This window comes from Streptomyces sp. NPDC093801, from assembly GCF_040701585.1.
GTDB lineage: Bacteria > Actinomycetota > Actinomycetes > Streptomycetales > Streptomycetaceae > Streptomyces.
This window is the reverse complement of record NZ_JBFBDP010000013.1, coordinates 169370-221426: the sequence shown is the minus strand read 5'-3', so window position 1 is coordinate 221426 and position 52057 is coordinate 169370. Positions and strand designations below refer to the sequence as shown.

Genomic DNA, 52057 nt, shown 5'->3' with positions numbered 1-52057 from the left:
ACGCCCGGTTACATTCCGAACCCGGAAGCTAAGCCTTTCAGCGCCGATGGTACTGCAGGGGGGACCCTGTGGGAGAGTAGGACGCCGCCGAACAATCATTGTGGGAAAGCCCCGCACCTTCTGGTGCGGGGCTTTTCTGCGTTTACGGGCAGGACACCGGAGCCGGACGGCCCCGGTGCTGGCGGGTACCGACCAGCCCGGCGAGGGAGGACTACAGGCGGCCCGCTGCCTTGAGGGCCAGGTAGGTGTCCGCCAGGGACGGGGCCAGGGCGTCGGGGGTGGCGTCGACGACGTGGACGCCGTGGCGGGAGAGCTGGTCCGCCGTGCGGCGGCGCTGGGACTGGGTCTGGGTCGCGGCGGCCGCCTCGTAGACCGCGTCCACGGAGCCCCGGGAGGCGGCCATCGACGCGATGTGCGGGTCGGCCACCGAGGCGACGACCACGGTGTGGCGCTGGGTGAGGCGCGGGAGGAGCGGGAGCAGGCCCTCTTCCACCGGGGCCGCGTCCAGGCTCGTCAGGAGGACCACCAGGGAGCGGCGCGGGGCGCTGCGGAGGATGGTGGAGACCAGGGTGCGGGAGTCCGTCTCGACCAGTTCCGGTTCGAGGCCGGCCATCGTGGTCACGAACGCCGGGAGGACGTCCGCGGCCGCCCGGCCCTGGACCAGGGCGCGGGTGCGGCGGTCGTGGGCCAGGAGGTCCACGCGGTCGCCGGCGCGGGTCGCGAGGGCGGCGAGGAGCAGGGCGGCGTCCATGGCGGAGTCCAGGCGGGGGGCGTCGCCGACGCGTCCGGCCGAGGTGCGGCCGGTGTCCAGGCAGATGAGGATGTGCCGGTCGCGCTCCGGGCGCCAGGTGCGGACGGCCACCCCCTGCCGGCGGGCGGTGGCCCGCCAGTCGATCGAGCGGGTGTCGTCGCCGGGGACGTAGTCGCGCAGGCTGTCGAACTCGGTGCCCTCACCGCGCGTCAGGACGCTGGTGCGGCCGTCCAGTTCGCGCAGGCGCGCGAGGCGGGACGGGAGGTGCTTGCGGCTGGTGAACGGAGGCAGGACGCGGACCGTCCAGGGGACGGTGTGCGAGCCCTGGCGGGTGAGGAGGCCCAGGGGCCCGTACGAGCGGATGGTGACGCGGTCGGCCCTGCGGTCGCCGCGCCGGGTGGGGCGCAGGCGGGTGGTGAGGCGGCGGCGTTCCCCGGCGGGGACGGTGACCTCGTGGCGGGAGGCGGCGGTTTCGGTGCCGGCCTGCCAGCTGCTGGGGGGCCAGGCGTCGCGGACGCGGGCGCGGAGCCGTCGGGTACCGGGGTTGGTGAGGGTGAGGTGCACGTCGGCGCTCTCGCCGAGGCGGACCGAGGTGTCCCCCGAGCGGGCCAGCCGCAGGGTGCGGACGGGCGCTGCGAGGGCGTAGTCGACGGCGCAGGCCAGGCCGAGGGTGCCGTTGACGGCGAGGAGGCCCGTCCAGCTCGGTTCGAGGAGGCCGACGGGCAGGCTGCCGAGGGCCGCCAGGAGGGCGGCGCGTCCGGTGAGGGCCATCAGCGGGGGACGGGGACGTGGGTGAGGATCGCCGAGATGACGGAGTCGGCGCTGACGCCCTCCATCTCGGCTTCCGGGCGGAGCTGGACGCGGTGGCGCAGGGTCGGCAGGGCCAGGGCCTTCACGTCGTCGGGGGTGACGTAGTCGCGGCCGGTGAGCCAGGCCCAGGCGCGGGAGGTGGCCAGCAGGGCGGTGGCGCCGCGCGGGGAGACGCCGAGGGTGAGGGAGGGCGATTCGCGGGTGGCGCGGCAGATGTCGACGACGTAGCCGGTGATCTCGGGGGAGACGGTGACGTGGGTGATCGCCTCGCGGGCGGCTTCGAGTTCCTTGGCGCCGGCGACCGGGCGGATGCCGGCGGCGTGCAGGTCGCGGGGGTTGAAGCCGGCGGCGTGCCGGGTCAGGACGCCGATCTCGTCCTCGCGGGAGGGGAGGGGGACGTTGAGCTTGAGGAGGAAGCGGTCGAGCTGGGCTTCGGGGAGCGGGTACGTGCCCTCGTACTCGACGGGGTTCATGGTGGCGGCGACGAGGAAGGGCTCGGGGAGCCTGCGGGGGGTGCCGTCGACGGTGACCTGGCGCTCCTCCATGGCCTCCAGGAGGGAGGACTGGGTCTTGGGGGGCGTGCGGTTGATCTCGTCGGCGAGGAGGAGGTTGGTGAAGACCGGGCCGTCCTGGAAGGAGAACTCGGCGGTGCGGGCGTCGTAGACCAGAGAGCCCGTCACGTCACTGGGCATCAGGTCGGGGGTGAACTGGACGCGCTTGGTGTCGAGTTCGAGGGAGGCCGCGAGGGCGCGGACCAGGAGGGTCTTGGCGACGCCGGGGACGCCTTCGAGGAGGACGTGGCCTCGGCACAGGAGTGCGACGACGAGACCGGTGACGGCGGAGTCCTGGCCGACCACGGCCTTTCCGATCTCGGTGCGGAGCGCTTCCAGGGAGGAGCGGGCGCTGTCCGTGGTGGCCGTCATGAGGTGCGGACCTCTCTTTCGAGGGCGTCGAGGTGGTCGGCGAGCGCGACGAGTGCCGCGTCGTCGGCGGGAGTGGGGCCGAAGAGAAGGGTGGTGACGTCGCGTCCGGTGCCGGGCAGGCGGGCGGAGACGGCGGAGGTCAGGGTCTCCGGGTCGTGGGCCTGTGCGGGCGGTACGCCGACCAGCGCGGCGAGGCGTTCGCGTGAGGCGGCGCGCAGCACGGTGGCGGCGCGGTCGCGGGCGGCGGCCCGGCGGTAGAGGCGGGCGCGGCCCTCAGTGGTCTCGGAGGCGCGGATGGCGACGGGCAGGTCCTCGGTGACGAGGGGGCCGAGGCGGCGGGCGCGCCAGAGGGCGGCGAGGGCGGCGGCCGCGAAGAGCTGGAGCAGGGCCCAGTACCAGCCGGACGGGACGAGGTCGAGGAGGGACTTCTCCTCGGCGGCGCCGTCGGCGGGCATGTCGGCGGGGGTGGGCAGGTACCAGACGACTTCGGGGCGGGAGCCGAGGAGTTGGAGCGCGAGGGAGGCGTTGCCCTCCTCGGTGAGGCGCCGGTTGAGGAGGATGCGTTCGGAGCCGAGGAGGACGGTGTCGCCGCCCCGGGTGGTGCTGGGCAGGACGAGGAGGGTGGGGTGGCCGTCGCTGGGGTAGCAGCCGGCGGCTCCCGGGAGGGCGGTGGTGTAGCGGAGCCCGTCGCCGGTGGCGGCACGGCCGGCGGTGGTGGCGGTGGGCAGGGCGCAGCCGGGGTCGAGGTCGCGCTGGTGGGCGAAGCCCTTGGTGCGGGCGGCGGGGGCCAGTTCGGCGAGGGCGGTGCCGGTGGGGGCGACGAGGACGGTGCGGCCGCCGGAGAGGTCGATGGCGGAGCGGACGGCGCGGCGCTGGGGTGCGCCGAGGAGGTCGGGGTCGGTGACGAGGAGGGTGGTGCGGGGGCCTGCGGCCGCGGCGGCCTCTTCGGCGTTGGTGACGACGCGGGTGGTGACGCCGCGTTGCTTCAGGAGCTGGGCGAGGGCGCGGCTGCCGTCGCGGTCGGCGGAGCGGGGGTCGAGGCGGCCGTGGTGGTCGCCGGCCCGGAGTCCGGCGAGGGCGACGGCGGCGACGAGGAGCACCGCGAGCGCGAGCAGCAGCCCGCGGGCCCGGGTCCACAGCTGGGCGGGGGTGAGTGCGGTGGAGGTGGCGGCCCGCCCGCCGCGGCCTCCGGCGGGGGCGGTGGTCCGCTGTGCGCGGCGGCCCTGCTCGGGGGTGGGCGTGGCGGGCGCCTGTGCCGGGTGCGCCGGGGCGGCGGTGGGTGGGGGGTCGGCCGGGGTCGGGCCGGTTGCGGGCGTGGCTTCGGCGGGTGTCGGCGTGCCGGTGGGTGCCGGGGGCGTGGTGGGGCCGGGTTCGGGGGTCGGGGGGTGGCCGGTCATGGGGTGGGTTCCGTCAAGGTCGGCCGGGTGCGCTCCAGGGTGAGGTCGAGGGTGCGCAGGCGGGCGTAGGTGTCGGGGTCGGCGGTGCGGCCGCCGTACGTGACGTCGTCGAAGGCGCGGGCGGCGGCGCGGAGGCCGTCGGCGTGGCCGGGGAGGGAGCGTGCGGCTTCTGCGGCGGCCTCGTCGGCGGTGCGGCCGGGGCGGGGGTCGAGGAGGGTGCGTTCCTCCAGGGAGCGGACGACGGCCCGCATGCGCTCGCGGACGGCGTCGTTCCAGCGGCCGGCGGCGGCGTGGGCGTCGGCGGCCGCGCGGTGGTCGGCGGCGCTGCGCGGGCCCTCGTCGAAGAGGGTGCCGCCGCCGCGGGCGGTCCGGCCGGGCTTGCCCAGGCGCCACCACAGGGCGGCGGCGGCCAGGACGACGACCAGGGCGATGGCGAGCAGGCCGAGGCCGCCGCCGGGGGTGGCCCCCGCGGCGCGGTCGAAGAACTCGCCCAGCCACTCCCAGAAGCGGTCCAGGGCGCGCTGGAAGAGCCCCGGCTCGTCCTGGTGGTAGATGGGCTTGGCCAGCTCGCGTTCGGCCGCCTCGCGGGCGGCTTCGCGTCCGGTGGTGACCGGTGGCGCGTCGCCGCCGGCGATGGTGATGAGTCCCCCCGTGCTCATGCGGCGCGTCAGCCTCCGGTGGGGGCCGGTGTGCTGGTGCTGCCGTAGCCCTCGACGCCGGCGGCGCGGGCGAGCTCCAGGTCGAGCGCCTCGCGGCGGATGCGCTGGTCGACGTAGAGGAGGGTGGTGACGCCCGTCTGCATCGGGACGGTGACCGTGGCGCCGACGACGGCGCCGATCCCGGTGATGATCAGGACGGTCCAGTCGCGGGTGGCGGAGCCGTCCAGGAAGCCGCTGAGGCCGCCGGGGGCCAGGGCCATGGCGACGGCGGCGAAGGGCATGACGATCACCGTGGAGGTGATGGTGCGGATGACCCAGGTCAGCAGGCTGATGCCGAAGACGCGCCACCACGCGCCCTTGACCAGCTTGGCGGAGCGCCTGAGGGCGGCGACGGGCGTGCCCCGTTCCAGCATCAGCGCGGGCGGGGCCAGCGCGAAGGTCACGTAGAACCAGGCCAGGAGCACGAGCCCGACGGGTACGCCGAGGGCGGCCAGGGCGGCGCTGCCGAGCAGGATGCCGGGCAGGGCCGGGAGCAGGCCGGCGGCGAGGGCGCCCAGGAGCAGCAGGCCGGTGAGGCCGAGCATGCGCGGGGCCAGCGGGCGCACGGCCTTGAGGGTGCTGCCGAGGGTGGAGGTCTGGCCGAGGACGGCGCGGCTGACGGTCGGGGCCAGCAGGGCGGTGACCAGGATCAGCCCGAGGACTTCCAGGTAGTACTGGAAGCCGTAGAGGAGCCCGGCGTCGCCCAGGGCGCGGACGGCCTCGCCCGGGGTGGCGGGCTCGGTGGAGGGCGTCGGGAGGCTGTCCATGGTGAGGCGCTGGGCGACGAGCAGCGCGATCTGGGACAGGGCGGCGACGACCAGGCTCACGGAGAGCACGGAGCGCCAGTGGCCGCGCAGGATGCCGACGGCGCCGTCCAGTATCTCGCCGAGGCCGAGCGGGCGCAGCGGGATCACGCCGGGCTTGGCGGCGGGCGGCGGGCCGCCCCAGCCGCCGCCGGGGTTCCCGTAGGCGTACGGGGCGGCGGGGGGCTGCTGTCCGGGCGCGGTGGGGTACGTGCCCCAGCCGGCGTTCTGCTGCGGCTGCGGCTGCTGCGGCGGGGCCTGGCCGGCGTCGGGGCTGCTCCACTGGCCGGGCGGCGGCTGGGCCGCGGACCACTTGGACGCGCCGGGGCCCTCGGCGGGCGGTCGCGGAGCGGCGTCGGGGCCCTGGCCGTCGGACGGGGATCCGGGCGCGGCCCAGCCCGGAGAGTCGTTCATCGTCGCTCCTTCACGTGCACCTGCCGTGGCGGGCGCGCTGGTCGGCTGTCATCGTGCCATGGGGGAGCCCCGTCGTGACCGGCCGTCCCCCCTCCGGATCCCGGTCCGCTCTTCCCTTCAATTGTCGCGCGGATTCGGGGCAGACTGTTCGTCCTGATCGCCACGCAGGTCCGAGGGGCGATTTCCAGCCCTTTTGGCTGTGGGACAGCTCACCGCCAGGTAACGATTAGCTAATGGGATGATGTCAACCATGAAGGGACGCGTCCTCGTCGTCGACGACGACACCGCGCTGGCCGAGATGCTCGGCATTGTGCTGCGTGGAGAAGGTTTTGAGCCGTCGTTCGTAGCGGACGGTGACAAGGCACTGGCTGCCTTCCGGGAGGCCAAGCCGGACCTGGTGCTGCTCGACCTCATGCTGCCCGGGAGGGACGGCATAGAGGTGTGCAGGCTGATCAGGGCGGAATCGGGCGTACCCATTGTCATGCTCACCGCCAAGAGCGACACGGTGGACGTCGTGGTGGGCCTGGAGTCCGGCGCCGACGACTACATCGTCAAGCCGTTCAAGCCGAAGGAGCTGGTCGCCCGCATCCGGGCGCGCCTGCGCCGTTCGGAGGAGCCCGCGCCCGAGCAGCTCGTCATCGGTGACCTCGTCATCGACGTCGCCGGGCACTCGGTCAAGCGCGACGGCGCCTCCATCGCCCTGACCCCGCTCGAGTTCGACCTGCTGGTCGCCCTCGCGCGCAAGCCCTGGCAGGTCTTCACCCGCGAGGTGCTGCTGGAGCAGGTCTGGGGCTACCGGCACGCGGCGGACACCCGCCTGGTGAACGTCCACGTGCAGCGACTGCGCTCGAAGGTCGAGAAGGACCCCGAGCGCCCCGAGATCGTCGTGACGGTGCGTGGTGTCGGCTACAAGGCCGGACCCAGCTGACGTGCAGCCCGGCAAGGCCCGGAGCGGTTCCCGCCGTGGAGCCCTGCGGGGCGGCCGGCTGCTCCAGGACGGAACACCCGGCGGCCCCCTGCTGCGGCTCTGCGTACGCCTCGTACGCCGGCCGCTGCTTCCGGCTGTCCGCATATGGCGGCGCAACATCCAGCTCCGGGTGGTCGCCGCGACCCTCCTGATGTCGCTCGCCGTCGTCCTCGCGCTCGGCTTCGTCGTCATCGCCCAGGTCAGCAAGGGCCTCCTCGACGCCAAGGAGGAGGCCGCGCAGAGCCAGGCCGCGGGAGGGTTCGCGGTCGCACAGGAGAAGGCCAACACCCCCTCCGCCTCGGACGGGGCCGACGCCACCGACAACAAGGTCGGGCGCGACGCCAGCACCTGGATGAACTCGCTCGTCAAGCAGCTCGCCAGCGGCGGCCAGACCGCCTTCGAGGTGGCCGCGCTCGGTGCCGGCACCGGCGAGCAGGCCCCCACCAGCCAGGGCGTCAAGGGCGCCCGCGCCTCCGGCAACGTCGACCCGACCGCCAGCGTCCCCCTGGACCTGCGCAAGGCCGTCAACCACAACACCGGCACCTTCAAGACCTTCTCGCAGATCCGGTACACCGCCGGGACCGGCAAGCACCCCGAGCCCGCGCTGGTCGTCGGCAAGCGGCTCACCGACATCAACGGCGACCCGTACGACCTGTACTACCTCTTCCCGCTCACCCAGGAGGAGGAGTCCCTCAACCTGATCAAGGTCACCATCGCCACCGCCGGTGTGTTCGTGGTCGTGCTGCTCGGCGCGATCGCGTGGCTCGTCGTGCGCCAGGTCGTGACCCCCGTGCGGATGGCCGCCGGGATCGCCGAGCGGCTCTCCGCCGGCCGGCTCCAGGAGCGGATGAAGGTCACCGGCGAGGACGACATCGCCCGCCTGGGCGAGGCCTTCAACAAGATGGCCCAGAACCTCCAGAACAAGATCCAGCAGCTGGAGGAGCTGTCCCGGATGCAGCGCCGCTTCGTCTCGGACGTCTCGCACGAGCTGCGCACCCCGCTGACGACCGTCCGCATGGCCGCCGACGTCATCCACGACGCCCGCGTCGACTTCGACCCGATCACGGCCCGCTCCGCCGAACTCCTCGCCGGACAGCTCGACCGCTTCGAGTCCCTCCTGGCCGACCTGCTGGAGATCAGCCGCTTCGACGCCGGAGCCGCCGACCTCCAGGCCGAGCCCATCGACCTGCGGGACGTCGTCCGCCGCGTCATCGACGGCGCCGAACCGCTCGCCGAGCACAAGGGCACCCGCATCCGGGTCCTCGGCGACACCCAGCCCGTCATCGCCGAGGCCGACGCCCGGCGCGTCGAGCGGGTGCTGCGCAACCTCGTGGTCAACGCCGTCGAGCACGGCGAGGGCCGCGACGTCGTGGTCCGCCTGGCCTCGGCCGGCGGGGCCGTCGCCGTCGCCGTCCGCGACTACGGCGTCGGACTCAAGCCCGGCGAGGCCACCCGCGTCTTCAACCGCTTCTGGCGGGCCGACCCCGCACGGGCGCGCACCACCGGCGGCACCGGCCTGGGCCTGTCCATCGCCGTCGAGGACGCCCGGCTGCACGGCGGCTGGCTCCAGGCCTGGGGCGAGCCCGGCGGCGGCTCCCAGTTCCGCCTCACCCTGCCGCGCACCGCCGACGAGCCGCTGCGCGGATCGCCGATCCCGCTGGAACCCGAGGACTCCCGGGGCAACCGGGCCCGGGCCGCCGCCGAGGCCGCCGGACGCACCGCCGCCGCGGGCCCCGGCAGCCACCCCGACGGCCGCGCCGAGCGCGCCGACCGCGACCCGATACCGCCCCGGCCGGCGGTCGCCACCGCCCTGCCGGTGCCCGCCGACCCGACGGCGCTGCCCGGCAACGGCGCCCGCGTCGTCGCCCGGCCCGCCGATCAGGGCCCAGCACAGGAGGATGGAAACGGTGCAGGACGCTGACCGCCGCGGGCAGGCACGGCCGGCCCCGCTGAGGAGCGCCCGCCCGCTCCTGGCCCTGGGGGCCGTCGGGATGCTCGTCGCCGGCTGCGCCTCCATGCCCGACCGCGGCGAGATCCGGCGCGTGGAGGCCTCCCAGGGGGTCGACTCCCAGGTGCGGGTCTTCGGCGTGCCCCCGGCCGACAAGGCCAGCCCGGCCGAGATCGTCGACGGCTTCCTGGAGGCCATGACCGGCGACGACCCCCAGCTGGCCACCGCCCGCAAGTACCTCACCGAGGACGCCGCCAAGAACTGGAAGCCCTCCTCGGCCGTCACCGTGCTCTCCTCCGGCCTCGACCGCGTCCCCGTCCAGGGCGAGAAGGACCCCGACGGGCCCCGCTGGAAGGTCACCGGCAAGAAGCTCGCCACCGTCGACGAGCGCAGCGCCTACCAGCCGGAGACCGGCGGCGGCCGCTACGAGGAGTACCTCCAGCTGGTCCAGGTCAACAAGCAGTGGCGGATCGCCACCCCGCCCAGCAGCCTCGTCCTCGGAGAGTCCGACTTCCAGCGCATCTACAAGCCCGTCAACAAGTACTACTTCGCGGGCAACACGCTCGTCGCCGACCCCGTGTACGTGCGCCAGCGCAGCGACCCCGAGTCGCGGATGGACCCCACGACCCTCACGGTGCAGTCGCTGCTCGCCGGCCCCTCCAAGTGGCTCGGCCCCGTCGCCTCCACCGCCTTCCCCACCGGCACCGAACTGCGCGCGGGCACCAAGTCCCTCGCGTACGACGGCCAGAACACCCTGCGCGTCCCGCTCAACGCCGCCGCGGAGAACGTCGCGCAGCCGCAGTGCCAGAAGATGGCCACCCAACTCCTGTACACCGTCCGGGACCTGACGGCCTCCCGGCTGGACCGGGTCGAGCTGCTGCGCTCCGACGGCAAGTCCTCGCTGTGCTGGGTGACCGGCTCGGCCGCGGCGGTCCTCGCCAACCGGCCCTCGTCGCCGCAGCACCAGTACTACGTGGACAAGGACGGCCGGCTCGTGCGGATGGTCCTCAACGCGGGCGCCGACGAGCAGCAGCAGGACAAGCCGGAGCCGGCCCCCGGTCCGCTGGCCACCGCCACCGGTTTCAAGGTGGGCTCGGCCGCCGTGACCTACGACGAGAAGCGGGCCGCGGCCGTCTCCGAGGACGGCCACGGGCTGTACGTCGTCACGATGACCACCGCCGGACCGATGCCGCAGCCGCTGCTGACCAGCAAGAGCGGCAAGCTCACCGCCCCCAGCTGGGACGCCCGCGGCGACCTGTGGGTCTCCGACCTCGACCCGCAGGGCCAGGGCCTGTGGCGGGTGCCCGGCGGGACCGGGACCCCGCAGAAGGTGGACGTCGCGGGACTCGACGGGGCGAGGATCAGCGGGCTGAAGGCCTCCGCGGACGGCGTGCGCATCGCGCTGCTCGTCGAGCGCGACGGCGGCCGCAAGAACCTCTACATCGGGCGGATCGAGCGGCCCGAGGGCAAGGGGGACCCCTCCAGGGTGTCGGTGCGCGAGCTGCGCCCGGCCGCTCCGCAGATGGCCGAGGTGACGGCGATGAGCTGGGCGCCGCGCGGCCGGCTGCTGGTGGTGGGCCGCGAGAGCGGCGGCGTCGACCAGGCCCGCTACATGCTGGCCGACGGGTCGATGGTCGCGGCGAGCCTGCCCGGGGCGACCGGACTGAGCGCGATCGCCGCCTCGGAGGACGAGGCGAAGCCGGTGGTGGCCTCCTCCACCGAGGACGGCATCGTGTGGCTCCCGCCGGGCGCGCAGTGGCGCACGGCGGCGGCGGGCGGCCGCGCGCCGGTGTACCCGGGCTGAGCCTCGGGGGCCCTCCCCCGAGGAGGGTCGTCCACAGGGGTCGCGCCCTGCCCGGACACCGGGCAGGGTGGACGTGTGCGGGGGTGGTGGCAGGAGCTGGCCGGGCTGGTCCTGCCCTCGGACTGCGCGGGCTGCGGGGCGGCGCGCCCGCTGCTGTGCGGTGCCTGCCGCGGGGCCCTGGCCGGGGCGGGCGCGGGGCCGGTGCGCCCGGAGCCGCGGGACGGGGGCCCGCAGGGGCTGCCGCCGGTGTACGCGGCGGCCCGTTACGAGGGGCCGGTACGGGCGGTCGTCCTGGCCCACAAGGAGCGCGGGGCCCTTCCGCTGGCCGGCCCGCTCGGCGCCGCCCTCGCGGCGGCCGTCTCCGCGGCGGCCGTGTCCGCTCCCCGCGCGGCGGGGGCGGGCGGCGCGGCGCGGGAGCTGGTGCTGGTCCCGGTGCCGTCCGCGCGGCGGGCGGTGCGGGCGCGCGGGCACGACGCGGCGCGCAGGATCGCCCTGGCCGCGTCGCGGCGGCTGCGCGGGGCCGGTGAGCCCGCGCGCGTGGCGGCCGTGCTGCGGCTGCGGCGGCCGGTCGCGGACCAGGCGGGGCTGGGGGCCCGGCAGCGGCAGCAGAACCTGGCCGGGGCCCTGGAGGTGCGCCCGGGCGGCGTGCGGCTGGTGGCGGGGGCGCGGATCGTGGTGGTGGACGACGTGGTGACGACCGGGGCCACCCTCGCGGAGGCGGCCCGGGCGCTGCGCGCGGCGGGGCTGTGGGCGGACGCGGCGGCCGTGGTGGCGGCGCCGTCCGGATCGTTCACCCGGGCCCGATGCTAGAGCTCGGGTGGACTACTCGTACAGAGCAAAATTCTTGTGAATAGATTTGGAACCGCTGGGGAATGCGCATCGTTGCAGGTAGTAAGAGGGACCAACCACCTCGACGGAGGTAGGTTCCGGTAGCGGGTGCCGACAACCGGCATGGAGAGATATGTTCGGTTGTGAGGAACTGGCGATCCTTGGGCCCCCCGGTATCGGAGCGCCAGTCCGCCCGTTTTGGAATCTTCGTGTCAGAGGGGTGTCTCTACTCCGAAGTCGGTGGGATGTAGATCTTGCCGATGGGGGAGGAGGAGGTGAAAGTCGCCAAGTCCGAGGCTCCGGTGTTCACCGGAGCCTGGTGCGAAAGGGAGACGGTTCGCCGCTCGCGGCGAAGGTCTCCGGGAACGGAGTTCTGCGTGGACATCGTCGTCAAGGGCCGCAAGACCGAGGTGCCCGAGCGGTTCCGCAAGCACGTGGCCGAGAAGCTGAATCCGGAGCGGATCCAGAAGCTCGACGCCAAGGTGATCAGCTTGGACGTCGAGGTGTCCAAGGAGCACAACCCGCGCCAGGCCGACCGTTCCGACCGCGTGGAGATCACCCTGCATTCGCGGGGCCCGGTGATCCGAGCCGAGGCCGCCGCCGCGGACCCGTACGCGGCCCTCGACCTGGCTCAGGACAAGCTGGAGGCCCGGCTGCGCAAGCAGCACGACAAGCGTTTCACCCGCCGCGGCAACGGACGGCTGTCGGCGGCCGAGGTCGCCGACCGCGTGCCGGGCGTCGCGACGCTCAACGGGAGCGGCCAGCCGGTCGGCGAAGAGATCGAGGACGGAATTCCGACCACCCGGATCGGATCGCTCGAAGTGCAGGGCGAAGGCCCGCTGATCGTCCGCGAGAAGACCCACCCTGCCCGGCCCATGTCGCTCGACCAGGCCCTTTACGAAATGGAACTGGTCGGCCACGACTTCTACCTGTTCGTCGACTCCGAGACCAAGATGCCGAGCGTCGTCTACCGGCGCCACGCCTACGACTACGGCGTCATCCACGTGGACCCCGACGGGGCGTCCAGCTCGGAGGAGCCGGCCGTCGGCGGTGCCGGCGGAGCGCTCGGAGGCTGATCACGGATCCGTTGCCCCTGCGGAAGCCACGGTGTTTCCGCAGGGGCACCTGTATGACTCGTATGAGCCAAAGGGATTCCGCCAGACCCGCGGGTGACCGTGCGGGCATGGAATCATGGCGGGCAGTCAACCGGCGGCCGCCCCCGCCGGGTTGGCCCAGCAGCCCGGTACATGCAGGGGGAGGAACGATGGCGGACAGCTTCGGGCCGGTGCGCGGTGACGACGGAGCCGGCTGCCGTGCGGTGGACGCGGCGGAGGCCGGCGACCGGGACGGGGCCGGGGAGCTCGCCGGGGAGCCCATCCGGGTGCTCGTGGTCGACGACCACGCCCTGTTCCGGCGCGGGCTGGAGATCGTCCTCGCGCAGGAGGAGGACATCCAGGTCGTCGGTGAGGCCGGGGACGGTGCGGAGGCCGTGGACAAGGCCGCCGACCTGCTTCCGGACATCGTGCTGATGGACGTCCGGATGCCGCGGCGCGGCGGGATCGAGGCCTGTACCTCGATCAAGGAGGTCGCCCCCTCCGCGAAGATCATCATGCTGACGATCAGCGACGAGGAGGCCGACCTCTACGACGCGATCAAGGCGGGTGCGACGGGCTACCTGCTCAAGGAGATCTCCACGGACGAGGTCGCCACCGCGATCCGCGCCGTGGCGGACGGGCAGTCGCAGATCAGCCCGTCCATGGCGTCGAAGCTGCTGACCGAGTTCAAGTCGATGATCCAGCGCACCGACGAGCGCAGGCTGGTGCCGGCGCCCCGGCTGACCGACCGGGAGCTGGAGGTGCTCAAGCTGGTGGCGACCGGGATGAACAACCGGGACATCGCCAAGCAGCTGTTCATCTCCGAGAACACGGTGAAGAACCACGTCCGCAACATCCTGGAGAAGCTCCAGCTGCACTCCCGGATGGAAGCCGTGGTCTACGCGATGCGCGAGAAGATCCTGGAGATCCGCTGAGCCGTGTCGCTCCGCGGGCGACGCCGGACGCCGGACGCCGGGTGCGGGCCGTCGGCGGCCGGTCGCGCAGTTCACCGCGCCCCTGACGGGGCGCGGCGGCGCGGGCCCCGGCCACCCCGCTGCGCTACGCGCGCCGGGCGGCGAGTTCCGCGGTGACCGCCGCGGCCTCGCGCGCGTCCCCCGCCCGGTCGACGCGCACGTCCTCGCACCCCACCCATCGGGCGGCCTCCCACAGGGCCTCGGCCATCGCGCCGGCCGCCTTCGGGGTGGTCAGGGAGAGCTGCCGGGCCACCAGCGTGCGCCCCTCGCGGGCCGGGTCGACACGGCCCTGGAGCCGGCCGCCGGCCAGCAGCGGCATCGCGAAGTACCCGTGTATCCGCTTCGGCTTCGGGACGTACGCCTCCAGGCGGTGGGTGAAGCCGAAGACCCGCTCGGTGCGGGGGCGGTCCCAGACGAGCGAGTCGAACGGGGACAGCAGGGTGGTGCGGTGGCGGCCGCGCGGTGCGGACGCCAGCGCCCCGGGATGGGCCCAGGCCGGCTTGCCCCAGCCCTCCACCTCCACCGGGACCAGCCCGGAGTCCGCGACCACCGCGTCGAACTCCTCGCCCTTGAGGCGGTGGTAGTCGGCGATGTCGGCGCGGGTGCCCACGCCGAGGGACCGCCCGGCCAGCGCGACCAGGCGGCGCAGGCACTCGCGGTCGTCCAGGTCGTCGTGGAACAGGGCGTCGGGCACGGCCCGCTCGGCGAGGTCGTAGACGCGCTTCCAGCCGCGCCGCTCGGTGCAGACCACCTCGCCGGTGTCGAGCAGCCACTCCACCGCGATCTTGGTCTCGGACCACTCGAACCACTCACCGCCGTTCTTGGCGCCGCCGAGCTCGGAGGAGGTCAGCGGGCCGTCGGCGCGCAGCCGGTCCAGGACGGTCCGCGTCGAGCGCTCCTTGTCCTGGAGGACGTGCCAGCGGTGGCCGCGGGCCCGCCGGGCGCGGCGCCGGAAGGAGAAGTGCGGCCACTCCTCGATGGGCAGGATGCAGGCCGCGTGCGACCAGTACTCGAAGGCGTGGGCGTCGGACCAGTACGCCTTCTCCACGGTGTCCCGGCCGACCGCGCCGAGCCGGGCGTACGGGATCAGCTCGTGCGACCGGGCCAGGACCGAGATGGTGTCCAGCTGCACGGCGCCCAGGTTCCGCAGCACCCCGCGCACGCCGGCCCTCCGGTCGGGCGCCCCGAGGAAGCCCTGCGCGCGCAGGGCGATCCGGCGGGCCTCGTCGGCGGACAGGGACACGGCGGCGGTGGCGGTGGTCATGCGCCGCAGCCTAGGGCCGGCCACTGACAGCGCGGCCGTTTCCGGCCGGGTGCCGGGGGTCCCGGGCGACGGTCCCGGCGGCCCGCGCGGGCGCCGGCAGGTACGGGAGCCGGGACGGCAGCCCCAGGTCGGCGGGGAGCAGGGAGCCGACCCAGCAGTCGCGCAGGGTGGCGCGGTGCTCCATGCCGGCCCGCAGGACGCCCTCGACCGTGAAGCCGGCCTTCTCGGCCACGGCGCGGGAGGCGGTGTTGCCGACGCCGGCGCGCCAGACCAGACGGTCGCAGCCGAGCTCGGTGAAGGCCCAGCGGGCCAGGGCCAGCACGGCCTCGGTGGTGTAGCCGCGGCCGCGGTGGGCGGCGGTGGCCCAGAAGCCGATCTCGTACGCGAAGTCGCCGCGCGGGTGCAGGCCCAGCGTCGCGACCAGAGGGCCTTCGGGGCCGAGCCGGGCGGCGAAGTTGTACTCCGTCCCGTCCTCCCAGCGGGCGGGCGCGTTCCGCGTGACGTACTCGACCGCGTCCTCCTCCCCGTACGGCACGGGGACCGGGATCCAGCGCTGGATCTCCGGGTCCTGGCAGGCCGCGTGGGTCTCGGGGACGTCGGCGGGCACGTGCGGGCGCAGGACGAGGCGCTCCGTGGTCAGGGTGGTCGGTTCCATGACCGGATTATCCGGTCGGTGCGGGAGGCCGACGAGCGGTTTTCGACGCAGATGAGGGGAGACCGGCACCTTCCGGGTCCCCCGTGCGTTCTCAATACGGGTGCCCGCTGCCCTGCGGCGATGGCGGACCTCCCGACGCGACCACGTCCTCGCTTACGATGGCCGTTGCGGTGGGGCCCACCTGCCGTGCCCGGCTACGTAAAGTGCCCAGGCCCGACCGGCAAGGAGACCAGCCTCAGTGTCCGTCCTCACCAAGCTCATGCGTGCAGGCGAAGGCAAGATCCTGCGCAAACTGCACCGCATCGCGGACCAGGTCAACTCCATCGAAGAGGACTTCGTCAACCTCTCCGACGCCGAGTTGCGGGCCCTCACGGACGAGTACAAGCAGCGCTACCAGGACGGCGAGAGCCTCGACGACCTGCTGCCCGAGGCCTTCGCGACCGTCCGCGAGGCCGCCAAGCGCGTCCTGGGCCAGCGGCACTACGACGTCCAGATCATGGGCGGCGCCGCGCTGCACCTCGGGTACGTCGCCGAGATGAAGACCGGTGAGGGCAAGACCCTCGTCGGCACGCTGCCGGCGTACCTGAACGCCCTGTCGGGCCTGGGCGTCCACCTGATCACGGTCAACGACTACCTCGCCGAGCGCGACTCCGAGCTGATGGGCCGGGTGCACAAGTTCCTCGGCCTGGAGGTCGGCTGCATCCTGGCGAACATGTCGCCCGCCCAGCGCCGCGAGCAGTACGGCTGCGACATCACGTACGGCACGAACAACGAGTTCGGCTTCGACTACCTGCGCGACAACATGGCCTGGTCGAAGGACGAGCTGGTCCAGCGCGGCCACAACTTCGCCGTGGTCGACGAGGTCGACTCCATCCTCGTCGACGAGGCCCGCACCCCGCTGATCATCTCCGGCCCGGCCGACCAGGCCACGAAGTGGTACGCGGACTTCGCCAAGCTGGTCACCCGCCTGACCAAGGGCGAGGCCGGCAACCCGCTCAAGGGCATCGAGGAGACCGGCGACTACGAGGTCGACGAGAAGAAGCGCACCGTCGGCATCCACGAGGCCGGCGTCGCCAAGGTCGAGGACTGGCTCGGCATCGACAACCTCTACGAGTCGGTGAACACCCCGCTCGTCGGCTACCTGAACAACGCCATCAAGGCGAAGGAACTGTTCAAGAAGGACAAGGACTACGTCGTCATCGACGGCGAGGTCATGATCGTCGACGAGCACACCGGCCGTATCCTCGCCGGCCGCCGGTACAACGAGGGCATGCACCAGGCGATCGAGGCGAAGGAAGGGGTGGACATCAAGGACGAGAACCAGACCCTCGCCACGATCACCCTCCAGAACTTCTTCCGCCTCTACACCAAGCTGTCCGGCATGACCGGTACGGCCATGACCGAGGCCGCCGAGTTCCACCAGATCTACAAGCTGGGCGTCGTCCCGATCCCGACGAACCGCGCGATGCAGCGCAAGGACCAGGCCGACCTCATCTACCGCACCGAGGTCGCCAAGTTCGCCGCCGTCGTCGACGACATCGCGGAGAAGCACGAGAAGGGCCAGCCGATCCTCGTCGGCACCACGTCGGTCGAGAAGTCCGAGTACCTCTCCCAGCAGCTCTCCAAGCGCGGCATCCCGCACGAGGTGCTCAACGCCAAGCAGCACGAGCGCGAGGCCGTGATCGTCGCCCAGGCCGGCCGCCGCGGCGCCGTCACGGTCGCCACGAACATGGCCGGCCGCGGTACCGACATCAAGCTCGGCGGCAACCCCGACGACCTCGCCGAGGCGGAGCTGCGCCAGCGCGGCCTCGACCCGGAGGAGCACATCGAGGAGTGGGCGCACGCCCTGCCCGACGCGCTCGCCAGGGCCGAAGCGGCCGTGAAGGCGGAGTTCGAGGAGGTCAAGGAGCTCGGCGGCCTGTACGTGCTGGGCACCGAGCGGCACGAGTCGCGCCGTATCGACAACCAGCTGCGCGGCCGCTCCGGCCGTCAGGGCGACCCGGGCGAGTCCCGCTTCTACCTGTCGCTGGGCGACGACCTGATGCGCCTGTTCAAGGCGCAGATGGTCGAGCGCGTCATGGCCATGGCCAACGTGCCGGACGACGTCCCGATCGAGAACAAGATGGTGACGCGCGCGATCGCGTCGGCCCAGTCGCAGGTCGAGACCCAGAACTTCGAGACCCGCAAGAACGTCCTGAAGTACGACGAGGTCCTCAACAGCCAGCGCGAGGTCATCTACGGCGAGCGCCGCCGCGTCCTGGAGGGCGAGGACCTGCACGAGCAGGTGCGCTTCTTCATGGACGACACCATCGACGCCTACATCGCCGCCGAGACGGTCGAGGGCTTCGCCGAGGAGTGGGACCTCGACCGGCTGTGGGGCGCCTTCAAGCAGCTCTACCCGATCAAGGTGACGGTGGAGGAGCTGGAGGAGGCCGCCGGCGACCGCGCGGGCATCACCGCCGAGTTCATCGCCGAGTCCGTCAAGGACGACATCTACGAGCAGTACGGGGCGCGCGAGGCGGCCCTGGGCGCGGACGTCATGCGCGAGCTGGAGCGCCGCGTGGTCCTGTCGGTCCTCGACCGCAAGTGGCGCGAGCACCTCTACGAGATGGACTACCTCCAGGAGGGCATCGGCCTGCGCGCGATGGCCCAGAAGGACCCGCTGGTCGAGTACCAGCGCGAGGGCTTCGACATGTTCAACGCCATGATGGAGGGCATCAAGGAGGAGTCCGTCGGCTACCTGTTCAACCTGGAGGTCCAGGTCGAGCAGCAGGTCGAGGAGCTCCCGGTGCCGGCCGAGGCGGCCGCCCCGTCGCTGACGAAGGAGCCGGTGCCGTCGGCGCGCCCGGAGATCCGCGCCAAGGGCCTGGACGCCCCGCAGCGCCCGGACCGCCTGCACTTCTCCGCCCCGACCGTGGACGGCGAGGGCGGCGTGGTCGAGGGCGACTTCGACGACGCCAACGGCGGCGGCGACGGCCTGACCCGCGCGGAGCGCCGCAAGGCCCAGAAGGCCTCGGGCGGCCGCCGCCGCAAGAAGTAGCCTGCGCGCAGGAGACCCGTCGGCCGGGCCCGGACACCATGGGGTGTCCGGGCCCGGTTGTTGTTGGGGGGCGGGGTGTGGGGGTGTGGCGCGGGCCGGCCATCGCCCCCTCGGCCACGGCGTGGGCCCGCCATCGCCCCTCGAGGGGCCGGGGGCCGGGCGGTGCCTGCCCAGCCGCCTCCCCGGGGTGCGGGGCCGGCGGCTCGGCGGGCCGTGGCCGGGCGGCGGTGAGAAGCCGATCGGTACCGGGGTGGGCGGGACCTGAGCCGGACGGTACGGGGAGGGGTTGGGGGTTTCCCGTCAGTCTCATCGTCCTTCCGCGTCGGGACGGTCCGTCAAGGGCGCTCCTTCGTCGCGTCGCTGCGCGATGGCCTTCGGCCACCCTTGACAGACCGCCCCGCCACGAAAAGCCGAAGACTGCCGGGAAACCCCCAAAGGAACGGGACGGATGCAAGGCGGGCATGCGGCGGGATCAGTGATGAGGCGAGGTGGTCGGGGCCCGGCAGACCGGGCATCCGGGCCGACATCAGCCGCCTCCGGGGCCTCCGCCCGCATCAGATCGCTACGCGCTCCTCTCGTCTCGGCGTCCGCAGTCCGCCTGTGGCTGCTGCCTGCACCAAAGGACGACCGGACCGCCCTCCGGGGCCGGTGGGCGCATCAGATCGCTACGCGCTGCCCAGGTCCCGGCGTCTGCGGTCCGTCCGGGGCTGTTCATAGGCGGGCTGGACGTTGTCGACGGCAGTGGTGAACTCGCGGCCGGATGCGCCCCGGATGTAGGCCAGCTCCATCCAGCGTTCGCATGCGGCGGAGTCCGAGACGTTCTCGTTGATCACGGCCATCAGCACGCCCTCGGCGCCGGAGGCGATGTCGCGGACGCGGTGGCGGAGAAGCCGGTGGGGGACGTATGCGTACTGCTCACTCATCGGGTACCTCCTCGAAGGTGTCGAGGAAGCGCTCCCACCCGGCAAGGGCGCGGTCGAGGAGTTCGATGCTGGGCCCGTGTATGGCCTTGGCGCGCACCGACGGGTCTTCTGCCATGACGGCGAGGTTCTGGCACATGCGCATCACTCCTCATTTCGGGAGAACACCTCGCGGTGAGCTCTCTAGAGATGTTTTCACTGCAGCGGATACGACCTCATTCCGTCAAGACATCTCTAGAGATCTGATCGGCAGGAGCCTCAAGGCTGCTGCGTGCAGTGCTCTAGCTGTAGCCCTAGGGTGTCTAGAGAGGAGAAGGAGTGATCGGTTCGATGACCAGCCAGGGCGGTAGCCGCCAGCCGAAGTACCAGCGGATCGCGGATGCGCTGAGGGCGGCCATCCAGGCGGGAGAGTACGGGCCGGGTGATCGCCTGCCGGGTGAGAACGACCTCATGGCCACGTACGACGTGGCCCGGATGACCGCGCGGCAGGCCCTCGGGGTGCTGCAGAACGAAGGCCTTGCGGACGCCCGCAAGGGTGCCGGTGTTTTCGTGCGGGAGTTCAAGCCGCTGAGGCGGCGCGGCATCCAGCGGCTGGCGCAGGAACAGTGGGGTTCGGGCCGGTCCATCTGGTCCGTCGACGCCGAGGACCGCGTGCTCGTGGTCGACCAGGTCGAGGTGCGCGAGGAAGCCGTCAGCGACCGTATCGCCGACGTGCTCGGCGTTCCTGCCGGCTCTCGGGTCTGGGCCCGCAGCCGCCGTTTCGTGCTCGACGGCAAGCCGGTCCTCTTCGCGATGTCCTACCTGCCGGCGGACATCGTTGGTGACTCCGTCATCACGCAGGCCGACACCGGGCCTGGAGGGACGTACGCGAGGCTGGCCGAGCTGGGGCACGCACCCGTCCACTTCCGGGAGGAGATCCGGTCCCGAATGCCGTCGGCTGACGAAGTCGAGAGGCTTTCGCTCTCCATGGGCACGCCCGTCATCCAGATCGCCCGTACCGCCTTCGCCGGGGACGGGCGGGCCGTCGAGGTCAACGAGATGACGCTGGATGCCGCTTCCTACGTGCTGGAGTACGACTTCGACGCCTGAGGCCGCGTCCTGGCTGAGAAAGGGGCAGCGCGCAGCGACCTGATGCGTCCATCGGCCTCGGAGGGCGCCCCGGTCGTCCTTTGGTGCAGGTACCAGCCCCGGACGGGCTGTGGACGCTGCGAAAACAGGAGCGCGTAGCGATCTGGGGCGCCCACCGGCGCCGGAGGGCGACCTCATCGTCCTTTGGCGCACGCAGCGGCCGCAGACAGGCTGCGGACGCTGAGATGTGGGGAGCGCGTAGCGATCTGACGCGCCTGCCGGGTCCGGAGGCCTCTTTGACCGGCCTTCGGTGCGGGCAGCGGCCCCAGGCGGGCGGCGGGCGCTGAGACGGGAGGAGCGCGTAGCGATCTGGCGCGGGCTCGGGTCCCGATCGCATCCTCAAAGGGGCCGGATGGGCGGTGAGGTGACCCCCGACCACCCCGCCTCATCCCTGACACCGCCGGTTGTCCGACTCTGGACCGTGCCGTTCTTTTGGGGGTTTCCCGGCAGTCTTCGGCTTTTCGTGGCGGGGCGGTCTGTCAAGGGTGGCCGAAGGCCATCGCGCAGCGACGCGACCGAAGGGAGCGCCCTTGACGGGCCGTCCCGACGCGGAAGGACGATGAGACTGACGGGAAAGCCCCAAGCCCTCCCGGTCCCGGGCCGCCGCGACCCCGCCCTCCCCGGTCCCGTCCCGCCGTCCGGTCGTGCCTCGGCGGGCTGGCTGGTGGATACCGAGTGTGATGGGTGTGGGGTGGGGCTGGGGGTGGAGTCTGTGAGCCGGGAGGGTGATGTGGGGGTGACCCTTTCGGGGCTGGGCCGGGAGGGGCTTCGGGGGGTCTTCCCTGGCCTTCTCGGGGGGTTTCGGGTGCCCTGGGGGCAGGTTCGGGCACCCGGATAGGTGAACCTCGGCCGGGGGTTCCGTGGCGGCTGCCGTCGGTTGCGGAGCGTGTTCGGGGGTCGTAGAAAACCCGCATCACTTACCGCCTGGTGCCGCCGGGCACGGTTGATCGGGGGAATCGGCATGGACACCACCACGCGCGGCACCATCGGCGGCGAGGGCAGTCGCAGCAGGCCGGGCGGGTCCGGGCGGAGCCGGCCCGCCGGGCGGCAGGACCAGAGGCGGCCGGGTGCCGGGTCCCGGGCGGGTTCCGGGTCCCGGCCGGGGGCGGGGAGTCCGTCCGCCGTCGGGGGTCCCCGGGCGGGGGCGGGGGGTCTGCCCGCGGTCGGGGGTCCCCGGGCGGGGGTGGGGAGTCCGTCCGCCGTCGGGGGTTCCCGGGTGGGCGTCGGGGCCCGGTCGGGTGCCGGCCCCCGGCCCGGCGGTGCCCCCCGGCCCGGCGGTGCCCCGCGGCCCGGCGGTGCCCCGCGGGCCCTGCGGAGGGTGGGGCCCCACGACTGGTTCGCGCAGCGGATCCTGGCCGTCGTCAGTGGGCAGCGGCCCGTGCACTCGTTGCTGGGGCTGACCGTCGGGGAGGCGTACGACCAGTTGGTCGAGCTCGCGCCCAGCGGGCCGCTGCGGGACCGGCTGCGGCCCGTGCTGCGGCACTGCGGGCGGTTCCACCCCGGGCCGGGGGTCATCGAGGCGTTCGCGCGGATCGCGACCGGTGACCGGGTCTCGGCGATGGCCTTCCGGCTCGAACAGGGGCCTGATCTGCGCTGGCGGTGCGCCGCCGTGGAGATCCAGGGTCCCCGCCCCTAGGGGAGTTCGCGCGTCGCGGTCGTATCCTGAGGGGGTTTCCGACTACCGAAAGCAGCCGGCCATGCGCGTGTACGTCCCCCTGACCCTCCCCGGGCTCGCCGAGGCGCACAAGGCGGGCGAGCTGGGGCCCGCCCCGCTCCGCGCGTACGCCGTCACCCCCGGGCTGCGGGAGTGGTACGTCTCCGACGACATCGAGGAGCTGGAGTACGCGGCGCTGGGCCGTGCCGCCGCCGCCTCGCTGCGGATGCTGGCCGAGGACGCCGCCGCCCCGCGCAAGCGGGTCGTCGTCGCCGTCGATGTGGAGGAGAAGGCCGCCGTGGCGTCCCCGGGCGTCGACGAGGCGACGCTGGGGCAGGTGACGCTCGGCGCCGCCGTGCGGCTGACCGTGGCCGCCGCCGTGCACGTGGACGCCGAGGACGCCGAGCAGGACGTGACGGCCGCCGCCGGGGCCCTGGCGGCCGCGGACGCGGGTGACGACGACGCGCAGTTCCTCGTCGACGGGGCCGAGGACCACGAGCTGCTGTGGTTCGGCGTGCAGGAGATCCCGGGGCTGCTGGGATGAGTACGGAGATCCGGGTGAGCGTCGCTACGGCCCACATCGTGTGGGACTGGAACGGAACCCTGCTGCACGACATCGACGCCGTCATGGTCGCCACCAACGCCTCCTTCGCGGAGCTCGGTTTTCCGCCGATCACCCTGGAGCGGTACCGCGACCTGTACGTCGTCCCGGTGCCGAAGTTCTACGAGCGGCTGATGGGGCGGCTGCCCACCGACGAGGAGTGGGTGGTCATGGACGAGGCCTTCCACCGGCACTACTGGGCGGCCGCCGCCGCATCAGGCCTCGCCGAGGGTGCGCGGGAGCTGCTGCGGGGCTGGCAGGAGGACGGGTTCACCCAGTCCCTGCTGTCGCTCGCGCCGCACGAGAAGCTCGTGCCGCTGGTCCGCGAGCACGGCATCGACGCGCACTTCCTGCGGGTCGACGGCCGTACCGGGCCCTCGCACACCTCCAAGGCGGGGCACCTCGTACGCCATATGGCCGCCATGGAGGCGGCCGGTGTGACGGCTTCCCGTACGGTCCTCGTCGGTGACGCCGTGGACGATGCGCTGGCCGCCGCCCACGTGGGCGCCCGCGCCGTCCTGTACACCGGCGGTTCGCACAGCCGGGCCAGCCTGGAGTCCGCCGGCGTCCCGGTCGTCGACAGCCTCGCCGAGGCCGTCGCCACCGCGCGTGAGCTGGCCGGATAGGCACCCCCGCACGCGGCGGCGGCCCAGTCGCTGGCCAGACTGTCCAGGTTTTACCCCGGGTTTTGTACAGATGCAGTGAATGACGACCGGGGGGTGGGGCGAGATAGCCTAGTACCCGTGATCAGCGCGATAGTCCTCGGGGGCACTGACGCCCCCGGCCCGCGCCCGGCGCACGTTCGTGCCCGGGCTTTCGCTGATCCCCGCCGCCGGGACCTGTCGATCACGGTCGAAGCACTCCCCGGCGGCTCTCCCGACGACACGGCGTCGCGACCGGATCCGGACGGACTTCCCGCCTCATCGCGGCGCTTTGTCATTCCTTCCTTCCCCTACGTCACGCAATGGCGCGCGACAGGAGCCAGAGGACATGCAGACCAAGCTGGACGAAGCAAAGGCCGAGCTGCTCGCGCGGGCGGCACGGGTAGCTGAGAACAGCCCGGCCGGGGGGCTACTTCCGACTGGGTCCGAGCACGGGGAGCACCCCGGACAGGGCGCGACGCTCGCCTACCTCCAGCGCTACTACCTGCACACGGCCCCCGAGGACCTCGCGGACCGGGACCCGGTCGACGTGTTCGGCGCGGCGCTCTCCCACTACCGGCTGGCGGAGAACCGCCCGCAGGGCACGGCGAGCGTGCGCGTGCACACCCCCACGGTCGAGGAGAACGGCTGGACCTCCAGCCACTCGGTCGTCGAGGTGGTCACGGACGACATGCCGTTCCTCGTGGACTCGGTCACCAACGAGCTGTCCCGCCAGGGCCGCGGCATCCACGTCGTGATCCACCCGCAGGTCGTCGTGCGCCGTGACGTCACCGGCAAGCTGATCGAGATCCTCGGTCCCGACTGCGACGCCCACGGTCCCAAGACCGCGCGCCCCCACGACTCCCTCGTCGAGTCCTGGATCCACGTCGAGATCGACCGCGAGACCGACAAGGCCGACCTCAAGCAGATCACCGGCGACCTGCTGCGCGTCCTGTCCGACGTCCGCGAGTCCGTCGAGGACTGGGAGAAGATGCGCGACGCCGCGCTGCGCATCGCCGACGAGCTGCAGAACGAGCCGACCGCCCCGGACCTGCGCGAGTACGAGCAGGAGGAGGCCCGCGAGCTGCTGCGCTGGCTGGCCGACGACCACTTCACCTTCATCGGTTTCCGCGAGTACGACCTGGTCGACGGCGACGCCCTGGCGGCAGTCCCCGGCACCGGCCTCGGCATCCTGCGCTCCGACCCGGTCCACCACGGCCAGGAGGACGCGCACCCCGTCTCGCCGTCCTTCAACCGGCTGCCGGCCGACGCCCGCGCCAAGGCCCGCGAGCACCGGCTGCTGGTGCTGACGAAGGCCAACAGCCGCGCCACCGTGCACCGCCCCTCGTACCTCGACTACGTCGGCGTGAAGAAGTTCGACGCCGAGGGCAACGTGGTCGGCGAGCGCCGCTTCCTCGGCCTGTTCTCCTCCGCCGCGTACACCGAGTCCGTGCGCCGCGTCCCGGTGATCCGCCGCAAGGTCTCCGAGGTCCTGGAGGGCGCCGGCTTCTCGCCGTCCAGCCACGACGGCCGCGACCTGCTCCAGATCCTGGAGACCTACCCGCGCGACGAGCTGTTCCAGACCCCGGTCGACAAGCTCCGCGAGATCGCCACCTCCGTCCTGTACCTCCAGGAACGCCGCCGCCTGCGGCTCTACCTGCGCCAGGACGAGTACGGCCGCTACTACTCGGCGCTCGTCTACCTGCCGCGCGACCGGTTCACCACCGGCGTCCGGCTGCGCCTGATGGACATCCTGAAGGAGGAGCTCGGCGGCACCAGCGTCGACTTCACCGCCTGGAACACCGAATCGATCCTCTCCCGCATCCACTTCGTCGTCCGCGTCCCGCAGGGCACCCAGCTGCCCGCGCTGACCGACGCCGACGTCGAGCGCGTCGAGTCCCGACTGGTCGAGGCGGCCCGCTCCTGGAGCGACGGCTTCGGCGAGGCCCTGACCGCCGAGCTGGGCGAGGAGCGCGCCGCCGAGCTGCTGCGCAAGTACAGCGGCTCCTTCTCCGAGGGCTACAAGGCCGACCACACGCCGCGCATGGCCGTGTCGGACCTGTGCCACCTGGAGCGGCTGTCCGCCAGCGACCGCGAGTTCGCGCTCTCCCTGTACGAGCCCGTCGGGGCCGGCCCGGGCGAGCGCCGCTTCAAGATCTACCGCGAGGGCGAGCAGGTCTCCCTGTCCGCGGTGCTGCCGGTCCTCCAGCGCCTGGGCGTCGAGGTCACCGACGAGCGCCCGTACGAGCTGCGCCGCAGCGACCGGGTGAGTGCCTGGATCTACGACTTCGGCCTGCGGATGCCGCTGTCCACCGGCAACGGGGACAGCTACCTCGGCGACGACGCGCGCGAGCGGTTCCAGGAGGCCTTCGCGGCCGTGTGGACCGGCGAGGCGGAGAACGACAACTTCAACACCCTGGTCCTGGGCGCCGGGCTGACCTGGCGGCAGGCCGTCGTCCTGCGCGCGTACGCCAAGTACATGCGCCAGGCCGGCTCCACCTTCAGCCAGGACTACATGGAGGACACCCTCCGCAACAACGTCCACACCACCCGGCTGCTGGTCTCCCTCTTCGAGGCGCGGATGTCGCCGGGCCGCCAGTCCGCCGGCACCGAGCTCGTCGACGCCATGCTGGAGGAGCTGGACGGGGCCCTGGACCAGGTCGCCTCGCTCGACGAGGACCGCATCCTGCGGGCGTTCCTGACGCTGATCAAGGCCACCCTGCGCACGAACTTCTTCCAGCCGAACGCCGCGGGCGAGCAGCACGCGTACGTGTCGATGAAGTTCGACCCGCAGGCCATCCCGGACCTGCCGGCCCCGCGCCCCGCGTTCGAGATCTGGGTGTACTCCCCGCGCGTCGAGGGCGTCCACCTGCGCTTCGGCAAGGTCGCCCGAGGCGGCCTGCGCTGGTCCGACCGCCGCGAGGACTTCCGTACGGAGATCCTCGGCCTGGTCAAGGCGCAGATGGTCAAGAACACCGTCATCGTGCCGGTCGGCGCCAAGGGCGGCTTCGTCGCCAAGAACCTGCCGGACCCGTCGGTGGACCGCGACGCGTGGCTCGCCGAGGGCATCGCCTCGTACAAGATCTTCATCTCGGCGCTGCTCGACATCACCGACAACATGGTCGCGGGCGAGGTCGTGCCGCCCAAGGGCGTGGTCCGCCACGACGGGGACGACACGTACCTCGTCGTCGCCGCCGACAAGGGCACGGCCACCTTCTCGGACATCGCCAACGGCGTCGCCGAGTCGTACGGGTTCTGGCTGGGCGACGCCTTCGCGTCGGGCGGCTCGGCCGGCTACGACCACAAGGGCATGGGCATCACGGCCCGCGGTGCCTGGGAGTCCGTCAAGCGGCACTTCCGCGAGCTGGGCCACGACACCCAGACCGAGGACTTCACCGTCGTCGGCGTCGGCGACATGTCCGGCGACGTCTTCGGCAACGGCATGCTGCTGTCCGAGCACATCCGCCTGGTCGCCGCCTTCGACCACCGGCACATCTTCATCGACCCGACCCCGGACGCGGCCGTCTCGTACGCGGAGCGCCGGCGCCTGTTCGAGCTGCCGCGCTCCTCGTGGGCGGACTACGACACGGAGCTGCTGTCGGCGGGCGGCGGCATCCACCCGCGTTCCGCCAAGGCCATCCCGGTCAACGCGCAGATGCGGGCGGCCCTCGGCATCGAGGCGGGCGTCACCAAGATGACCCCGGCCGACCTGATGCAGGCGATCCTGCAGTCCCCGGTGGACCTGCTGTGGAACGGCGGCATCGGCACGTACGTCAAGGCGACGGCCGAGACGCACGCCGACGTCGGCGACAAGGCCAACGACGCGATCCGCGTCAACGGTTCGGACGTCCGCGCGAAGGTCATCGGCGAGGGCGGCAACCTGGGCCTGACCCAGCTGGGCCGCATCGAGTTCGCCCGCAGCGGCGCCGGCGGCGAGGGCGGCAAGGTCAACACCGACGCCATCGACAACAGCGCGGGCGTGGACACCTCCGACCACGAGGTGAACATCAAGATCCTGCTCAACGCGCTGGTCACCGAGGGTGACATGACGGTCAAGCAGCGCAACAAGCTGCTCGCCGAGATGACGGACGAGGTCGGCCGCCTGGTGCTGCGCAACAACTACGCGCAGAACGTGGCCCTGGCCAACGGCTCCGCCCAGGCGTCGAGCCTGCTCCACGCCCAGCAGCGCTTCATGCGCCGCCTGGGCCGTGACGGGCAGCTGGACCGCCAGCTGGAGTTCCTGCCCAACGACCGGCAGATCCGCGAGCTGCTGAACACCGGCCGCGGCCTGACGCAGCCGGAGCTGGCCGTCCTGTTCGCCTACACCAAGATCACGGTGGCGGACGAGCTCATCCACACCGAGCTGCCGGACGACCCGTACCTGCGCCGTCTGCTGCACGCCTACTTCCCGGGCGCGCTGGTGGCGAAGTTCCCGGAGCAGGTCGACGCGCACGCCCTGCGCCGGGAGATCATCACCACCCTCCTGGTCAACGACACCGTCAACTCCGGCGGTTCGACCTTCCTGCACCGTCTGCGGGAGGAGACCGGGGCCTCCCTGGAGGAGATCGTCCGGGCGCAGCTGTCGGCCCGTGAGATCTTCGGCATGGCCGAGGTGTGGGACGCGGTCGAGGCCCTGGACAACCGGGTCGCGGCCGACGTCCAGACCCGGATCCGGCTGCACTCGCGGCGTCTGGTGGAGCGCGGTACGCGCTGGCTGCTCAACAACCGGCCGCAGCCGCTCCAGATCACCGAGACCGTCGAGCTGTTCAGCGCGCGGGTGGCACAGGTGTGGGCCGAGCTGCCGAAGCTGGTGCGCGGCGCGGACCTGGAGTGGTACCAGTCGGTGATGGACGAGCTCACCGGCGAGGGCGTGCCCTCGGAGCTCGCGGCGAAGGTGGCCGGGTTCTCGTCGGCCTTCCCGACGCTGGACATCGTGGCCACCGCCGACCGTACGGGCGTGGACCCGCTGGCCGTCGCCGAGGTGTACTACGACCTCGCCGACCGGCTGGACATCACGCAGCTGATGGACCGGATCATCGAGCTGCCGCGGTCGGACCGCTGGCAGTCGATGGCCCGTGCGTCGATCCGCGAGGACCTGTTCGCGGCGCACGCGGCGCTGACCGCGGACGTGCTGTCGGTGGGCAACGGGAACTCGACTCCCGAGGAGCGCTTCAAGGCGTGGGAGGAGAAGAACGCGGCGCTGATCGGCCGGGCGCGGACGACCCTGGACGAGATCCGGGGCTCGGACGACTTCGACCTGGCGAACCTGTCGGTGGCGATGCGCACGATGCGGTCGCTGCTGCGGGTGCACGGCTAGTCGCGCCGGCGGAAGCGAACGGGCCGGGCCCGGAACCCTTCGGGGTTCCGGGCCCGGCCCGTTCGGCCTCGCGGGCGGCCTCAGCCGCGGGTGAACGCCTCGTAGGCGTCGCAGACCTCCTGGGAGGGGCCGTCCATGCGGATGACGCCGGACTCCAGCCAGATCGCCCGGTCGCAGGTGTCGCGGACGGTGCCGATGGAGTGGCTGACCAGGAAGACGGTGCCGGCGTGGGCGCGGAGTTCCTCGATGCGGGCCTGGCTGCGGCGCTGGAAGGCGGCGTCGCCGGTGGCGAGGGCCTCGTCGATCATCAGGACGTCGTGGTCCTTGGCGGCGGCGATGGAGAAGCGCAGCCGGGCGCCCATGCCGGAGGAGTAGGTCCGCATGGGCAGGGAGATGAAGTCGCCCTTCTCGTTGATGCCGGAGAAGTCGACGATGTCCTGGTAGCGCTCGCGGATCTGCTGCTTGGTCATGCCCATCGCCAGTCCGCCGAGGACCACGTTCCGCTCGCCGGTGAGGTCGTTCATCAGGGCGGCGTTCACCCCGAGGAGGGAGGGCTGGCCGTGCGAGTAGACGGCGCCGCGGGCCACGGGCTGGAGGCCGGCGATGGCCTTGAGGAGGGTGGACTTGCCGGAGCCGTTGGTGCCGATGAGGCCGATGGCCTCGCCCTTGTAGGCGGTGAAGCTGACGCCGCGGACGGCGTGCACCTCGCGGACGCCGGGGGCGGGCTTGCGGGAGAAGATGCGGCTGAGCGCGGCGGTGGCCCCGCCCTTGCGGCCGCCGGAGTTCACCTTGTAGACGACGTGCACCTCGTCGGCGATGACGGTCGGGACACGGGTGTCGGTGGCGGCGCCGGTGTCGTCGCCGGTGCGGGTCAGGGTGTCAGCCACGGCCGTACTCCTCCTCTGCCTTCCAGAAGTAGACGAACCCGCCGATGCCGGCGAGCAGGGCCCAGCCGATGGCGATCGGCCAGACGTGGTGGGGCAGCTGCGAGGCCTTGAAGCTGTCGATCAGGGCGAAGCGCATCAGGTCGATGTAGACGGCCGCGGGGTTGAGCTTGAGCATGATCGTGACCCAGTGCGGCAGGTGGTCCGACCGGAGCATGGCGTCGATGGACCACATCACGCCCGAGGAGTACATCCAGGTCCGCAGGACGAACGGCATCAGCTGGCTGACGTCCGGGTTCTTGCTGCCGATGCGGGCCATGACCATCGCGCAGCCCGCGCAGAAGACGGCCATCAGGAAGAGGGCCGGGGCGGCGAGCAGCCAGGCCGGGGAGGGCGTCTGTCCGAAGGCCAGCAGCAGGACGACCAGGGCGCCCATGGTGACCAGCAACTGCTGGAAGAGCTGGACCACCGTGGACAGGGGCAGGCTGGCGCGGGGGAAGTGCAGGGCCCGGACCAGGCCGAGGTTGCTGTGGACGGCGCGGGTGCCGGCGTTGATCGAGCTGCCGATGAAGTCCCAGACGAAGACGCCGGTGATCAGGAACGGCACGTAGTCGGGCACGCCGTGGCTGGCGTGCATCACGATGCCGAAGATGAAGTAGTAGACGGCCGCGTTCAGCAGCGGGGTCATCAGGTGCCAGACCTGGCCGAGCTTGGCCGTGCTGTACGTGGCGTGCATGCGCGCGGTGGCGTACGCGATCACGAAGTGGCGGCGGTCCCAGAGCTGCGCGACGTAGCGGGGCAGGGAGGGGCGGGCGCCGCTGAGGGTCAGGCCGTGGGCCGCCGCCAGTTCCGCGGGGGTGGCGGGGGCCGCGGCGGGTGGCGCGGTGGTCGCTCGGGTCACGGGCTTCGCTTTCGACGGGGGTCGGGGCGCCGCCGGCCGGGCCCGGAGGGGTCCGGAGGAGGGGGCCGGGCGACGGGACGGGTCCGTATCGTCGCTACGGCGAGGTTAGGCCGCTCAAGGTCGGAACGCAACCGTATCGTCGTGACGGGTCGGTGGCGGCGTCCGCGGCTATGCTCTGTCCATGACCAACGAGCCCGCCGCCCCCACCGCCGCCCCCGTGCCCGCCCCCGCCCCGGCCCGCCGCGCCCCCGCAGGGGCGGCCGTCCTGCGCGAGGACGTCACGGAGGCGATCCGCGGGGCGGTGCTCGCCGAGCTGGCCGAGGTCGGCTTCGCCCGGATGTCCATCGAGGGCATCGCCCGGCGGGCCGGAGTCGGCAAGACGGCGGTGTACCGGCGCTGGAAGTCCAAGCTGCACCTGGTCCTCGACCTGATCGGCGCCTTCGCCACCGACGGCCTGCCCGTCCCGGCCACCGGCTCCCTCTACGGGGACGTACGGGCGCTGCTGGAGGTCATGACGCACGTGCTGCGGCACCCGGTGGCCTCGGCCGTGATCCCCGACCTGCTGGTGGAGGCCGCGCGGAACCCGGAGATCGCCGACGCGGTGCGCGGAGCCCTGCTCGACGGCCAGCGCCGCCTCGCCGAGGGGATCGTCGCGGAGGCCGTCGCGCGCGGCGAGCTGGAGGAGTCGGCCTCCCCGGAGCGGGCCCTGGACCTGGCGATCGGCCCGCTGTACTGGCGGCAGGTGGTGGTGGGCGACGCCGTCCCGGCCGCCTACCTGGACGGGCTCGCCCGCTCCGTGGTCGCCGGGCTGAAGGCCGGCTGACCCCCCGCCCGGTGTGATCCGGCCCACACGGTGTCACGGTGGGCGGGCCCCCGGTGTCCTGTGGTCGAACCCCTGGAGCCGGAGGAGACACCATGAGCGGGAAGCACACCGAAGTCCTCGTCGTCGGCGGAGGCTACGCGGGCGTCATGGCGGCCAACCGCCTCACGCGGCGCGACGACGTCACCGTGACGCTGGTCAACCCGCGCCCGGACTTCGTCCACCGCGTCCGCCTGCACCAGCTGGTCGGCGGCACCGACCCGGCGGTCGTCGACTACCGGGAGGTCCTGGCCGACGGCGTCGGGCTGGTGGTCGACACCGTGGAGCGGATCGACGCCGCCGCACGCCGCGTGGAGCTGGCGGGCGGCGGCGCGCGGGGCTACGACCACCTCGTCTACGCCGTGGGCAGCGGCAGCGCCGACCCGCGCGTGCCCGGGGCGGCCGAGCACGCCTTCCCCCTCGCCACGCTGGAGGAGGCGCGGCGGCTGCGCCCGGTCCTGGAGGCCGCGCCCGCGCAGGCCCCGGTGACGGTGGTCGGCGCCGGCCCGACCGGCATCGAGACCGCCGCCGAACTCGCCGAGGAGGGCCGCGCCGTGACCCTGGTCTGCGGCGGGGTCCTCGGCCCCTACCTCCACGCCCGGGGCCGCCGCTCGGTGGCCCGGCGGCTCGCGGCGCTCGGCGTGACCGTCCTCGACGGCCCCGGCAGCAGGGTGACGGCGGTGACCGCCGCCGCGGTCCGCCTCGCCGACGGCCGGACCCTGCCCAGCGGGGTGACCGTCTGGACCACCGGCTTCGCCGTCCCCGACCTGGCCGCCCGCAGCGGGCTGAGCACCGACGCCCTCGGCCGCCTGCTCACCGACGAGACGCTGACCAGCGTGGACGACGCCCGCATCGTCGCCGCCGGGGACTCGGCGGCCCCCTCGGACCTGCCGCCGCGGATGAGCTGCCAGGCCGCGATCCCCCTGGGTGCCCGGGCCGCCGACACCGTCCTCAGCCGGATCGCCGGCGAACGGCCCGAGCCCATGAGCCAGGCCTTCGCCGGCCAGTGCATCAGCCTGGGCCGGCGCGCGGGCATCTTCCAGTTCGCGAAGCGGTCGGACACCGCCGTCCCGTTCCACGTCGCCGGCCGCCCCGGCGCCCGGCTCAAGGAACTCGTCTGCCGGGGCGTACTCAAGCACCTGGCCGGAGAGGCCCGCGAGCCCGGCGGGTACAAGCTGCACCGCGTCCCGGGAGCCACCCGCCGCGAGCTGCTGGACGCCCGCGGCGCCGGGGCGCCGACGACCGCCGAGCGGACCGCGTGACCGGCACCCGCGGCGGCCGCCCCGGCCGCCGCGGGCCCGGCTCCCAACGGGATGATCTTGCAGTGGGCGTACGTCCGAAGACCGCCGCCGGCCCGTGCCCGGCAGCCGAGGAGAGGCACCGAGACATGACCACCGAACCCGCCGACCCGGCGACCGACGCGTTCGTCGCCCACCGCAACCTGCTCTTCACCGTCGCCTACGAGATGCTCGGATCGGCCGCCGACGCCGAGGACGTCCTCCAGGAGACCTGGCTGCGCTGGGTCGGCGTCGACCTGGCACAGGTCCGCGACCGGCGCGCCTACCTGGTCCGCATCGCCACCCGCCAGGCCCTCAACCGGCTGCGCAGCCTCCAGCGCCGCAAGGAGGCCTACGTCGGCCAGTGGCTGCCCGAGCCGCTGCTCACCGCACCCGACGTCGCCGAGGACGTCGAGCTCGCCGAGAGCGTGTCGATGGCGATGATGCTCGTCCTGGAGACCCTCTCGCCGACCGAGCGCGCCGTCTTCGTGCTGCGCGAGGCCTTCGACTTCGGCTACGAGGAGATCGCCGCCGCCGTGGACAAGACCCCCGTCGCCGTGCGCCAGATCGCGCACCGCGCCCGCCGGCACGTCGACGCCCGCCGACCGCGCCGGGCGGTCTCCCCGGGCGCGGCCTCCGCGGCGGTGCGGTCCTTCCTGCGGGCCGTCGAGACCGGCGACCCGCAGGCTCTCCTCGACGTGCTCGCCCCGGACGTCGTCCTGGTGGGCGACGGCGGCGGCCTCAAGCAGGCCGCGCTGCGGCCGATCGGCGGCGCCGACAAGGTGACGCGCTTCCTGCTCGGCGGCCTCGGCAAGAACACCCTCCCGCTCGCCTTCGCCCCCACCCTGGTCAACGGCAGCCCCGCGCTCGTCGTCCACCTCGACGGCGAGCTCGACGGGGTCATGGCGATGCGGATCGAAGGCGCCCGCATCACCGGCCTCTACTACGTCCGCAACCCCGAGAAGCTGACCCACGTCCTGTCCGAGATCCCGCTCACCCTGCGCTGACCGGCGCCCCTACGGCCACAGGCCCGCCGTCAGCGGCGTGCGGGCCTCGGCCGCCGCCGGGGGCGCGGGCGGCGCGGGACGGCGGTCCTCCAGCGGGGTGACGGCCGGCAGCGGGGTCTGCTGCCCCAGGAAGACCCGGCGCACCACGCGTTCGGCCGCGTACCCGTCGTCGTACGAGCAGAACCGCGCGCGGAACGCGGCGCGCAGCTGGGCCGAGCGGGAGCCCCGCCAGTGGCCGGTGGCGAAGATGTCGACGAGCTCGTCCTCGGTCCGGGCGACCGCCCCCGGCGGGCAGGACCGCAGGTCGAAGTAGGTGCCGCGGGCGGCCTCGTACGCCTCCCAGTCGTCCGCGTGGATCACGATCGGCCGGTCCAGGCACGCGTAGTCGAACATCAGGGAGGAGTAGTCGGTGACCAGCGCGTCCGAGGCCAGGCAGAGCTCCTCGACCGACGGGTGGGAGGAGACGTCCAGCAGCCTCGGGTGCGGGTCGCGGGCGGGCCCGGTGCCCGCGTACGTGAGGTGGGTGCGGGTGAGGACCGTGAAGCGCGGGCCCAGGTCCCGCAGGACCCGCTCGAAGTCCAGGTGCTCGGGGCGGCTGCGCCGGTAGTCGCGGTGGGTGGGCGCGTACAGGATCGCGGTGCTGCCCGGCGCGATGCCGAGGCGCTCGCGCAGGGCGAGGACCTCGGCCCGGGTGGCCCGGTGGAAGGGGTCGTTGCGCGGGTAGCCGTACTCCAGGGTGGTGTAGGAGGCGGGGACGGCCTTCTCCCAGACCAGGGTGGAGTGCCGGTTCGAGGAGAGCAGGAAGTCCCACTGGTCGGCGCCGCGCAGCAGGCCCTCGAAGTCCGTGGTGGGGGCGGCGGCCGGGCGGTCCTGGAGGTCGAGGCCGACCCGCTTGAGCGGGGTGCCGTGCTGGGTCTGGAGCAGGACCTGGCCCGGCCGCTTGACCAGGGCCCGGTCGAAGTTGACGTTGGTGGTCAGGTACGTGGCCCGGGCCAGGGCCGTCCAGTACGCGGCCGAGCCCGGCCGCAGCGGCGTCGTCTCCGGGGGCAGGGTCGCCGCGTGCCGCGGGTCGCAGATCCACGCCGTGCGCATCCGCGGGGCGAGCTCGCGCAGCTTGGCCTCGACGGCCGCCGGGTTGCAGGCGTAGCCGCCGTGCCAGTACGCGGAGAACACCGCGAGCTCGGGCCGCAGGGGCAGCAGCCGCTGGATCCGGTAGTGCGCGCGCAGGGCGCTCTCGCGCAGCCCCCGCCACAGCGCCGAGCCCGCCCGGGCCGCGGCCAGGCCCGCCGCGCGGGCCGCCGAGGCGAGACCGTAGGTGCGGCGGGCGCCGAGGCGCATCAGGGTGTGCCGCAGCCGGTCGGTGCGGCCGGCTGCCGGCGGCAGGACGCCCGTGCCGCCCGGGGGGCGGTGGCGGCGCAGCAGGGCGCAGGCGCGGGCGAAGAACTCGGCGCGGCCCGAGCGCGGCAGGCGCCGGGGGTCGGCGTACAGGGCGCAGAAGTGCTCGGCCATCCGCCGGTGCACCGCCGGGCGCCAGCGCTCCAGCTCGGGGCGCTGGGCGAGCCAGCCGAAGACCCGGTCGTACTGGTCGAGGACGTCGAGGTGGCGGCGGCTGGTGGTGGTCAGGATCGACCCGGTGCGCCGCTGGCGGTAGTGCACGCAGACCCGGTCGAGGACGGCCACGGACTCGGCGGCCAGCAGCGCCGGGTAGGTCCAGGGGGTGTCCTCGTAGAAGCCGGGTGGGAACTCCAGGCCCTCGCGCTCCACGTACTCGCGCCGGTACGCCTTGTTCCACACCACCATCAGCATGCCCAGCAGGGCCGGCCGGTCGGCGAGCCGGAAGCTGGCCGGGCCCTCCTCGGACAGCCGGTCGGCGAGGCGGTTGCGGACCACCTCGCCGGTCCAGAAGGCGCGGGCGTAGTCGTAGACGAGGACGTCGGGGGAGCCGGTGGCCTTCAGCCGGTCGGTGATGGCCCGGAGGGCGCCCGGGGCGAGGGTGTCGTCGCCGTCGAGGAAGAGCAGGTAGTCGCCGGTGGCCCGGGCCAGGCCCGCGTTGCGGGCCGGGCCCAGGCCGAGGTTGTGCGCCAGGTGCACGGCGGTGACCCGGGGGTCGCGGGCCGCGTACTCGTCGATGATCGAACCGCAGGCGTCCGGGGAGGCGTCGTCGACCGCGATCAGTTCCACGTCCGGGCAGGACTGGGACAGGACCGAGTCCAGACTCTCGTGGAGGTACGCCTGGACCTTGTACGCGGGCACGATGACGCTGAACCGGGGCACGGCACATCCAGGGGTCGGCGCGGGCATGTTCCTCCCCCAGCCACCGCTGGAGGTGCCTCCCGGGAACGCCCCCGCGGCGATCGGGTTACGCCCCCTGCGGCATTCGGGTTACCCGCCGTCAACGCGGCACGTCAACGGCATGATCGCGAGGGTGCTCCGGGTCATTTGACCGCTCCGGCCATCACCCCCGTGACGAACTGCCGCTGGAAGGCGAAGAACACGGCGAGCGGCACGACCATCGACAGGAAGGCGCCGGGCGCCAGCACGTCGATGTTGTTCCCGAACTGCCGCACCTGCTGCTGGAGCGCCACCGTCACCGGCGGGTGCGCCGAGTCGGCGAAGACCAGCGCCACCAGCATGTCGTTCCACACCCACAGGAACTGGAAGATGCCGAGCGAGGCGATCGCCGGACCGCCCAGCGGCAGCACCACCTGCCGGAACAGCCGCAGTTCACCGGCCCCGTCCAGCCGCGCCGCCTCCAGCAGCTCGCGCGGGATCTCCGCGAAGAAGTTCCGCAGCAGGAACACCGCGAAGGGCAGCCCGAACGCCGTGTGGAACAGCACCACCCCGGCGGTCGTCTCGAACAGCCCGATCGCGCCGAAGAGTTCGGAGACGGGGATCAGCGCCACCTGCACGGGGACCACCAGCAGCCCCACCACGACCAGGAACAGCCAGTCCCGGCCGGGGAACTCCAGGCAGGCGAAGGCGTATCCGGCGAGCGCGCCCAGGGTCAGCACCAGCAGGGTCGCCGGCACCGCGATCGCGACCGTGCTCAGCAGGGAGCCGGTGATCGTGTCGTTCGCCAGCAGGTGCGCGTAGTTGGACGCGGTCAGCCGTGAGGGCGCGGTCAGCGCCTGCCACCAGCCGCCCCGGTTCAGGTCGCCCGGGGACAGGAAGGAGGAGACCAGCAGGCCGAGCGTGGGCACCAGCCAGAACAGCGCGGCCAGCACGAGGAAGACGCGCAGCAGCACGCTCCCCGCCAGACGCCGGACGACGCTCACCGCGAGGCCCCCTTCCGTATACGGCGGATATTCAGCAGCATCACCGGCACCACCAGCACCAGCAGCAGGACCGCGATGGCGCTGCCCAGCCCCTGGTCGGCGTCCGTGCCGAAGGAGGTCCGGTACAGCTGGAGCGCGAGCACGTTCGCGTCGTCCTGCACCGCCCCCGGCGCGATCACGAAGACCAGGTCGAAGATCTTCATGACGTTGATGACGAGGGTCACCAGGACCACCACCAGCACCGGTGACAGCAGCGGCACGGTGATCCGCCGGAACACCTGCCACTCGCCCGCCCCGTCCACCCGGGCCGCCTCCAGCAGCTCCCGCGGCACCGCCGCCAGCCCGGCCCCGATCAGCACCATCGCGAACCCCGCCCACATCCACACGTACGCGCCGATCACCGCCGGGGTCACCAGGACCGGGCCCAGCCACTCCACGCCCGCGTACGCCGCCCGGAAGTTCGACGCCGGCAGCCGCAGCAGGGCGCCGTCGGCGGAGCCGGGCAGGGTGAACGTGCCGTCCGCCCGGGCCGTGGCCGCCGCCACCACCCGGCCGCCGCGCACCGCCTCGATCCGCATCCCCGGCAGGCCCGTCTCCGTCGGGTCGACCGCGTTCACCGCGCCGCCCCCGCCCCGGGTGAAGTCCTGCCAGACCGTGCCCGTCACCTTCCCCGGCACCGCCTGCGCGGCGCGCGCCGCACGGGCCCCCTCGGGCAGGGCCTCCGGAGCCACCCCGACCAGCGGCAGCAGCGCCGGCACGCCCGCCCGGACCGGCTCGCGCGTCACGAACGCACCGCCCGCGGCGGGCTCCAGCGGCGAGTCCCGGCCCGGCCGGGCCTTCGGGAACGCCGAGGACGGGGCGAAGGTGTCGTGCACCCCGACCGCCACGGCGTTGGCCACGCCCCGGTGCGGGTCGTGGTCGTACACCAGCCGGAAGATGATCCCCGCCGCCAGCATCGAGATGGCCATCGGCATGAACACCAGCAGCTTGAACGCCGTCCCCCAGCGGACCCGCTCGGTCAGCACCGCGAAGACCAGGCCGAGGGCGGTGGCCAGGGCCGGGGCCACCGCCACCCACACCGCCGTGTTGCGCAGGGCGGTGCGGATCGCCGGATCGCGCACGATCGCCTCGTAGTTGGCGGCGCCGACGAAGGCGTCCCCGGAACGGTCGAAGAGGCTGCGGTAGAGCGAGAACCCGATGGGCTGCACCACCAGCGCGCCCAGCAGGACCAGCGCCGGCAGCAGGAACGCCGCCGCGACCAGCCGCCGCCGCACGGCCGCCCGGCGGCCCGGCGCGGCGGACCGGGCCGCCCGTGCCGGGGCCGCCCGTCTCGTCCGGGCCACCGCTAGTTCCCGTACGCCTTGGCCGCGTCCGCCTCCAGCCTCGCCTGGGTGCCCGCCACGTCCGACGGGTTCGCCAGGAAGTCCTGGAGCGCCTTCCACTCACCCGCGCCCGGCGTCCCGCCGAACGCGGCCGGTGCCTGGTCCGACATGTCGAAGCGGAAGTCGTCGCCCGCCGCGATCAGCGCCTTCGCGATGCCCCGCTGGATGTCGTTCGGGTACGCCGCGAAGTCCACCGCCTTGTTCGGCGAGACGAAACCGCCCTCCCCGGCCTGGATCCGCGCCGCGTCCGCCGACGCCAGGAACGTCAGCAGGGCCTGCGCCCCCTTCGACGGCTTCAGCGCCACTGCCACGTCACCGCCCGAGACCACCGGGGCCTTCGCCCCGACCGCCGGGAACGGGAAGACCAGGGCGTCCTCGCCGACCTTCGCCTCCGTCTGGCCGATGTTCACCGCCACGAAGTCGCCCTCGAAGACCATCGCCGCCGCCGGCCGGCCGCCCCCGGTGAACACCTGCGTCACCGACTTCGGGAACTCCGTCGCCAGCGCCCCGGCCGTGCCGCCCGCCAGGAAGTCCTTGCGGCCGAACAGCTCACCGAGGGTGGTCAGCGCCTGCTTGACGCTGTCGTCCGTCCACTTGATCTGGTGCTTCGCCAGCTGGTCGTACTTCTGCGGGCCCGCCTGCGAGAGGTAGACGTTCTCGAACCAGTCCGTCAGCGTCCAGCCGTCCGCCCCCGCCACCGAGACCGGTGCCGTGCCCGAGGCCGAGAGGGTGTCGGCCGCCGCCAGCAGCTCCTTCCACGTCTTCGGCGGCTTGACGCCCGCCGCCTCGAAGGCCTTCGCGTTGTACCAGACCAGCGACTTGTTCGCCGCCTTGTAGTAGACGCCGTACTGGGTGCCGTCGACCGCCCCCAGCTGCCGCCAGCCCGGCGAGTAGTTGGCGTCGAGCTGCGCCCGCGCCTCCGGGCCCACCGGCTGCGCCCACTTGTTCCGCACCGCCGCGACCAGCGCCCCGACCTGCGGGAGCAGTGCCACGTCCGGCGGCTGACCGCCCGCGATCTTGGTACCGAGGAAGGTGACGATGGGGTCCTGGGCCGGGACGAAGGTGACGGTCGCGCCCGTCCGCTTCTCGAACTCCTTGAGCACCTTGGCGAAGTTGGCCTGCTCGGGCCCCGTCCAGACCGCCGAGACCTCCAGCTTCTCGCCCGGGAGCTTCGGTAATACGACGGTGTGGGCCTGCTCCCCGCCCGTCGACGGGGTGCTGCCGGCGCTGCCGCCGCCACCGCCGCCCCCGCACGCCGTGAGGGCGAGGGCGCCCGCGGCGGCGAGGGCCGCCCAGGCCCGCACCCGCGTCCGTGCCGGGCCCCTCGTCCGGTTCCCCGCCAGGCTTCTCGCCTGGCTCGATCCGTACCGTCCGTGCTGTCCGCGCATGGTGCCGCCCCCGATGCCGTGTGGCCGTGGTGTGCTCCGTGCCACCAGGTCTACGCCGCGCCGCGCACCCCCGCAATACCGCGTCGCGGGGAGTGGCGCGGCGTCAGGGGGCCGCCGGGAACAGCACCGGTATGGCCGAGACCAGGTGCGAGGCCCGGTCGAGGGCGCTGGCCAGGAGGGCGAGGTCGGTCGGCCCGTTGCCCAGCTCGCGCACCGGCCGACGGGCCGGCGGGTCGCCCATCCGCTCCCACTCCACCGGGACCACGGTCGGCCTCAGGGTCGCGGTGCGTGGGATCCGCCCGGTGACCCGGCCCGCCTGGAACGGAACCGCCCGCCCGTCGGCGTACAGCAGCCGGCCCCGGCCGGGGCCCGGCCGGTCCGGACCCTCCAGCTCGACCCGCAGCGCCGCCCGCCGGGCCGGCTCGCTCTCCGCGGTGCGGTCCGGGCGGGCGGTGGCGGCGATCAGGTGCACCCCGAGGCGGGCGCCCTCACGGGCCACCCCCTCCAGGATCCGTACGAGTGAACCCGCGGCGGGCCGCCCGGGGCTGCCCAGCGCCGGCGCGACCAGCGCGTCGAAGTCGTCCACCAGCAGCACCAGCCGGGGCAGCGGGCTCGGGCCGGCCGCCGGATCGGTGCGCGGGCCCGAGGCCCGCAGCCGCAGGGTGCCGGTGCGCTGCGGATCGAGGTCGCCGCGGTGCTCGCCCGGACCCGGGTCCCGGGGCGAGACCATCCCGTCGGACAGGCTGCGCCGGCCGTGCCAGTCGGCGAACGGCACGCCGTCCAGCAGCTCGTGGCGGCGCTTGAGCTCGGTGGCCAGGGCCTGCGCGAACTCCCGCATCCGCAGCGGGTCGGAGGCCACGAGGTGGGCCGACACGTGCGGCAGCTCCGTACAGGGCAGGAGGCCGTCCCCGCGTTCGCCGCCAGCGCCGTCGAGGAGGAGCAGGCCCAGGTGGTCCGGGCGGGACCCGGCCGCCAGGGAGGCGGCGAGGGAGCGCAGCAGCTCCGTACGGCCGCTGCCGGCGGGGCCCTCGACGAACAGGTGCGGGCCGTCGTGGACCAGCTCGGCGCCGACCGGCCCGCGCCGGCCGGCCCCCAGGACGACGTCGGCCAGCCCGCCCACGGCCCGGCCCTGGTCGGCGGCGGCGGCCCAGCGGGCCATGAGGGAGGCCGGGGTGGCGCGCGCCAGCCCGAGCTCGTCCAGGAGCCGGGCGGCGGCGGGCAGGCTGGCGGCCGTGCGGTGGCCGCCGTGGCCGTCCGCCCGCGGGGCGTCGGCGCGCAGCGGGGCCAGGGCGCGGGCGAACCGCTCCGCCCAGGCGGCGGAGACCCCGTCGGCGACGGCGGTGGCGCCCGGCGGGACGGGCCTGCCGCCGCTGACCGCGAAGGTCCGCACGGCGGTCGCGACGTCCCCGCTGAGCAGGGCGACCGTGGTGCAGTCCCGGAAGGCGGGGGTGCCCGCGCAGGCGGTGTCGTACGTCTGCCCCACCGGGGAGGCGGGGGTGGCGGCCGGGGCCTCGGCGAGCGCGAGGACGTGGATGCCGGCGGCGGCGCCGTGCGAGGCCAGCCGGCCGGTGAGGTCGCGCAGGGCGGCGGTGCCGGGGTCGCCGTCGAGGACCACCAGGGTGCGGGGGCCCTCGTACGCACCGGCCGCGCGGTGCACGGCCGACGGCTCCGCGTTCGCCCAGCCCGTGCCCAGCGGACCGTCGTCCAGCCGCCGGGTCAGCTCGGCGGTGCGGGCGGCCGCCTGGTCGCGGTCGTACGCCAGGAGCAGCCGGCAGTCCTGGCCGTGCGCGGGGCGTACGTGGGGCAGCCAGCCGAGCCAGGCCCAGTCGCGGCGGCGCTCCTGGAGGGGCCGGGCGCGGTCGGCGGCCAGCAGCACGATCTCCAGCTGCGCGGGCGCGTGCAGCCCGGCGAGCTGCGCCACGACGGACCGCGCGACGCCCATCAGCCGGGCCCGCGGGCCCGCGACCCCGAGCGCGCCGCTCCCGCGCAGCGCCACCCGGCTGCCGGCCCCCAGCCCCACCTCCAGGAACGCGGGGTGCCCGGGCCCGCGCGACCACAGCCGTCCGGTGGGCCCGAGCGCGGCGAGCAGCAGGGCGGCGGGGTCGTCGGCGTCGGGGGCGGCCGGAGCGGGCTCCGCCGCCTCCACGGCCTCGACGACGGCCTCCTCCTCGCCCCGCACCCACTTGCGGGCCCAGGCTCCGATGCCCCCGAGCCTGCGCCGCGGGGCCTCCTCCGGCTGCGGCCCGCCGGCCTCCCCGGCGGTACCCCCGGGGAGGCCGGGGTACGCGGTGGGTGCGGCAGCGGCTCCGTCGCCGCGGAAGGGCAGGCCGGCGGGTGGGGCGGGGTGGTGGAGGGCCGCCCGCGGGCCGGGGGCGGCGGCGCCCGGGCCCGTGCCGCCGGCGGAGGCCTGCCCGGTGCCCGGAGCGGTGCCGGGCGCGCCGGAGCCCCGGCCCGTACCGGCCGGGGCGCCGCCCGAGGTGCCCGTGCCGCCGCCCGGGGCGGCCTGGGTGAACCGGCCCGTACCGCCGGAGGCGCCGGCGCCCGTGCCGCCGCCCGGGGGGCTCGTGGCGCCGCCCGTACCGGCCGGGGCGGTCGTCAGGGCGAGGTGGCCCTCCAGGTCCGGGGCCACCGGGAGGCGGTCGCCGCCGCCCGAGGCCAGCCGCAGCGTGGACTCGCCGATCCGCAGCAGCGCTCCCGGTGCCAGCGCGACCGCCCGGACGCCCACCTCCGCGCCGTCCAGCGTCGTGCCGTTCGTCGAGCCGAGGTCGGCCACCGCCACGCGTCCGTCCGGCATCACGGTCACCGTGCAGTGCAGCCGCGACACGTCCGGGTCGTCCAGCGGCACGTCCGCGTCGGCCGAGCGCCCGATCCGCACCGACCCGGGGTGCAGCAGGTGCACGCCGCCCGCGTCGGGGCCGGCCACCACGTGCAGCTGCGGGGCGCCGAGCCCGTCGTCCCCCAGCGCGTCGGCGTCCGGTGCCGGGACGTGCAGCGTCAGTACGGCCCCGTCCACCAGCGGCGGCTCGCCCAGTACGGTGCGCTGGAGGTCGAGGCGGCGCGACCCGGCGTACAGCACGACGGTCCCGCCCGTGTCGGGGCCGCCGAAGGTCGCCGCGAGCCCGGAGGCCACCGCGGCCAGCGCGGTCCCGGCGGGTGCGGTGACGAGCACGTCACAGCCGGCGGGCGCGGCGGCGGCCTGGTGGCCGCCGCGCGACCCGAGGACGGTCAGCCGGATCTGCATCGCCGTCAGCGGTCCCTTCTGCGCGGAGCGCAGTGCGCGGTGCGGGGCGCCCGGCGGGGTGCGGCGGGACATGTCTGCCCGGTCAACCCCCCGCCCGGCACGGACGTTTCGTCCGTTCAGGTCAGCCGGAAGGCGGGGCTCCCGTCCCGGCCGTTCCGTACGGGTGCATCCTCGCACCTGTCACCCGCAACACGCCCGGCGCCCGGCAACAAATGATCTTGATCGATGGCGGGCGCCTCCGATCACCGCAAGGATTCGGCCACCCGATCGAGCGAATGCCGAGGTGATTCCGGGGAAAAGGCCCTCAGGCATACGCCGCAAAACTCACCCTTCGCACAAATGTGCGGCAACCAACCTCCCGTGACCCGCGTCCTCCACGGAGACACCCCCTAGAGTTGGGCCGGAACCCATCCGGAACCCATCGGGAAACCCACTCGGCGGAATCAGCCGGAAAACGACAGCAGGGGAGCGCGAGACGTGCGGCCAGTCGGCAGCAAGTACCTGCTCGAGGAGCCGCTCGGACGCGGCGCCACGGGCACCGTCTGGCGTGCCCGCCAGAGGGAGGCCGCCGGCGCGGAGGCGGCCGTCGCCGGCCAGCCCGGCGAGACCGTGGCCATCAAGGTCCTCAAGGAGGAGCTGGCCCAGGACGCGGACATCGTCATGCGCTTCCTGCGCGAACGCTCCGTCCTGCTGCGCCTGACGCACCCCAACATCGTCCGCACCCGCGACCTCGTCGTCGAGGGCGACCTCCTCGCCCTCGTCATGGACCTGATCGACGGCCCGGACCTGCACAAGTACATCCGGCAGAACGGCCCCTTCAGCCCGGTCGCCGCGGCCCTGCTGACCGCGCAGATCGCGGACGCGCTCGCCGCCAGCCACGCCGACGGCGTCGTCCACCGCGACCTGAAGCCGGCCAACGTCCTGCTCGACGAGAGCAACGGGCAGATGAAGCCGATGCTCACCGACTTCGGCATCGCCCGCCTCGCCGACTCCCCGGGCCTCACCCGCACCCACGAGTTCGTCGGCACCCCCGCCTACGTCGCCCCCGAGTCGGCCGAGGGCCGCCCGCAGACCTCCGCCGTCGACATCTACGGCGCCGGCATCCTCCTGTACGAGCTCCTCACCGGACGCCCGCCCTTCGCGGGCGGCACCGCGCTCGAAGTGCTCCACCGCCACCTCAGCGAGGACCCGCAGCGGCCCTCGTCCGTGCCGGAGGCGCTGTGGATCGTCGTCGAGCGCTGCCTGCGCAAGGAGCCCGACGAGCGCCCGAGCGCCGAGAGCCTGGCCCGCGGCCTGCGCGTGGTCGCCGCCGGCATCCGCGTGCACTCCTCGCCCGACGAGGTCGAGGCCGCGCTCGGGGTGGGCGCGCTGCTCGCGCCCGACCCCTCGCCCGCGCCGGTCCCGGCCGCCGCCCCGCAGCTGCCCGGGAGCACCGCGCCGACGCAGGCGACGCCCGTGGCGGCGGGGGACTACGACCCGAACGCCATGACCAGCGTCCTGCCGCCGGTCGACGGGGCGGACGCCACCACCGTGCTGCCGCCCGTCACCGGCGGGCCCGGCGGCGGCGCCCAGGGCGCCCCCGACCCGACCTCCGTCATGCCGCCGGTGCAGCGGCCCGACGCCCCGCACCCGTGGCAGTCGCAGATGCGGGCCGCGCGGGACCGCAACGAGCAGACGCAGATGCACTACCTCGACCCGGCCGAGGACCCCCTGCGCCGCCGCCCGCAGCGCCAGGCCCCGCCCGTGCCGCCGCCCCCGCAGCACCAGCCGCAGCAGCACCAGCAGCCGCAGTACCGCCCGGCCCCGCCGCCGCAGCAGCAGTACCAGCAGCCGCCCCAGTACGCCCCGCAGCCCCAGCCGTACCAGCAGCCGCAGGCGTACCAGCCCCCGCCGCCCCCGCAGCAGCAGGCGCCGTACCGGCAGCAGCCGCAGCCGCCGGTGCAGCAGCAGCCGCAGCACCCGCCCCGGCAGCAGCAGCCCCCGCGCGAGCCCCGCCCGCCGCGCGAGCCCCGCCGCCGCAGCGCGAACCCCGTCCGCATCCCGGGCCTCGGCTGCCTCAAGGGCTGCTTCGTCCTGCTCCTGCTGCTCTTCGTGGGCGGCTGGCTGATCTGGGAACTGACCCCGCTCCAGGAGTGGATCGGCACCGGCAAGGGCTGGTGGGACCAGGTGTGGAGCTGGGGCAGCGACGCCGTGGACTTCGTCTCCTCGATCGGGGACAAGGCGAACGGCGGCGGCAGCGCCGGTTCCTGACGGCACGGCAGCCTCCGGGCCGGCGCCGTGCGGGGCCTTTTTCGCCCCCCACGGCGCCGACTTCGTAGATTTGTCGACATCCAGGGCGTGATTTCGCCCGCAGAAGTGAAGGTCACCGCGATCCGGAGCGCCGGGCACCCATTCGGCCGCGTAACTTTGAGGCGTTACGCCAGCCGCTGAGGGAGCAGTCGTGGCACGGAAGATCGGCAGCCGGTACACAGCGCACCAGATCCTGGGGCGCGGCAGCGCGGGCACGGTGTGGCTGGGAGAAGGGCCGGACGGGCCCGTCGCCGTCAAGCTCCTGCGCGAGGACCTCGCCTCCGACCAGGAACTGGTCGGACGCTTCGTCCAGGAGCGCAGCGCGCTGCTCGGCCTGGAGCACCCGCACATCGTCTCCGTCCGGGACATGGTCGTCGACGGCAACGACCTGGCCCTCGTCATGGACCTCGTCCGCGGCACGGACCTGCGCACCCGCCTCGACCGCGAGCGGCGGCTGGCCCCCGAGGCGGCCGTGGCCGTCGTCGCGGACGTGGCCGACGCCCTGGCCGCGGCGCACGCCGCGGGCGTCGTCCACCGGGACGTGAAGCCGGAGAACGTCCTGCTCGACATGCAGGGCCCGCTCGGGCCCGGCGGCGCGCACCCCGCGCTGCTCACCGACTTCGGCGTGGCCAAGCTCATCGACCACCCCCGCCGGGCCCCCGCGCCGCCCGGGGCCCGCACGCCGGCGACGACCACGCGGATCATCGGGACGCCGGACTACCTCGCCCCCGAGATAGTGGAGGGCCTGCCCCCGCGGGCGGCCGTCGACATATACGCCCTCGCCACGGTCCTCTACGAGCTGCTGGCCGGGTTCACCCCCTTCGGCGGGGGACACCCGGGAGCGGTGCTGCGCCGGCACGTCACCGAGACCGTGGTCCCGCTGCCGGGGATCCCCGAGGAGCTGTGGCAGCTGATCGTCCAGTGCCTGGCCAAGGCGCCGGCCTCGCGGCTGCGGGCCTCGGAGCTGTCCGTACGGCTGCGGGAGCTGCTGCCGCTGCTGGCCGGGCTGCCGCCGCTGGACGTGGACGAGCCGGACGACGCGGAGCCGGAACCGGAGGCCCCGGCCGCCGCCGAGGAGGCGGCCGCCGCGGATCCGGTGCGCCGGCGGGGGGTGGTGCCCCTGGTCCCCGGTTCCGCGACGGACTCCAACCGGGACACGCACACCTCCATGCGCGTGCCGACGCCGGACGAGCTCGCGGGCGGGGCGCTGGGCACCGCGCGCGTGCCCCGGCCGGCCGGCGGGCACAAGCCGGGCTCCGCCCGGCACCGGTCGGAGGCGGTGCGCAAGCGGCGGCTGGTCCTCTCGGCCTCCGCGGTGGCGCTGGCCGCGGCCGTCGGGGTCGGCGGCTGGCTCGCCGCCTCCGGCGAGGACCCGGCCCCCCGCCCTCCCGCCCCCTCCCACACCACTCCGGCCCGGCGCTAGGCGGGCGCAGGGCCCGTCGCGCGGGGCCGGGCGACGGCTCCGCGCGACGGTGCCCCCGGCCCCGTCCGGGGCTCGGCTACGCCGCCGTGATGAGCGACGGGTGCCAGCGCCGCGCCACGGCCGGGTGGGCCCGGACCCAGCCCTTCAGCTCGTTGCGGCCGTACTCCGCGTGCAGCGGGTTCGACGCGTCGTGCGCGACCCCGGGCGCGGACCGCAGGTACTCCCCGGGCACGGTGTCGATCACCGCGTCCAGCCGGGGGTTGTAGAAGAACGGCACCGAGAACCGCTCCACCGCCCCCGGCGGGCTGACCACCCGGTGGTCGGTGGCCACCAGGTACCCCTCCGTGGCGATCTCCAGCAGCTCGCCCAGGTTCACCACGAACGCCCCCGGCATCGGCGGGATGTCCACGAAGCCGCCGTCCCGGACGACCTGGAGCCCGCCCACCCCGTCCTGCAGCAGCAGCGTCAGGAAGCCGTAGTCCTTGTGCGCGCCGACCCCCTGGTCCGCGCCCGACGGGGCGGATCCGGGGTAGCGGATCAGCTTCGTGTGCAGGTGCGGCCGGTCCGCGAAGGCCGCGTCGAAGAAGTCCGCGGGCGCCCCGATCGCCGTCAGCAGCTCCCGCAGCAGCCGGTGCGCCACCCCCGCCAGCCGCTCCTGCCAGCCCAGCACCGCCTCCCGCAGCTCCGGCAGCGCCGGCGGCCACTGGTTCGGGCCCTCCAGCCACAGGTACGCCGGGTCGGCCGGTCCGACCTCCGGCGCGGGCCGCTCCGCGCCGACGTCCAGCTGGTCCCGCCAGTCGGAGGCCCCGCCGGTCAGCTCGTGCCCGATGCGGGTGTAGCCCCGGAAGTGCGGGGAGTTCAGGTTGCTCACGGCCAGCCGGTCGGCCTCCGGGAGCGCGAAGAAGGCCCTGGTCAGCTCCAGGATGCGGGCGGTCTCGGCCTCCGTGATCCCGTGCCCGGTCAGGTACAGGAAGCCCGTGTCGCGGGCGGCGGCGTGCAGCTGCTTGAGGAAGTCGTCCCGCTCCGCGGGGTCGTCGGCCCGGGAGAGGTCGATCACGGCGAGCGAAGAAGAGGGGCTGGAGGAGGGGTGCGCGGACGGCATGACGGCTCCGTTTCGGATGTCACGGGGTCCTGTGCCCCAGAGATGGCGGGGCGGCGGGCAGCGTGGAACGGACCGCCGGCAGGGATGGCGCCGGGCGGGCGTGGCCGCGTACAGGACCGAAGTCGGATCGGGGTTGATCAGGCTTGTGCGAGGTCCGGCGGCAGACAGCTCGTGGTGGTGACACGCATGTGGTCCACATGGCGGCGCTTCACGAGTAGAACGGTCATACGGTGAGCGTACGCCCGTACCCACCCTCCTCCGAACACGTTCACCAGGCCTGGCCGGAGATGGCCGTCCGCGGACCGGCTACGCTGGACCCGTGGCAGTCGTCGATGTTTCCGAAGAGCTGAAGTCCCTCTCCTCGACCATGGGGTCGATCGAGGCCGTCCTGGACCTCGACAAGCTGAGGGCAGAAATCGCCGTGCTCGAGGAGCAGGCCGCCGCGCCGTCCCTGTGGGACGACCCGGACGCCGCCCAGAAGATCACGAGCAAGCTTTCGCACCTCCAGGCCGAGGTCCGCAAGACCGAGACGCTGCGCGGCCGCATCGACGACCTCGCGGTGCTCTTCGAGCTCGCGCAGGAGATGGAGGACGCGGACACCCTGGCCGAGGCCGAGGCCGAGCTGGCGTCCGTCCGCAAGGCGCTGGACGAGATGGAGGTCCGGACCCTGCTCTCCGGCGAGTACGCCGAGCGCGAGGCCCTGGTCAACATCCGCGCCGAGGCCGGCGGCGTCGACGCCTCCGACTTCGCCGAGCGCCTCCAGCGCATGTACCTGCGCTGGGCCGAGCGCCACGGCTACCCGACGGAGATCTACGAGACCTCCTACGCGGAAGAGGCCGGCATCAAGTCGACCACCTTCGTGGTCAAGGCCCCGTACGCCTACGGCACCCTCTCCGTCGAGCAGGGCACCCACCGCCTGGTGCGCATCTCGCCCTTCGACAACCAGGGCCGCCGCCAGACGTCCTTCGCGGGCGTCGAGGTGCTGCCGGTCGTCGAGACCAGCGACCACGTCGAGATCGACGAGTCCGAGCTGCGCATCGACGTGTACCGCGCCTCCGGCCCCGGCGGCCAGGGCGTCAACACGACCGACTCGGCCGTGCGCATCACCCACATCCCGACCGGCATCGTGGTCTCCTGCCAGAACGAGCGCTCCCAGATCCAGAACAAGGCCAGCGCGATGAACGTGCTCCAGGCCAAGCTGCTGGAGCGGCGCCGCCAGGAGGAGCAGGCCAGGATGGACGCCCTCAAGGACGGCGGCAGCTCCTGGGGCAACCAGATGCGCTCCTACGTCCTGCACCCGTACCAGATGGTCAAGGACCTGCGGACGGAGTTCGAGGTAGGCAACCCGCAGGCGGTCCTCGACGGCGAGATCGACGGCTTCCTGGAGGCCGGCATCCGCTGGCGCAAGCAGCAGGAGCAGACCGCCTAGCCGACGGCGGCGGCACCCGGCACAACAGAGGGGAAGGGCCCGGACACCGTGGGTGTCCGGGCCCTTCCCCTTCGCCTGTGAACCGCCTGCGATCGGGACGCGGCGCGGCCTACGCGGTCCGGGCCACGAGTGCCAGCGCGGCCACCAGCACCACCATGAGCACGATGAGCGCCATCGGATTCAGCCCTCCGAAGGGGCCTTCCTGCTGGAGGCGCTCCCGGTTCGCCCGGCACACCGGGCAGCGGCCCTGGCTGACAGGTGCGGCGCAGTTCGCGCACACGAGCCGGTCAATTGTCATGCGCTCCTCCTCTCGTCCCCTCGTGACGCTTAACGGCAGGGGGACCGAGTCCGTTCCCCCTACCACTGTGCCAGCTCCGCCGACATTCGGCGCGGCCCGTCCGGGCACGAGCGGTCCGACTCCCCCGGGAGCCGGGGATAAATGGGGCAACTCAGGATGCCGGGTCCCCACCCCGCGCCCGTTCGCGTATGGTCACGCACACCTACTCCCGGCGACCGTGGTGCACCCGTGATCCGATTCGACAACGTCTCCAAGTCCTACCCGAAGCAAACCCGGCCCGCACTCAGAGATGTCTCCCTCGACATCGCCAAGGGCGAGTTCGTCTTCCTGGTCGGCTCCTCCGGCTCCGGCAAGTCCACCTTCCTGCGGCTGGTCCTGCGCGAGGAACGGGCGAGCCACGGGCAGGTGCACGTCCTGGGGAAGGACCTCGCGAAGCTCTCCAACTGGAAGGTCCCGCACATGCGGCGCCAGCTGGGGACCGTCTTCCAGGACTTCCGGCTCCTGCCCAACAAGACGGTGGCCGAGAACGTCGCCTTCGCCCAGGAGGTCATCGGCAAACCGCGCGGTGAGATCCGCAAGGCCGTCCCGCAGGTGCTGGAACTGGTCGGCCTCGGCGGCAAGGAGGGGCGGATGCCGGGCGAACTGTCCGGCGGCGAGCAGCAGCGCGTGGCCATCGCCCGCGCCTTCGTCAACCGCCCCGCCCTGCTGATCGCCGACGAGCCGACGGGCAACCTCGACCCGCAGACCTCCGTCGGGATCATGAAGCTGCTGGACCGGATCAACCGGACCGGCACCACCGTCATCATGGCCACGCACGACCAGCAGATCGTGGACCAGATGCGCAAGCGCGTCATCGAACTCGAACAGGGCCGACTCGTACGCGACCAGTCGCGCGGCGTCTACGGCTACCAGCACTGAAAGGCACCTGAGACGCCATGCGCGCCCAGTTCGTCATGTCGGAGATCGGCGTCGGCCTCCGCCGCAATCTCACCATGACCTTCGCGGTCATCATCTCCGTGGCCCTGTCGCTGGCCCTCTTCGGAGGCTCCCTGCTCATGCGGGACCAGGTCAGCGCCATGAAGGGGTACTGGTACGACAAGGTCAACGTCACCGTCTACCTCTGCACCAAGAACGACGCCATCGACGCCGCCGCGGGCAGCGCCCCGGCGGCCGCCGGGGCGCCGGGCACCCCCGCCGCACCCGCCGCCGGGAACGGCAAGCCCTGCTCCAAGGGCGCCGTCACGCCCGACCAGAAGCAGGGCATCGAGCGCGAGCTCAAGAAGATGGCCCTCGTCCAGACCGTCATGTACGAGTCCTCGGACGAGGCCTACAAGCACTACAAGGAGCGCTTCGGGCACACCGCCCTGGCCTCCGTCGTCACCCCCGACCAGATGCCCGACTCCTTCCGGGTCAAGCTGAAGAACCCGGAGAAGTACGAGGTCATCACCTCCGCCTTCGCCGGCCGCGACGGGGTCCAGTCGGTGGCCGACCAGTCGACCGAGCTCGACAACCTCTTCGCCCTGCTCGGCACCCTCAACTGGGCCGCCCTCGGCATCATGATGATCATGCTGATCGTGGCGCTGCTGCTGATCGTCAACACCGTGCGCGTCTCGGCGTTCAGCCGTCGGCGGGAGACCGGCATCATGCGCCTGGTCGGCGCCTCCGGCTTCTACATCCAGGTGCCGTTCATCATGGAGGCGGCCGTGGCCGGCCTCATCGGCGCCGGCTTCGCCTGCGCGATGCTGGGCGCGGGCCAGTACTTCGTGATCGACCACGGCATCGGGCTCCGCGACAAGCTCCAGCTGATCAACTTCATCGGCTGGGACGCGGTCCTCACCAAGCTCCCCCTGGTCCTGGTCATCGGCCTCCTGATGCCCTCCCTTGCGGCCTTCGTCGCACTGCGCAAGTACCTGAAGGTGTGACGAGCGCCCCCTGGTGCGTACGGTCAACCCCGCTTGTGGCGGCGGGGCTTGTCCTAGACTCGGCCGCATGCCGGGTCTGCCCGCTCTCTGTCTCCGGCCCCGTGACCTGCGTCGCGGGGCCTTCTTAACGCTGGTGTTCGCCGTCTCCGTGGGCGCCGCGGCAGCCACCGGGTGCTGGGGGTCCCCCGAGGCGGACGAGGGCCGTACCGCCTTCGCGAGCACCGCGGAGCCGGAGCGGGGCCTGCCGCCGGCCCCCGCGCCCGGCACCGCCGACCGGGAGGCCGTCGCCCGGGCCGCCGCCGAGGCCGTCGCCGAGGGGAAGTCCGGGAAGAAGGCCGCCCAGGAGGTGGTCAGCCGCAGCGGCGACCGCTGGGGCACCGTCTACGACCAGGGCGAGTACGCCGCCTTCGCCGAGGACCTCGACGGCCGCTGGACCGGCGTCGGGCTCTGGACCGGGCGCCGCGCCGACGGCCGCATCGAGGTCGACCGGGTCCAGCCCGGCAGCCCCGCCGCCCGGGCCGGCCTGCGCGCCGGCGACCGGCTGCTGAGCGTCGACGGCCACGAGGTCACCGGCCTGCCCGTCGCCGACGTGGTGGCCCGGCTCCGCGGGGAGGCCGGCACCCCGGTGGTCCTCGGCCTCGGCCGGGACGGCGCCGTCCTCACCGAGACCGTCCGCCGGGAGGAGCTGCGCGCCGACCCGGTGACCGTGCGCCGCCTCGCGGGCGGCATCACCGTGATCAAGGTGGCCT

At 73.6% G+C, this 52057-nt stretch carries 39 protein-coding genes and 1 rRNA gene (1 of these 40 only partly in view); 22 read left to right on the top strand and 18 right to left on the bottom strand.

Going from position 1 to position 52057, the window contains the following annotated elements; genetic code table 11:
• Positions 1 to 93, top strand: a 5S ribosomal RNA gene (gene rrf / locus AB0469_RS17615); the annotation flags it as partial.
• 118 nt (positions 94 to 211) lie between these two features.
• Here rrf and AB0469_RS17610 read toward each other — a convergent pair.
• From AB0469_RS17610 to AB0469_RS17590, 5 genes are read right to left on the bottom strand one after another with little or no spacing between them, the layout of a single operon-like run.
• Positions 212 to 1522, bottom strand: coding sequence for a DUF58 domain-containing protein (locus AB0469_RS17610; protein ID WP_366452288.1), 1311 nt, complete (start codon positions 1520 to 1522; stop codon positions 212 to 214).
• Complete coding sequence (locus AB0469_RS17605) at positions 1522 to 2484, bottom strand: MoxR family ATPase (protein WP_366452286.1); 963 nt, start codon at positions 2482 to 2484, stop codon at positions 1522 to 1524. Before AB0469_RS17605 ends, AB0469_RS17610 begins: the two co-directional genes overlap by 1 nt.
• Complete coding sequence (locus AB0469_RS17600; RefSeq protein WP_366452285.1) at positions 2481 to 3881, bottom strand: DUF4350 domain-containing protein; 1401 nt, start codon at positions 3879 to 3881, stop codon at positions 2481 to 2483. Before AB0469_RS17600 ends, AB0469_RS17605 begins: the two co-directional genes overlap by 4 nt.
• The gene (locus tag AB0469_RS17595; protein ID WP_366452283.1) at positions 3878 to 4540 is read right to left on the bottom strand and encodes a DUF4129 domain-containing protein; all 663 of its coding nucleotides are present in this window, start codon (positions 4538 to 4540) and stop codon (positions 3878 to 3880) included. Before AB0469_RS17595 ends, AB0469_RS17600 begins: the two co-directional genes overlap by 4 nt.
• 8 nt (positions 4541 to 4548) lie before the next feature.
• Complete coding sequence (locus tag AB0469_RS17590; RefSeq protein ID WP_366452282.1) at positions 4549 to 5796, bottom strand: hypothetical protein; 1248 nt, start codon at positions 5794 to 5796, stop codon at positions 4549 to 4551.
• A 238-nt stretch (positions 5797 to 6034) separates the two neighbouring features.
• On the opposite strand from AB0469_RS17590, the gene mtrA reads away from it, so the two are divergent.
• From mtrA to AB0469_RS17560, 6 genes are all read left to right on the top strand, one after another.
• A complete protein-coding gene (gene mtrA / locus AB0469_RS17585) occupies positions 6035 to 6724 on the top strand; it encodes a two-component system response regulator MtrA (protein ID WP_007264442.1) in 690 nt (229 codons plus the stop codon).
• Position 6725: 1 nt separating this feature from the next.
• On the top strand, positions 6726 to 8684 hold the full coding sequence (gene mtrB / locus AB0469_RS17580; protein ID WP_366452281.1) for an MtrAB system histidine kinase MtrB: 1959 nt from the start codon (positions 6726 to 6728) through the stop codon (positions 8682 to 8684).
• Positions 8671 to 10515 carry an LpqB family beta-propeller domain-containing protein gene (locus AB0469_RS17575; RefSeq protein WP_366452280.1) on the top strand — a complete coding sequence of 615 codons (1845 nt, stop codon included), beginning with the start codon at positions 8671 to 8673 and terminating at the stop codon, positions 10513 to 10515. Before mtrB ends, AB0469_RS17575 begins: the two co-directional genes overlap by 14 nt.
• Positions 10516 to 10590: 75 nt before the next feature.
• On the top strand, positions 10591 to 11325 hold the full coding sequence (locus AB0469_RS17570) for a phosphoribosyltransferase family protein (RefSeq protein WP_366452279.1): 735 nt from the start codon (positions 10591 to 10593) through the stop codon (positions 11323 to 11325).
• Positions 11326 to 11720: 395 nt separating this feature from the next.
• On the top strand, positions 11721 to 12419 hold the full coding sequence (gene raiA, locus AB0469_RS17565) for a ribosome-associated translation inhibitor RaiA (RefSeq protein ID WP_366452278.1): 699 nt from the start codon (positions 11721 to 11723) through the stop codon (positions 12417 to 12419).
• Between the two features lie 188 nt (positions 12420 to 12607).
• On the top strand, positions 12608 to 13372 hold the full coding sequence (locus AB0469_RS17560; RefSeq protein ID WP_366452277.1) for a response regulator transcription factor: 765 nt from the start codon (positions 12608 to 12610) through the stop codon (positions 13370 to 13372).
• A 124-nt stretch (positions 13373 to 13496) separates the two neighbouring features.
• On the opposite strand, the gene AB0469_RS17555 is transcribed toward AB0469_RS17560, so the two are convergent.
• Complete coding sequence (locus AB0469_RS17555) at positions 13497 to 14675, bottom strand: crosslink repair DNA glycosylase YcaQ family protein (protein WP_366452275.1); 1179 nt, start codon at positions 14673 to 14675, stop codon at positions 13497 to 13499.
• A gap of 10 nt (positions 14676 to 14685) precedes the next feature.
• Complete coding sequence (locus AB0469_RS17550) at positions 14686 to 15330, bottom strand: GNAT family N-acetyltransferase (protein ID WP_366452273.1); 645 nt, start codon at positions 15328 to 15330, stop codon at positions 14686 to 14688.
• Positions 15331 to 15568: 238 nt separating this feature from the next.
• Here AB0469_RS17550 and secA point away from each other — a divergent pair, with 238 nt between their 5' ends.
• On the top strand, positions 15569 to 18370 hold the full coding sequence (secA, locus tag AB0469_RS17545) for a preprotein translocase subunit SecA (RefSeq protein WP_366452272.1): 2802 nt from the start codon (positions 15569 to 15571) through the stop codon (positions 18368 to 18370).
• A 665-nt stretch (positions 18371 to 19035) separates the two neighbouring features.
• Here the strand turns inward: secA and AB0469_RS17540 are convergent.
• Entirely contained in the window at positions 19036 to 19293 is a 258-nt protein-coding gene (locus AB0469_RS17540) for a hypothetical protein (RefSeq protein WP_366452270.1), read from the bottom strand.
• Complete coding sequence (locus AB0469_RS17535; protein WP_366452269.1) at positions 19286 to 19429, bottom strand: hypothetical protein; 144 nt, start codon at positions 19427 to 19429, stop codon at positions 19286 to 19288. The genes AB0469_RS17540 and AB0469_RS17535 overlap by 8 nt, the downstream gene beginning before the upstream one ends.
• 191 nt (positions 19430 to 19620) lie before the next feature.
• Between AB0469_RS17535 and AB0469_RS17530 the strand changes: the two genes are divergently transcribed.
• The 5 genes from AB0469_RS17530 to AB0469_RS17510 all read left to right on the top strand — a co-directional run bounded on the left by AB0469_RS17530 (position 19621) and on the right by AB0469_RS17510 (position 28631).
• Positions 19621 to 20379, top strand: a complete 759-nt coding sequence (locus AB0469_RS17530) for a GntR family transcriptional regulator (protein WP_366452268.1) — start codon at positions 19621 to 19623, stop codon at positions 20377 to 20379.
• Positions 20380 to 21736: 1357 nt separating this feature from the next.
• On the top strand, positions 21737 to 22054 hold the full coding sequence (locus tag AB0469_RS17525) for an Rv3235 family protein (RefSeq protein WP_366452267.1): 318 nt from the start codon (positions 21737 to 21739) through the stop codon (positions 22052 to 22054).
• A 61-nt stretch (positions 22055 to 22115) separates the two neighbouring features.
• A complete protein-coding gene (locus AB0469_RS17520; protein ID WP_366452266.1) occupies positions 22116 to 22616 on the top strand; it encodes a hypothetical protein in 501 nt (166 codons plus the stop codon).
• 14 nt (positions 22617 to 22630) lie between these two features.
• Positions 22631 to 23299, top strand: coding sequence for an HAD family hydrolase (locus tag AB0469_RS17515; RefSeq protein ID WP_366452265.1), 669 nt, complete (start codon positions 22631 to 22633; stop codon positions 23297 to 23299).
• 364 nt (positions 23300 to 23663) lie between these two features.
• Positions 23664 to 28631, top strand: a complete 4968-nt coding sequence (locus AB0469_RS17510; protein WP_366452264.1) for an NAD-glutamate dehydrogenase — start codon at positions 23664 to 23666, stop codon at positions 28629 to 28631.
• An 80-nt stretch (positions 28632 to 28711) separates the two neighbouring features.
• Here AB0469_RS17510 and AB0469_RS17505 read toward each other — a convergent pair whose 3' ends face one another.
• Together AB0469_RS17505 and AB0469_RS17500 are read right to left on the bottom strand one after the other, a co-directional pair.
• Positions 28712 to 29518 (bottom strand): ABC transporter ATP-binding protein, encoded by an 807-nt coding sequence (locus AB0469_RS17505; RefSeq protein WP_366452263.1) that lies wholly within the window; start codon positions 29516 to 29518, stop codon positions 28712 to 28714.
• Positions 29511 to 30416: an ABC transporter permease gene (locus AB0469_RS17500; RefSeq protein WP_366452262.1), complete on the bottom strand. Its 906-nt coding sequence runs from the start codon at positions 30414 to 30416 to the stop codon at positions 29511 to 29513. Before AB0469_RS17500 ends, AB0469_RS17505 begins: the two co-directional genes overlap by 8 nt.
• A 181-nt stretch (positions 30417 to 30597) precedes the next feature.
• Between AB0469_RS17500 and AB0469_RS17495 the strand changes: the two genes are divergently transcribed.
• From AB0469_RS17495 to AB0469_RS17485, 3 genes are all read left to right on the top strand, one after another.
• A complete protein-coding gene (locus AB0469_RS17495) occupies positions 30598 to 31239 on the top strand; it encodes a TetR/AcrR family transcriptional regulator (protein ID WP_366452261.1) in 642 nt (213 codons plus the stop codon).
• 92 nt (positions 31240 to 31331) lie between these two features.
• Positions 31332 to 32537, top strand: coding sequence for an FAD-dependent oxidoreductase (locus tag AB0469_RS17490; RefSeq protein ID WP_366452260.1), 1206 nt, complete (start codon positions 31332 to 31334; stop codon positions 32535 to 32537).
• A 125-nt stretch (positions 32538 to 32662) separates the two neighbouring features.
• The gene (locus AB0469_RS17485; RefSeq protein WP_366452259.1) at positions 32663 to 33559 is read left to right on the top strand and encodes an RNA polymerase sigma-70 factor; all 897 of its coding nucleotides are present in this window, start codon (positions 32663 to 32665) and stop codon (positions 33557 to 33559) included.
• A 9-nt stretch (positions 33560 to 33568) separates the two neighbouring features.
• On the opposite strand, the gene AB0469_RS17480 is transcribed toward AB0469_RS17485, so the two are convergent.
• From AB0469_RS17480 to AB0469_RS17460, 5 genes are all read right to left on the bottom strand, one after another.
• Positions 33569 to 35833 carry a bifunctional glycosyltransferase family 2 protein/CDP-glycerol:glycerophosphate glycerophosphotransferase gene (locus AB0469_RS17480; protein ID WP_366452258.1) on the bottom strand — a complete coding sequence of 755 codons (2265 nt, stop codon included), beginning with the start codon at positions 35831 to 35833 and terminating at the stop codon, positions 33569 to 33571.
• A 161-nt stretch (positions 35834 to 35994) separates the two neighbouring features.
• The gene (locus tag AB0469_RS17475) at positions 35995 to 36834 is read right to left on the bottom strand and encodes a carbohydrate ABC transporter permease (protein WP_366452257.1); all 840 of its coding nucleotides are present in this window, start codon (positions 36832 to 36834) and stop codon (positions 35995 to 35997) included.
• Positions 36831 to 38108: a sugar ABC transporter permease gene (locus AB0469_RS17470; protein WP_366452303.1), complete on the bottom strand. Its 1278-nt coding sequence runs from the start codon at positions 38106 to 38108 to the stop codon at positions 36831 to 36833. Before AB0469_RS17470 ends, AB0469_RS17475 begins: the two co-directional genes overlap by 4 nt.
• Positions 38109 to 38179: 71 nt before the next feature.
• Entirely contained in the window at positions 38180 to 39520 is a 1341-nt protein-coding gene (locus AB0469_RS17465; RefSeq protein ID WP_366452256.1) for an ABC transporter substrate-binding protein, read from the bottom strand.
• Between the two features lie 187 nt (positions 39521 to 39707).
• Positions 39708 to 42845 carry an FHA domain-containing protein gene (locus AB0469_RS17460; protein WP_366452302.1) on the bottom strand — a complete coding sequence of 1046 codons (3138 nt, stop codon included), beginning with the start codon at positions 42843 to 42845 and terminating at the stop codon, positions 39708 to 39710.
• Positions 42846 to 43322: 477 nt separating this feature from the next.
• Here AB0469_RS17460 and AB0469_RS17455 point away from each other — a divergent pair, with 477 nt between their 5' ends.
• Together AB0469_RS17455 and AB0469_RS17450 are read left to right on the top strand one after the other, a co-directional pair.
• Positions 43323 to 45095 (top strand): serine/threonine-protein kinase, encoded by a 1773-nt coding sequence (locus AB0469_RS17455; protein ID WP_366452254.1) that lies wholly within the window; start codon positions 43323 to 43325, stop codon positions 45093 to 45095.
• A gap of 190 nt (positions 45096 to 45285) precedes the next feature.
• Complete coding sequence (locus AB0469_RS17450; RefSeq protein WP_366452252.1) at positions 45286 to 46557, top strand: serine/threonine-protein kinase; 1272 nt, start codon at positions 45286 to 45288, stop codon at positions 46555 to 46557.
• A gap of 76 nt (positions 46558 to 46633) precedes the next feature.
• Here the strand turns inward: AB0469_RS17450 and AB0469_RS17445 are convergent, their stop codons facing one another.
• Complete coding sequence (locus tag AB0469_RS17445) at positions 46634 to 47659, bottom strand: 2-oxoglutarate and iron-dependent oxygenase domain-containing protein (protein ID WP_366452251.1); 1026 nt, start codon at positions 47657 to 47659, stop codon at positions 46634 to 46636.
• Between the two features lie 319 nt (positions 47660 to 47978).
• On the opposite strand from AB0469_RS17445, the gene prfB reads away from it, so the two are divergent.
• Positions 47979 to 49088, top strand: coding sequence for a peptide chain release factor 2 (gene prfB / locus AB0469_RS17440; RefSeq protein WP_366452250.1), 1110 nt, complete (start codon positions 47979 to 47981; stop codon positions 49086 to 49088).
• 109 nt (positions 49089 to 49197) lie between these two features.
• On the opposite strand, the gene AB0469_RS17435 is transcribed toward prfB, so the two are convergent.
• Positions 49198 to 49386 (bottom strand): hypothetical protein, encoded by a 189-nt coding sequence (locus AB0469_RS17435; RefSeq protein WP_366452249.1) that lies wholly within the window; start codon positions 49384 to 49386, stop codon positions 49198 to 49200.
• A 228-nt stretch (positions 49387 to 49614) separates the two neighbouring features.
• Between AB0469_RS17435 and ftsE the strand changes: the two genes are divergently transcribed.
• From ftsE to AB0469_RS17420, 3 genes are all read left to right on the top strand, one after another.
• On the top strand, positions 49615 to 50304 hold the full coding sequence (gene ftsE, locus AB0469_RS17430; RefSeq protein ID WP_042810247.1) for a cell division ATP-binding protein FtsE: 690 nt from the start codon (positions 49615 to 49617) through the stop codon (positions 50302 to 50304).
• 17 nt (positions 50305 to 50321) lie between these two features.
• Positions 50322 to 51308, top strand: a complete 987-nt coding sequence (gene ftsX, locus AB0469_RS17425; RefSeq protein ID WP_042810248.1) for a permease-like cell division protein FtsX — start codon at positions 50322 to 50324, stop codon at positions 51306 to 51308.
• Positions 51309 to 51375: 67 nt separating this feature from the next.
• Positions 51376 to 52057: the 5' portion of a S41 family peptidase gene (locus tag AB0469_RS17420; protein WP_366452248.1), read on the top strand. 512 nt of this gene lie beyond the right edge of the window; the window shows 682 of its 1194 coding nt (coding positions 1-682); the start codon lies at positions 51376 to 51378; its stop codon lies beyond the right edge, outside the window.

Excerpts from the sequence above, each read along its gene's own strand:
- AB0469_RS17600 (WP_366452285.1), bottom strand. The coding sequence starts at position 3,881 with ATGACCGGCCACCCCCCGACCCCCGAACCCGGCCCCACCACGCCCCCG.
- mtrA (WP_007264442.1), top strand. The coding sequence starts at position 6,035 with ATGATGTCAACCATGAAGGGACGCGTCCTCGTCGTCGACGACGACACC.
- AB0469_RS17490 (WP_366452260.1), top strand. The coding sequence starts at position 31,332 with ATGAGCGGGAAGCACACCGAAGTCCTCGTCGTCGGCGGAGGCTACGCG.
- AB0469_RS17560 (WP_366452277.1), top strand. The coding sequence starts at position 12,608 with ATGGCGGACAGCTTCGGGCCGGTGCGCGGTGACGACGGAGCCGGCTGC.
- AB0469_RS17460 (WP_366452302.1), bottom strand. The coding sequence starts at position 42,845 with ATGCAGATCCGGCTGACCGTCCTCGGGTCGCGCGGCGGCCACCAGGCC.
- AB0469_RS17605 (WP_366452286.1), bottom strand. The coding sequence starts at position 2,484 with ATGACGGCCACCACGGACAGCGCCCGCTCCTCCCTGGAAGCGCTCCGC.
- AB0469_RS17550 (WP_366452273.1), bottom strand. The coding sequence starts at position 15,330 with ATGGAACCGACCACCCTGACCACGGAGCGCCTCGTCCTGCGCCCGCAC.
- AB0469_RS17535 (WP_366452269.1), bottom strand. The coding sequence starts at position 19,429 with ATGTGCCAGAACCTCGCCGTCATGGCAGAAGACCCGTCGGTGCGCGCC.
- AB0469_RS17555 (WP_366452275.1), bottom strand. The coding sequence starts at position 14,675 with ATGACCACCGCCACCGCCGCCGTGTCCCTGTCCGCCGACGAGGCCCGC.
- AB0469_RS17485 (WP_366452259.1), top strand. The coding sequence starts at position 32,663 with ATGACCACCGAACCCGCCGACCCGGCGACCGACGCGTTCGTCGCCCAC.
- AB0469_RS17590 (WP_366452282.1), bottom strand. The coding sequence starts at position 5,796 with ATGAACGACTCTCCGGGCTGGGCCGCGCCCGGATCCCCGTCCGACGGC.
- AB0469_RS17435 (WP_366452249.1), bottom strand. The coding sequence starts at position 49,386 with ATGACAATTGACCGGCTCGTGTGCGCGAACTGCGCCGCACCTGTCAGC.
- AB0469_RS17445 (WP_366452251.1), bottom strand. The coding sequence starts at position 47,659 with ATGCCGTCCGCGCACCCCTCCTCCAGCCCCTCTTCTTCGCTCGCCGTG.
- AB0469_RS17595 (WP_366452283.1), bottom strand. The coding sequence starts at position 4,540 with ATGAGCACGGGGGGACTCATCACCATCGCCGGCGGCGACGCGCCACCG.
- AB0469_RS17530 (WP_366452268.1), top strand. The coding sequence starts at position 19,621 with ATGACCAGCCAGGGCGGTAGCCGCCAGCCGAAGTACCAGCGGATCGCG.
- AB0469_RS17510 (WP_366452264.1), top strand. The coding sequence starts at position 23,664 with ATGCAGACCAAGCTGGACGAAGCAAAGGCCGAGCTGCTCGCGCGGGCG.
- AB0469_RS17520 (WP_366452266.1), top strand. The coding sequence starts at position 22,116 with ATGCGCGTGTACGTCCCCCTGACCCTCCCCGGGCTCGCCGAGGCGCAC.
- AB0469_RS17610 (WP_366452288.1), bottom strand. The coding sequence starts at position 1,522 with ATGGCCCTCACCGGACGCGCCGCCCTCCTGGCGGCCCTCGGCAGCCTG.
- AB0469_RS17495 (WP_366452261.1), top strand. The coding sequence starts at position 30,598 with ATGACCAACGAGCCCGCCGCCCCCACCGCCGCCCCCGTGCCCGCCCCC.
- ftsX (WP_042810248.1), top strand. The coding sequence starts at position 50,322 with ATGCGCGCCCAGTTCGTCATGTCGGAGATCGGCGTCGGCCTCCGCCGC.
- AB0469_RS17540 (WP_366452270.1), bottom strand. The coding sequence starts at position 19,293 with ATGAGTGAGCAGTACGCATACGTCCCCCACCGGCTTCTCCGCCACCGC.